A 57671-nucleotide genomic window follows, 5' to 3' on the forward strand; every position below is an offset into this window, starting at 1 on the left:
TAATGTAACCGATGTAGCATCTTTGGTATAATCTGTACGTCTTTGGCTTAAATCTACTTCAATACCAGAGGAAGTCAAACTATTGTATTCTGCAAATCTGAAAGGAACTACATTCATTGGGTCTCCCCAAGCTCCAGAGGTCGGCAAAATATTCATAGTAGTATTGATATAAACCACTTTTGGAGCATTGTTCCAAGGTCTGCCTAAATTAAAAATTCCATTTTGTTGTGCATCACCTCCAATTGTACAATTGCTAAATACATAACCCCAATTAGAACTAGTAGCTGCCGCAGTTACAATACCGCCACCACCAGACGCTCTGTTTTCCATATACATCAAACAGTCGTTGAAGAAGATATCTCCATCTCCAAATATATAATCTACAGTACCGTGTATTTCACCATTTTCCCAATACGTTCTTCCAGCTCCGGTAAAATAAGTATCTTGGTTACTTAATAACCTTACATTTTTGAAAATATTTTTGTCGCCTTGGTGACGTAAAGCTACCGCACGTTTTTCTGGTATTCCTAAACGGTAATCCATTTTATTTAGCAAGGTAAGATCTTGCATGTAAATATTATTAGCGCTACTTGTAAAATTAATAGTAGGCGTTTTGTCTATTCCCTCTTGGGCTTGCGTAGGGTTATTATAAAGAGATACACCTTCAGTACTTTGTCCAATAAACGAAATGTTTGGCAAACTGATAAATGTTTGTTGAGTTGCGTCTCCTGTGGTAGTTCCTAAATCATAATCTCCGTTAGGGAAGAAAACATAGAATCTATTGCCACTATTTTTTGCAGCATCTGCAGCTGCCAAAGCTGCTGCAAAATCACCATCAACCCCCACTATAAAGTCATAAGCTCTTTTGGTTACCGTTGGTTTATCAAGTGTTGTAAACGAGATTGAAATAACATCAGTTAAAGTATTGTCTGTTAAGTCTGAAATCACGTTTCCTGCTAAATCAAAAGAGTAAGTTGTATTATAGTCTAACCCTGAATAATTAAACGATATTGATTTACCAAAAACTACAGGTGTTAACTGCTTACCATTAAGAGTCGCCGTAGTGTTCTCTACTATTTTAACACGTTCATCAAAATTAAGCACTACTTTTCCTGTTGCTGAGGCGCCCGTAGCATTGTTAGCAGGAACAGAACTGGTAAGAACAGGAGCCATACCATCATTAAATACACTTTCTGTACCATAAACATATATTTCAGAAATAGACGTACCATCATTACCACTTCCTAGTACAGATGATGTGTAATCTGGAATCCATCTGATGTAAACTTCTGCTTGATTATTAGCATCTGTAGGTAAGGTAAATAAACCATTAACCCATGTGTTTACTGTTGAAGTATTATAAGTTCCTATTTCAGTAAAATTAGTACCGTCTATTGAGTACTCACATTTTTGAGTAGCATATCCTGAATAACTAGTTAACATAGCTGCTTGAACACTTATGTCAGTATAGTCCGCAGCATTAATTTTTATTTGATAATAGAATTTATCTGCTAACTGTTTCCAATTAATACGACAATGTTTGCCATACCAGCTATTACCAGATAATTTAGAGAAATTTAGTCCCCCTGAAGTAGCTCCAGCGGCATCTCGCAGAACCAAACTAGTTGCATCATTAACAACATTTGATGAAAAATCTACAGTAACAACATCGTCATAAAAATCCCATCCTACAACATATTCAGCTGCATTATAAGATGCTGTAACAGATTTGTTACTATCCAGTGTAACAATAAGTTCATTATTCGTTTCTCCTGTTCCCCAGTTCGAGAAATTAAGAATTGGATTTCCGCTGGCAGTTAAAGTAACATTAGTTCCTTCAACATACATTCTAGATCCGTTGACCATATTTCCTGCCGGAGAAATGGCTACCATATAATCGTTAGCACCGCCTTCAACTACAACATCTAAGGCATATGTAGTTAATTGATTGAATATAGCCGTATAGCTTACATTATCTGTAACCGTTATTTGGAATGGGTTATGCGTAGACACCGTAGCACCCAGATCGTCTTGCCATTCAACAAATTCATAACCAAAATTAGCGTTGGCTGTTAAGTTTACAACCGTACCATCATCAACAGTTGCAGGATTATCAGAAATTATTGCGCCACCCGCAGTAGGCGATGCAGCAGTTGAGACTGTATATTGTGCTACATCTGCAATTGTTCCATTTAATTTACCTGCTATTGAAATATTTGCTAAACCAACATCTTTACCAGCTCCAAGACCATGTATATATATTTCCAAAGTGGTTTTGCCTCCTAAAGCAGGAATTGCCAATCCTGAAACATCCATAGTGAATTTATTGGTGTCTGCAGCTTCACTAGTTACATCTCCGTCCCTAGCAGGTTTAACGTTAGTTTTTATTAGGGTAGATGTCCCATCGGAAGACTTCCAATATATATCTATAAGACCGGACCCCGTTCCAAACCTTTGACAGTCAAAAGATATGCTTGTTGGTACAAAATCTAACCCTGTGACTGGAGTAAATTCAAATCCAATTAAGTTATTAATATTTGCTCCTGCAGGAGTAGTAGCTCCAGTTTCATTTTTAAATGAAGTATACGTTACCGTAGGATTACTTCCAGTTCTTGTTCCAAAATATGAATAGTTACTGCCTGCTGTAACATTATCTGGTTTGTAGTAACTGGCTTCTGTATAGGTTGCAGTTTGCCCTGCAGTGCCCAAATTGAAAACCCAATTAATTGTTGAAGCCGTATCTGTTGGTAATGTAGTTGAAGTACCTGTTACTTTAAAGGAATCTATATAAAAATAATTACCTGTAGTTCCACCATCTTGTACTCCTATTAATCTTACCAGAACATTGCTTTTATTTTTGGCAACAATACTCAATTGAGCAGTTTTAAGTGTCCACCAACAACAGTTTCCGCTTACTTGACCTGCTGATGCCCAACTGGTTCCTCCGTCAACAGAATAGTAAACATCAAGAATGTCTGTTTCAACATTTTGAGTAGTATAAGAAAGATCTAGCTTAATCTCTTTGTATCCTGTTGTTGGGAACGAAAATTGAAAATAATTAGCGTGATTTGTAGAGTTTGTGAAATCGGAAGACGTAACAACACCTTGCATTCTTGCAGAATTATGGTAGGTTGTTGTGCCTTGGAAAACATTTTTAATTTGACCTGCAACATTAGGAACCATTGACATTTCATAATCTGATAGGGTACCATCTGCGCTATTGGGGTAAAAAACGTCCCCTGAATTGACGCTAATATCTAAGCCATCAGCTGCAGCCCGAGCGGTTGCATTCGGGGTATAGGTGTAAGGTCCCGTTCCTGCTTGATCATGACCATAATTAAAGGTCCATTCCGCTAATGTGGTTTGTGCAACTAGTTGTAAACTTGTTGCACAAAAAACGATAAAAAAAGCAGAAAATAACCAATGCTTTTTTTTGTTTAAAGTTAATTTCATAATGTAAATAATTTAGTTTAGTAATGTTTAATTTAGTTGTTATTGTCTAATAATTTTGTATCGCTTTTTTAGCGAAAACACAAAAAATCGTTTTACGGCACCAAAAACTTTGTTGTTTGTATACCTTCTTGAGATTCAATTTTACCAATATAAATACCTTTGGTTGAAGTCGATTTAATGATATATAAGTCGCTCTCATTCCTGTTTGACGATTTATGAATTAACCTTCCTGTTAAGTCATATATTGATAGGTTACCGTGTACTGGAGCATTTTTTATTTTAATAAAACCATCCTCAACTATCCATCTTATTTGATTTTCTAAAGGTTTTTCTAAAGAAAGAGTAGGAGTGGCTACGCCATGTATATTAACATCGGCAAGACAAATAGTTTTTCCTGTGGCTTCTCCATTATACCAAGGGTATACACGTAATTTTAAAGTCTCCCCAGCGGTAAGTTTAACAACAGGTATCGCTGAAACAAAATTCATCGTATTTGATGTCATACTCTGAAATTCTTTTAATAGGGGTGCGGTAACAAAATCGTCTTTAGAATAATAAATTTTGCAACGCATACCACTTCCTCCGGCTCCTCCAACATACAAACTTATTTCATCAATATTTAATTCGGTTCCTTCGTTTGCAGAAATTCCAAATTGGATATGACGCGTTGATACTTCATCAATCTCTCCTGCTGGCCAAATACCCCCATCAAGTAAATTTCTTTGGGTTTTTCTGGTGGTATAACCGCTTTCTGGTGGCCATATGGTAGTGGCATTAGGCTGATTATATGACTGTACGTACATGCCAGTATGTGATTCATCCATTGGTATAGCTGGTCCTTCTAAGACATAACTATCATCTGCCGATAATTCCCATAAAAGATTTACTTCTGTTCCACCTGTTAATTCAATAAAATTAGCCGTTAAAGGAATTTCTTTGGTAATTGTTCCGTTAGCTGCAGTAAGTGTTCCTTCTTTAGTTCCACCAACCGACTGAGATACTGAAATATAAAATTTTGTGAATTCAAGATTACCACCTGTATAATTCATAGTAATAGAAGATGTAAAAGTATCTGTTTTATTGGATGCTATTAAAAAACCATCACTTACAGAAAGGGTAAATGTTCCTGAGGCCGGATCAAGATCAAAACCTGTAATGGTTACTTCTTTAGTAAGTGTCTGTCCGGTAAATGCATCTCCAAAATCAACTTCGCTCGGATTAATCAGTACATCTGTTGACGTATTTATATAAGAAGCCAAAATGTTTTGATTGGTCATTTCTTGAGCACATAATCTGGCAACTAATGTTGCGCCCAATGCATTGGGATGTGTAGAATCAGAAGAAACGAAAAGTTGAGCTGTACTAGCTGCATCGCCATAAGATTCTAGAAGCGTTTTTGTTAAGGCAGTTAAATCAATAAGTTGCACTCCTTTTTCAATTGCTACTTCTCCCATGGCATAGCTGTAATCATGGGTGTTATCTGACTCTGGAAGACCATAGTCTCCTCCTAAGTCATGTTGTCCCTTTCGAGTAATGGTAGCACCACTAAAGTATTTTCTACACATGGCAGTTGCTAAAACAGGTGTAGCACCTAATGCACGTGTTTCATCAATATATTTTCTAAGATACTCTTTATAGGTTCCTTGAGCTGTGGTACCACGATAATCCGTCCCATTTATTGGGTTATTGGGGTCGGTACCTCCATCTAAACCATTACTTTTCTCATCATTGTGGGCAAATTGAATAATTACATAATCACCTGTTTGTATTTGTTGTTTTACTGTAGTCCAATAAGGTGATTCCAAATAAAAACTTTTGCTGCTTGCCCCACTTTTTGCACGGTTATTGACAACGACATCGGAAGTAAAAAATTGCTGAAACATCATGCCCCATCCTCTTTTATCTGTAGAGTTTTCATCATAATCGGACATTGTTGAATCTCCAATGGTATGAAGGGTAATTTGTGCATTTGCAGAGACTATACTACAAAAAGCAAAAATACCTACGAAAAATTTAAAAAATAATGATTTCATTTTTTTAGTTTAAAGAATTATAAGCAAACTGAGATATACTTCACCTCTAAATCACTTAATATAAAGTTTAGTTTTTAATTTTTATAAAACTTAACAGCTCCTTGTTTGCCATCTACTTTAAAACGAACAATATAGATGCCCGATTTTAACCATTTTAAATCTATTTCTTGAGTAGAATTAGTTTGATGCACACTTTGCCCCATAATGTTATAAATCTCAAGATTTTCAAGATTACCTTTTACTCTCAATATATTGTATTCTAAAAAAACTTTATCATCTATACTTAAACTGGAATCAACCGTAATAGAACCTGTTCCAGAAAGTAAACCGGAATGTGTTGAAGCGTTGTATGTACCGTTTCCAAGCGGCGTTCCATTCAAAATAAATTCCTTAACTATAACTGCAACGTTTAATACAGCAGTAGCAGAACCAACTATATTCATTTTCAATACATCACCAGCACATTTTGCATGATTAAAAATAGCTTTATTATTAACAGCCAAATCAATCAATCCATTTCCAAAAGCATTTTCAACAAAACCATTGATTGCTGATGCACCTCCTGCATTTGCAGCAGCAACAGTTAAATCCCAAGTACCTGTAAAATTAATGTTATCACCCCCTAACTTTGCGGTAGCTGTATAGGTAACATCTCTTGTGTTACGCACTGTTACTTTAGAATTGCCAGAAAATGTTCCAGGTAAGTCCATAACGCTACCAGCAGTATTGGAGCTATTCAAAAGGAGAGAAATGTCACCTTCTAAAATAATGTCGGCTACTAAGTAAAATCCAGTACCACTAGTTGCATAAGAAATATTAGTTCCTTGATACATGGTAACAGGTCCTAAGCATTTTGAATTACTAGTATTATTTCTTAAACGGATACTACCACCATTTTGCACATACATATCCCCAGAAAACAAATTACCTTGTGCTTCTATAGTAACACCATCTACAATGACCTTTTCTCCTGCTTCGGGCAATAATGCCGGTGAATAATTGTTAGCAACATCCCAATTCCCTCCAAGAAATGTAAACTCACTTGGTCTTCCTATAATAATTTTTCCAGAACCACTAATAGTTGATGAATTTGTGTTTGTATCATATTGACCAATGTTTTGTATAACACCATCGATATACCACTCACTAATTGTTATGTCCTGATTAAGTTGTAATTGTGCTGTTCCTTCTGTATAAAGTGCTGTATTAACATCCATAGCATTACTAACATCAATGGTTAACTTACCATTGGTTTTTACCGTTATTTTCCCAGAACTCCCCAATGCGCTTTCAACTTTAGCTTGCAGATCTCCAGCTTCAACAACAATATCTCCGGCAAAACCAGTGTTTCCATTGTTGACTTGAGCTATACCAGTACCTAATTTAGTAATTTTGTGCACCCCAATAATAGCTGCTGTAATATTTAGGTTGTTTGACGCATCTATACTAACATCGCCTTTAGTTTTAATTGTTCCTGAAAAAGATGCGTTTGCAGAAGATGACAGTGTTGATTGGTTAAGCGTCAATAAAGTTACTGAGCTATTTGATGAAACATCAAGGGTAGCTCCATTTACTAAATTTAAATCAGCCACAAAACTTCCGCCATTAGCATCTAAGGTAACGCTACCGTCAACATTTGCAACTTCAGAAGCTGCTGGCACACCATCAGGGTTCCAATTATTAGCTTCCAACCAACCGTTGTTTCCGGCACCACCGTCCCAATTATATACAGTTACTGTTGGTGCTATGGCTGTAGGATCCCAATTATCTGAACCTTCTAATACAATTTCTGGCTCATATAAATCAGCTTCAGCTTGGTTTACCATAGCTCTTAAACCTGCCCAATTTGCTCTACCACTCATATTGGCACCTGCTCCCGTATTCATCCATTCATATAAATGAAGATCTGTGCTCGTATCGGAATAAGTCATATTCCACTTGTCACCCCAACCTTCTGGATGGATTTTATCAGTCATAGTACAATATAGCCATGCTACTTTAGGGTATTCATGCCAAGGACGACCAAATCTTACTAAAGCACCGTCATCTCCAGCCCTAGGACTAGGGGTTTTGTAAGTTAAATCACACTCGTAAAACACAAAACCATAAGTTTGATTAATCGTTGAAGAAGGAGCTGTTATCCAGCCACCTCCAAAGCTTCTAATTTCGCACTGGCCAAAAAACCCAACGCCGCGACCATAAATATAATCCGTTCTGCCCTCAATTACGCAACCTTTAAAATAGGCTCTTGAAGTCTCAGCCATCCAAAAATAAATGGTGTCTTGGTATGCCAATATATCACAATTAACAAAGACATTTCGATCAGCTTGCAAGGTGATAGCTTGAGCTTGACCAAGAATTGGAGCGTTATTCTGAATGGTTATATTTTCTGCTCTAAAATCGTTAGCCATAACAGTAAGTGTTGCCGCTGTTCTAAGTAAATCAGTATTACCTGCATATGGAGCTACTTTCGCATCTGGACACAAATCAGCTTTCACAGTACCAGTTGAACAGTTATAGATACCATATGATATAATGGTTTCCTCTCTACTTTCTCCAATAAGAGTGATATGTATTTTATTGGCAGGAAGTAAAAGTTTTTCTTCATAAAGTCCACGTTTCACGTAAATTATTGTTGGTGTTGCTAGTGTACCTGGAGAAGCTGCATCAAAAGCTGCTTGCAAAGAGGTGAAGTCTCCAGTTCCATTAATATCAACTACAATGTCTGGACTAAAATTTTGAGCAAAGGTTGCATGTGACAACAAAAGACCAACAAAGAAGAGGCCAAGGGTTTTTAATAATTTCATAATAAAAGGTAGTTTTGTTTAATAAAGTTTAGTTTAAATGACGATATATACTATCTTAATAAATTGAATATTTTATTTAATTAAGATAAAACAATATTGTAATCGATTACAAAAATAAGATGTTACTTAATAAATAGTATGGTCAAATTACAATAACTAGGGTGTCAAATAACAAATGATTATTTTAAGTTATATTGCATTTTGGTGAAATGAGATAGCTCAGAATTCTGAAATTCCATTTGGAATTAACATATTCAAACAATAAAGTACCTACATATTGAGATTTTATTTTTAATGTTAATCGTTCAATATCCTGAAACTGTTATATAATTTGAACAAATCCGTAATTAGGCTTCTTTTACAAATTATTCTAATTTTGTTAGGACTTCTTAATAAGAACCAATTTCAATGAAAATACTTGGAAAAATATATTTATTTATTTTAATGTTTTTTTTGCTCCCCAATAATATATTAGGGCAACAAAATTTTTCAGTGGAACATTTTTTAGTTGAAGATGGACTTCCGCACAACATAGTAAGCCAAATTATTCAAGATAAGAAAGGATTTATTTGGTTGGCTACTTTTAATGGTCTTAGCAAATATGACGGTTATACTTTTCAAAACTATAAAACACAATCATCAGATAAAGTTTTAATGAAGGATAACCGCATCGATAAAATCACAGAAGATAGATATGGTCGTATTTGGATAAAATCTAACGCATATGAAACATTTACCTACTGTTTCAATCCTAAAACTGAAACCTTTTGGAGTACTGAGCTAATTCCTAATATGCCAAAAGAAGGATTCACACAAAGTAACATAAAAGTAAATAAATCTGGATTGGTATGGCTACTTTCCGAAAGTGAAGGATGTATTTTGGTTTCCGACTCTTTATTTACAGCCAAAATATATAATAAAAAGGCTAATACACTCAATGCATCTGCTGTTTATTCTGTTTATGAAGATAAGCAGAATAATTCATGGCTTTTAACGAATAATGGCTTAACACTTGTTAAATCGGGTAAACTAAGTGAACCTATTAGTTACTTTTCAAATCAAACAGGAAAAGCTAATTCTTTCTTTACCGCTGTTGAGCTCAATGATGAGATTTGGTTTGGAGGATCTAACGGAATAATAGCTAAGTATTCAAAAAACGGTCACTCTTTTAGAACACAAAAATTGGAATTGGATGCTGATATTACTTGGATGAATAAGCTAAATGAACAGACAATTATTGCTATAACAGACCAAAAGGGTTTTTGTACCATTAATATTTACACCGGAAACATCCAATTTTATAATTCCAAAACCCAACCAGGTCTTGTAACCAAGAATATGGCTGCTGTAGCCCTCACACAAAACAGTCAACTATGGTATGTAAATAATCAAGAAACTGGCATCTATCTTTTTGATTTTTCTAAACAAAAACCTTACTATTACCCATCTATTTCAGAGGGATTAATAAGACCTGTCAGACCTACAAGACCTTATGTCATTACTGATTATAAAGGAGATATTTGGGTACAACCTTATGGGGGTGGGTTTTCAAGATTCAATCCAAGCAATCATGAACTCATTCCATTTAAATATAATGGTTATTTTCCCAAGGGGAATTTTACAAATAATTTCGTCTCTGCTTTTTTAGACAACCAAGGAAACTTATGGTATAGTACCGAATCAGCTGGTTTAGTGAAAGTTGTATTTGGCGAAAACAATTTCAAAACATCTAGTGTAACCAATAAACTAATACAGTCTTCTACGAAAGATGTGAGATCTATTTTTCAGGATAAAACCGGGAATATCTGGGTAGGTAACAAACAAAACCAAATTATTATTTTAGACAAAAATTTAAATAAAATTGGTAGCCTTTCTTCCTCGGGACAATTAAAAGAAAATTCCAAATGGAATAAACCAGCATATAGCATCATGCAAGATAGCCAATCGAACGTTTGGATTGGTACTCGTGGAGATGGACTCTATAAATTAATCCCTCTAGATATTCCGTTTACTTATAAAGTCATTAATTTTAAAACGGATAAAACAAATCCTTATAGCTTAACTAGTAACGATATTTATAGTGTTTATCAAGATAAAGAGAATCGAATTTGGATAGGAACTTTTGATGGTGGTGTTAACCTTATAGATAGCAATGAACATGGAGAGACACGTTTTATTAACTACAAAAATAAATGGAAATCTTACCCTATTGATAATTTTAACAAAGTACGTTGCATAAAACAAACTTATGAAGGACTTATATGCGTTGGGACAACCAAAGGGTTACTTGTATTTCATCCCAACAAAGTGCTTAATACGCCTTCTGCAATAAAAAAATATGAAGTTGGGTTTGATAATAGCCATATTGGGCTAAATGGAAATGACATCATAGATATTTGTATCACTAAGAAAAAAGAAATTTTTATCGCGACTACTTCTGGAGGCATTAACAAGGTAGCTAAAAAAGATTCTTTTGGGTTTCCCGTAGCGTTTAAAAGTTTTACTAAAAAAAACGGTTTGCCTTCAGAGAATATTCTTTCGCTATTGGAAGATTCTGACAGCAAAATATGGATTGTAACTGATTACACCTTATCTCGTTTTAACCCTAATCAAGAATTTTTTGAAATCTTCCATGAGGTAAAGAGCGTTATATCCAATTATAACTTTTCTGAGGCTACAAGATTACAATTAAATTCTGGCGAATTGCTATTTGGATATTCAGAAGGTATTTTGCATTTCTTTGCAGACCAAATAAAGACTAATAATTTCTCTCCTTATTTATCATTATCCAATCTTCAACTTTTTAACCAAAAAGTTTCAATTAATAAATACACCCCATTAAGCTTATCCATTGACAATTGTAACGAATTAGTTTTATCGCATAATCAAAATTTCTTTACCATTGAATTTGCGGCATTAGATTATAAAAACCCTACAAATATTAATTATTCATACAAATTAGAAGGATTTGATAAAAATTGGAATTACCTCCAGACACATGGATCGGCAACCTATACTAATGTACCCAAAGGCAACTATGTTTTTAAAGTAAAATCAACTAATAGCCAAGGCATTTGGGCAGATAATGAACGTCAACTACCCATAACCATCAAACCTTCCATATGGAATAGCAACTTATCTTATGTTATATATACGGTTTTTCTAATCGCCCTCTTTCTACTTATCAACTATACTTTAATTACAATTTATCGTTTAAAGACCAAAGTGAAGCTAGAAAAGGAAATGTCTAACATGAAGCAAAAATTTTTCATAGACATCTCTCATGAATTGCGCACACCTCTAACCCTGATTTCTTCACCTATAGAATATTTAATAAATGATACCAGAACTCCCGAAACAATAAAAAAACAACTTTCTTATATAGCCCATAGTTCGAATAGGCTGCAAAGACTTGTAAATCAAATTTTAGATTTCCGTAAAATTCAAGATACTAGAATTAAAGTTTCGGAAATAAATATAGTCGAGTTTGTAAAAAACATTTTTAACGATTTTATAGAAGTCGCAAAAGAACAAGAAATTAATTTCACTTTTCAGAATAATGCAGAGGATGTGAAAATTTGGGCAGATAGAAATGCACTTGAAAAAATCATAATGAATCTTTTATCTAATGCCTTTAAGTATACCCCAAAAGGGAAATCGATTTCTGTACAAATAATAAAAAGCGAAAAACAATTAGGGATTCATTTTATTGATGAGGGAATTGGTATTCCAAAAGAAAACCAAAGTAAGTTATTTACCCGTTTCGTTTCGTTTAGCAATAAAAGTAATAACCCTAGTACTGGAATTGGTTTGTCTATGGTTAAAGAACTTGCCGAAAAACACAATGCTAAATTGTATTTTGAAAGTGAACCAGAACAAGGAAGCTCGTTCTCTATATACTTTATATTAGGTAAGGGTCATTTCTCAGGAGAAGTTGACTTTATTAAAGCCAAAGAGGATCAAGCATCAGAAACCAATCTGGTCCTTTCTTCAAAAATAGTCGCAACTGACAATCCTGAAAAAATAAGAGTTTTAGTTATTGAAGATGAGCCAGAATTGCGTTCGTTCATTAAAAGTATTATTGAAGACAAATATGAAGTTATAGAAGCTGAAAATGGTGAATTAGGATACGAATTGGCGGTAAAAGAAAATCCAAACTTTATTGTGAGTGATATTATGATGCCAAAACTAAATGGAGTTGATTTGCTGAAAAAGATTAGAAACAATATAAAAACCAGTCATATTCCAGTAATTCTACTTACTGCTAAAGCTAATATAGAAAGTAAACTTGAAGGACTTTCTTATGGTGCCGACGATTATATTACCAAACCATTTAGTGTCTCTTACTTCCTCGCTCGAATTGAAAACCTACTAAATCAAAGGAATCGATTGCAAAACATTTTTGGTGTTTTAGATAAAAACGAGTTCAAAGATTTTAACTCTATGCCTTGTTTAATCACAGACCAAGATGAAGAAATTATGAAAAAAGTTATGCTTGTTATAGAAGAAAACATAGATAACAACAATTTTTCAGTAGAGGAATTAGGCTCTAATATTGGACTTAATCGAACTACACTTGGCAATAAAATCAAAAGTCTAACTGGATATACCCCTGTAGAATTCATAAGAGACATCAGAATAAAGAAAGCTGCACAATTAATTACTAGTAGCCAATTATTAATAAAGGAAATCGCATTTATGACAGGGTTTTCAGATATGAAATATTTTAGTAAATCCTTTAAAAATAAATATGGTATTACACCAATGGAATATCGAAAACAAAATAAGTAAGCATTGCCAATAAAAATATGGGCTTACAACAATTAATTGTCCAACTTTTTGTTGCAAGTCCACATTTGAAGTGTACAATAATAAGGACAAATTTTAACAGATTGCTATTAACGTACTCTTTTCTCCGCATAACAAAACCGTAATCACTTAATAAATAAGTTTTACGGTTTTTTTTTATTTTTTTAAAACATATAATTATTTGTACAGTAAATCTATTTAAACATATCTATATATAAATTAACAAGTCAATATACATAGTTTTTTATTACAGAATACCACAGATTATAGCCCGCTTCATTCATATGCAACCCGTCTTTTATAAACAGTTCTTTCTTTATTTTCCTGTTTTCTAGCATAATGTCCCACACGTTTGCAAATTCTAAAGAATCATCTTCCTCACATATTTTCTTTAATTTCTTATTGAGTTTTATATACTTTCTTTTCAAATGCCACCTTGCAATACTTGGTTTTGGGGAGATTAATATAATTTGAGTTGATGCATTTTGCTCTTTTATTTTTGAAATAATAACGGAAAATGTATTCAATATCTCTTTCCGTCTTTTCTTATCTGAAATATCATTATCTCCTTCATAAATAAAAACTTTTTTTGGCTTATATTTTAAAATAAGATCATCGGTATAATTCAATAAATCGATAGTTTGGGACCCACCAAACCCTGAATTTATAATTTGATACTCAGGGAAAAGTTTTTGAATATCTTTCCACATTCTAACACTTGAACTACCTGTAAAAACTATTGTCTCTTGTGAAGGAATCCAAATACTGTCATATTTTTGATTTATTAAATTTACTTCACTTTTAAAACGAATACTGGTTTGTGACTGACAAAAAAAGCCTGATAGAAAAATTGTAAAAAATAAAAATCTCATGCTATATCAATTTGAAACACTAAAATACTTATTTTAAATAAAAAACCGTTACAAATTAATGCAACGGTTAATAATTTAACCAACAAGATTTATATGCTTATTTTGCTGCGATTTTAAAATTGTTATTTATGTTTTCTCCATAAACATTTAATATGTAAATTCCTGATAATTTTTTATTAGCAATTTTCAAAACAAAGCGTCCATTTCCTTGAAACTCCATCTTGTCTTTGATTATTACTTTTCCTGTTACATCGGTTAAAGTAGCTGTTAAATAAGATTGTTTGTTTGAAGGTATGTAAATATTTATTTGGTTACTCACAGGATTTGGGTAAACAAAAATTTCGTTTTTATTTTGACTGAATTTTTCATTACTCAACAATACATTTTGATATAAGTCCAATACTTCAGTGGCATTCAGTGCGTAATTAAATATTTTAAGTTCATCTAATTGCCCTTTATAAGGTGAAGGGGCTGTGCCTCCCAACAACTCGAGTTCGCCTATGTTACCTAATATCAAATCACTAACTTCTGCAACTCCCGTAACTCCGGTTTCATCAAGGTCTGTTACAAAATTACCATTTAAATATAATCTTAATTTATGTGCTAAAACATCTCGCATTACAACTACATGCTCCCAATTATCAGTAAAAAATAGAGTTCCGCTTGTTTTTAATTCTTTTTTTGTAACGTCGTCATCAATAGCAAAACGCAATTCGCTGCTTTTGAATTCCACATTAAAGCGCTTACCTGTTGCACCAGTTGTAACATTTTTGGTGAAAGAGCCTTTACACAGCAAATAGGCACTTGATGTTGTACCTGTTGGCAATAAATTAGATGCTGCCTTCATCCATAAAGAAATAGTAAAAGAACTTTTATTTAGATATAATTGATCTTCATTTGGAATATTTACCATGTACGTATCATCTGGTGAAGTCAAAAAATCTATAGCATTATTTGCTTTTCCTTCTACCCTAACACTTGTGTTATCATAATTTGTGTCTAATACCCCATGATTAATGAAGCTTGTATTGTCGGTAATTTGTCCTCCATCAAAAGGCGCTTCATTAAATGGCCACTAGCCAACAATCCCTTCAGGAATATCGGCTATGGTTCTAAAAGTCCACACATCGCCTGTTGCGCTTCCTTTATTATTTGAAGCATCAATTCTCCAATAGTAATTTGTTGCAGAACTTAATCCAATTACTTGGTAAGATGGCGAGGCAGAATAAGCTATATCAGATAACTTAGTAAGATTAGAAGCTTCTTCACCAAAATAAACGGCATAGTTTTCTGTATTTGAACTTCCTGCCCAAGTTAATGTTAAATTACCGCCTGATAATTCTACGAAATTAAATCCCATATTCGGCTTAGGTGTTGTTGCTTTAGTTGGTGCTGATGGAATAGCTGGTGTTGTTAGTGATGCAACAGCGCTATAAACAGATGATTCCGTTGCATTTGTAGCCTTAACACGATAATAATACTTTGTATTAGGGATTAAACCCGTGTCATTATAGCTATTTACATCTGCCCCCAAAGTTGCTATTACTGTAAAACTAGTGCCGTTTGTTGAGCGCTCTAAAACATTGTTATCTTCGTTATCTGCGTTATCATTCCAATTAACAGTTAATGAACTGCTTGGTGGTACTTCTACTGAAGTGGCATTGGTAAAATTAACATTTGATGGTGGTACTATAAAATCTGGTGCTGGGGTATTTACCAACCCATTAATGTATACTTCAATATTTAAATAAGGTGCATTTGATGTACTTACGGTTAAAGCATCGGCTGCATTATTTTTATCTAAGCCATTAGTGTCTTCCCACGCATCTGGCATACCATCATTATCAGTATCTAAAGGTGTTGGAGCACCATAAACATGACCAAGACCACCGTTTATAAATGGTAAATCATACTCACGGTACACATAAAATGCTTCAGTTCCTTTAGACATTAATTCAGCTACTAATAAGCTATCAACTTGATCTCTTTTTGGGTAAGAAGCACCTACTTTTAACACTATATTATCAAAAGCCTCTTGTGCAGTTAATGGAGCATTTTTTACTGGGTAATCATACGGCGTTGTTTGCAAACTTGAAACATCGCCCGTAGGGTAACCTGTCAAATCTTCTGACACTAAAGTTCCATCTAATACACCATTCTTATTATTATCAAAATAATTTCCCGAACCATATAAGTAGAAATTTGAATTCCCTCTATTAAAAGGTGTAGATACTGAATTACTAGTATGTGGCCCTCCAATAAAATAGTTGTTAATAATGTTTACTTCAGAAACCCCTGCGGAATCTCCTCCCATAATATAGGCATCTCCAGATTCTGAATGCCCATAAGTATTGCCATAATTACCCCAATTGTAAACCACGTTATTTACAAATTCATTAATTCCTTTTACTTTAGGATTTCGAGTTTTATTACTTATATATAAATTTCCTATTAAACTTATTTTTCCATCAGAAGGCTGAATTAATCCTCCTGCTGAGTGATTATGTCGGTGTAAACCTTGACCGATAATAGAATTTTGAACTGTTATATTATCTGGACTTGAGCCTTTGTTATCCCAATTAATTGAAAACACCTCATCAGTACCCCAAGTAAATGTCATATGGTCAAAAATCATATTAGCACCGTTTGATAACCCCGAAGCATCTTGGTTTTTAGCACCACCCACATAACGAATACGCACATATCTAGCTATGGTATTACTTGCTCCTGTAAACGTTACCCGAGGACCAGCTAATACAATACCTTCACCTGTTGCTGTTTGTCCGGCAATGGTTGTATTCTTTGCTACTACAATTTGTGATTGTAAATTAATAATACCACCAACTTTAAAAATTACAAATCGACCTTCTTGACTAACGGCATCTCGAAACGATCCTGGACCATTGTCGTTTAAATTGGTTACTAAATATATTTGAGGGTTAGCATGCCCTCTGGCTCCTGTGGTATATCTGCCAAAACCTGTAGCTTCAGGAAATGCCAATGTTTGGGCTATTAAATTCCCATAGGTCAAGACCATTGTGGCAGTTATAAAAATTTTAGGTGCATGCCTTAATAGTAAAGTTTTTAGTCTCATAAAAATTGGTTTTAGAAAAGTTGTTACCACAAATTAAAAGTAATTATTTTTTTTTCATAAAGAATATTGTACTAATAAAACAAGAAAACTGTACAAAACCATTGATAGATATAATGAGTAAAAAATGAATTATTTAAAACAAACTGCATGCTTCTAATAATTTAGTTCTTCTTCTTAAAAAAAAAAACAAACTCAATCCATTAAAAAAAGCCCTCTAATAAAATATTAAAGAGCTTTGGTGTTTTAGTTCTGATGCTAATTTAGTTTTATCTCAATTCTGGAATTTTACAAACATCCATATCTCCATAATCTAAATTCTCTCCTGCCATTCCCCAAATAAATGAATAATTACTAGTGCCAGAACCAGAATGTATAGACCATGGTGGAGAAATTACCGCTTGGTTATTTTGCATCCAAATATGTCTGGTTTCTTGTGGTTCTCCCATAAAATGACATACCGATTGTCCTTCTGGAATTTCAAAATAGAAATACACTTCCATTCTACGGTCATGTACGTGTGCTGGCATGGTGTTCCAACTACTTCCTACTTTTATAGACGTCATTCCCATTTGTAGCTGGCAAACATCAACCACACTGTTTACAATATATTTTCTTAAGGTACGAGCATTCGCAGTTTCTGGTGAGCCTAACTCGATAACTTCAACATCATCAGTTCCAATTTTCTTTGTTGGATATGCTTTATGAGCTGGTGTTGAATTGATATAAAATTTAGCTGGGTAACTACTAGATTTACTAGAAAAAAGAACTTCTTTATTGCCTTGACCAACGTATAAAGCCTCTTTATGGTTTAATTCGTAAGCAGTGCCATCTACGGTTACCATACCGGTATCACCTATGTTAATAATACCCAACTCTCTTCTTTCTAAAAAATACGGCGCTTTAAGTGGGTCGATAGTTTCTAAAGTAATGGCTTTATTTACTGGTAAAACCCCTCCTGAAATAAAACGATCGTAGTGTGAATACACCAAATTTACTTTATCTGATTCAAAAAGGTTTTCAATTAAAAATTCATTTCTTAATTGCTCTGTATCATAACTTTTTACTCCTTGTGGACTTGATGCGTAACGCGATTCGTAAGTGATTGACATAATTTTATAATTTTAGTTTTTATAAATAATTGTAGTGTTTGGACACCAATATATGCAATTTAAACAATAAAAACGGTTAAACTGATGGCTCCGTGTGCGCCAACAACCAAACATTGTTCAATATCGGCCGTTTTTGATGGTCCCGAAATAAAAACCCCAAAGGTTCTATCTCGTTTAGAAATTGCCTCGAAAACTTGGTGCATATGCAAATAAATATCATTTTTTGATATTACCAAAATTAAATCGTTAGTAATAAATGGTAAGGCACGAACTATAAAATCGTTTTCGGTAACCCAAATAGCACCATTTTCGGCAACCGCCAACTCCCCTTTTATAATCGCTAAATTGATATCTTCTAAGGTATGTGGATCTATTTCTTTGGAAATTGCAATAGTTCCCAATTGAGATAGTTTTGTTGTTGAAACTATTTTAGATGCATTTGGATAAAGCTTTTTTATTTCTTCGTCCAATAGTGCTTCATTATCTAGTTGAACAGCCCTACCTCCAACAAATTTTAGATTTTCAACAAAAGTTTCAACCAAATTGATGTCTTCATCAAAAAAATCTAAATTAATTTCGGGTAAAGGCAACCCATCTGGTTTATTCTTTTTAACTGCGTTTAGGATAGATTCTCTACTCATTTTTCTTTCTTTTTTTGTACCATTCATCAAAATTATCGCCTTTCACTTCGGGTAAATCTCTAGCTTTTCCCCAAGCATTTAGTTTAGAATACACCATAAAACGTGGGGTATGTTTCAACATAAAACGTGATGATTTTCCAACAAAACCATAAATTTTGGAATTTGCCAACACATTGCCTGCCATTTTTAAAACGTTCTTTTTAACAATTGGTTGCGGCACCTCTTTCACAATAACTTGGCGCCATTTATACAACTGTTCGTGAATGTTGATTTTTACGGGACAAACATCTGAACATGAACCACAAAGTGTAGATGCAAACGGTAAAGAACTGTGTTTTTTTAAATCGATTCCTGGTGATAAAATAGAACCAATAGGTCCAGGAATAGTTGCTTTATAACTATGACCGCCACTACGTCTGTAAATAGGGCACGTATTCATACAAGCACCACAGCGAATGCAGTGTAACGACGCTCTAAAGTCTTCACGACTTAATTGTTCGGTTCTGCCATTATCAACAATAACAATGTGCATTTCTTTATCCGGTTCTGGTTTATTGAAATACGACGAATAGGTTGTAATGGGTTGCCCGGTGGCGCTTCTAGCCAACAAGCGCAAAAAGATACCTAAATGCTTTTCTTGCGGAATCAATTTTTCCATCCCCATACAAGCTATATGTACTTTTGCAAGATGCGCACCCATATCGGCATTACCTTCGTTGGTACAAACAACAAAGCCTCCTGTATCGGCTACGGCAAAATTAACGCCAGTAATAGCAGCATCGGCTTTTAAAAATTTACTGCGTAGATGCTTTCTAGCTTCAGCTGTAAGGTATTGAGGGTCGCCATCACATGGTTTCGTTCCTAAATGTTCTTGAAACAATACATCAACTTCTTCTTTCTTTTTATGAATAGCAGGCAGTACAATATGACTGGGAGGTTCTTGTGCCAATTGCACGATGCGTTCACCTAAATCGGTATCGATTACCTCTATATCATGTTTCTCTAGATAGGGGTTTAAGTGGCATTCTTCAGTAAGCATCGACTTACTTTTTACTATTTTTTTCGCATTGTGCTTTTGAAGGATGCCGTGTACAATTTTATTGTGTTCTTCGGCATTCGCTGCCCAATGTACTGTAACACCATTTTTTTGAGCATTTTCTTCAAACTGAAGAAGATAGGTATCTAAATTAGATAGTACGTTCGCTTTAATGGCAGAGGCATAATTACGGAGTTCTTCCCAACCCTTTACTTTATGCGCCGATTTATCACGTTTTTGTCTAACAAACCATAAGGCTTTGTCGTGCCAATCTACTTTTTCTTCGTCTTTATTAAATATTGCTGCTTCGTCTGCGTGTGCCATAATTTAGATACTGCTATTTAAAATTTCTGCTATGTGCATCACCTTTAAAGGTTGCTTATTTCTATTTATCAACCCTTCTAAATGCATTAAACACGAGTGGTCTGCGCCTGTAACTACTTCTACATCGCTATCCAAATGATCCTGAATTCTATCTTTTCCCATTTTTACCGAAATGGCTTCTTCAAATACTGAAAACGTTCCTCCAAAACCACAGCACTCATCTACCCTATTCAATGTTTTTAATTCCAAACCTTTAACTTCTTTTAATAGGTTTTCTTCTGTGGAATAATGCGCATCCATACGTTCTGAACAAGAGCCTAAACGCAACCCGCGAAGTCCGTGACAACTTTTATGTATACCAACTTTATGTGGAAACGATGCGCCTAAATCGGTTTTACCCAATACTTCGTAAATAAACTGACATAACTCGTACGTGTTTTTTCTAACACGTTTTACATCATCGGTTTGTTCTAAAATATCGAAATGTTTTTTAACATGATATACACAACTTCCTGATGGTCCGACGATGTAATCGAACTCTTTAAAATTTTCAACAAATAATTGACAAATTCCTTTTGAATCATCTTCATATCCAGAGTTACCCAATGGTTGCCCACAACAAGTTTGCCCCATAGGATACACAACTTCAACTCCTAATTTTTCCAAGAGCTCTAAGGTTGCAATACCTACTTGTGGATATAATTGATTGATGTAACAGGGTATAAATAAACCTACCTTCATTTTCTTGCTTTTATTAACTTCTTGAAAGACCGAGTGCCAAACCTCTTAATTCTGCTAAACCTCGTAAACGCCCAATAGCTGTATAACCTGCATAAGCTCGATTATCTTCTAAATCTTGTAACATTTGGTGCCCGTGGTCTGGACGCATTGGTAATTGAGTGTTTCGTTTTTTCTCTATTTCTAAAACAGCTTTTACCACTTCGTACATATCTGTAGAACCTTCTAAATGATTATCCTCAAAAAAACTTCCATCTGCTTCTCTTTTTACATTTCTTAAATGAAGAAAATGAATTCGGTTTGCAAATTTTCGAATCATTTTAGGTAAATCGTTATCGGGATTGGCACCTAACGACCCTGTACAAAATGTAATTCCGTTTGAAGGGCTATCAATAAAACCAACCAAATCTTCCAAATCTTTTTCAGATTTTATAATTCTAGGCAATCCCATAATATCCATTGGCGGATCGTCTGGATGAATTGCCATTACAATACCATGTTCTTCACAAACAGGAATAACTTCATTTAAAAAATAGGATAAATTGGCTTTTAAATCGGCATGCGATAAGTTATCGTATTGTGCAATCATCTCTTTAAAAACAGGAATGGTTAAATCGTCCACTGTACCTGGTAAGCCTTTCAACACATTATCTTCTAAATGCTGTTTTTCTTCTGAAGTCATTTCTGAAAAACGCACTTTAGCTTGTTCCAAAATTTCTTGAGTATATGAATATTCAACACCATCACGCTTCATGATGAATTTTTCAAAAACAGCCATATCTACTTTATCAAAACGTAATGCTGTACTGCCATCTGGTAATTTCCAAAATAATTCGGTACGTGTCCAATCTAAAACTGGCATAAAATTGTAACACACATTTTTAATACCACACGCGGCAACGTTCCTTAAACTTTGTTTGTAATTTTCAATGCGTTGTAAATAATCGCCTTTGCGTAGCTTAATGTTTTCGTGAATTGGAATACTTTCTATAAATGCCCATTCTAAATCATGAGCTTCAATAAGGTTTTTAACTTTTAAAATCTCATCAACTTCCCAAATTTCACCGTTTGCAATATGATGTAAAGCTGTTACAATACCTGTTGCTCCTGCTTGTTTTATGTATGATAACTTTACAGAGTCATTTACTCCAAACCATCTAAATGTTTCTTGCATTTTACTTAAATATATAATTAAACACCACTAAAAGCACTAAATCCTCCATCAACGGGTATTGTTATTCCTGTTACAAATTTTGAAGCATCTGTGCATAAATAATGAAGTGCGCCATGTAATTCGTCAGCATCACCAAAACGTCTCATTGGGGTATTTGCTATAATGGTATTTCCTCTATCGGTGTAACTTCCATCTTCATTTAATAATAATGCTCTATTTTGATTTCCTATAAAAAATCCTGGAGCAATGGCATTAACACGTAACCCGTCGCCATATTTTAAAACCAACTCTACTGATAACCATTTTGTAAAGTTGTCAATAGCTGCTTTTGATGCTGAATAGCCTGCTACTCTGGTTATAGCTCTTTCTGAAGCCATAGATGAAATATTGATAATAACACCTTGTTTGTTTTTAACCATTTCTTTACCAAAAATGATTGAAGGGATAATGCTTCCGAACAAGTTTAAATCGACTACTTTTTTAAAGTCGTCTATATTTATATCAAAAAACGATTGTGCTGGTCCTACAGTTGCTCCGGGCATATTACCTCCAGCAGCATTGATTAGTACATCAATCCTTCCGTATTTTGCGATTATTGCAACGGCAACTTCTTGAAGACTTTTTTCTTCAACCACATTACAAACATATCCATCTACTTTATTGCTAATCGATTGCATTCTTTTTACAGTTTCATCAACTGTATCTTGCTTATAATGTAAAATAATTACTGTGGCGCCTTGTTCTAGCAAATAGGTTGCCATACTGCCTCCTAAAACACCTCCTCCTCCAGTAACAAGCACTACTTTATTTTCTAAACTAAATAAACTCATAATCAATTTAATGTTTTTTTTCTTCAAATCACAAATTTAAACATCTCATCCACAAATACTGCCCTGTACTGTACTGTATTTTTAATTTCAAATGAAAATACAGTAGTTATTAATACTTTGAAGAATTATAAGTAATTAATATCCAAATACTAAAACTATCAATTACACACTCTCTTAATGTGAAAAAATATCCTTTCGAAATGTATTTTCTAAAATTAATTATTTTTTTTTAGTAAATTACAGTACAGTACAGGATAGAAACATTATTATCTTGATTTATTTTCGCTTAGAAATATTATAATAATACTCATGAATACACTTGCAAAAAAATTTAATTACGTTGACTACTTATGGGATGATGATAAAGCAAATGCTTTAGGTGATGACCAAGTTGCTTTATTTTTATACCGCTCTAATATATTAGGAGCCGATTTAAGAATCACTAATTACGGAGGTGGAAACACCAGTTGTAAAACTATTGAAAAAGACCCTTTAACGAATGCGGACGTTGAGGTTATGTGGGTAAAAGGTTCTGGTGGCGATATTGGTACTTTAACACGTTCTGGAATTGCAGGTTTGTACACTGATAGATTACGCGATTTAAAAAAGGTTTATGGTGGTTTAGCTGATGAAGACCGCATGGTTGGGCTTTTCAACCACTGTATTTATGACTTAGATAGCAAAGCACCTTCTATTGATACTCCACTTCACGGATTATTACCATTTGCACATATAGACCACTTACATCCAGATGCTTTAATAGCTGTTGCTGCTGCGAAAGACAGCGAAAAAGTGACTAAAGAAATTTGGGGTGATTCTATGGGATGGGTGCCTTGGCAACGTCCTGGTTTCGATTTAGGTTTGCAATTGGAAAAATGTCTAGCTGATAACCCAGGAATTCGCGGCATCGTTTTAGGAAGCCATGGTTTATTTACTTGGGGAGATACATCTTACGAATGTTATATGAATAGTTTAGAAGTTATAGAAATGGCTTCTGAATATATTGAAAACAAGATAAAAGAAAAAGGTTCTGTTTTTGGCGGTCAAAAAGTAGAAAGCTTACCAAAAGAAGAACGTTTAGAGAAAGCAGCTCAATTGATGCCTTTATTAAGAGGCCTATGCTCTTCTGAGAAAAGAATGATTGGTCATTTTTCTGATAGTGATGTGGTACTAGAATTTATAAACAGTAATGATTTGGCTAGATTAGCACCGTTAGGAACTTCTTGTCCAGACCATTTCTTAAGAACAAAAATTCAACCTTTAGTACTTACTCTAGATAAAAATGAAGATTTAGAAGATTCAAAAGCCATTCTTGAAAAATTAGAACCCGCTTTTGAACAATATAGAAAAGAATACGCCGACTATTACAACACTTGTAAAAAGTCGAATAGCCCTGCGATGCGCGACCCAAACCCTGTAATCATTATTTATCCAGGTGTTGGCATGTTCAGTTTTTCAAAAGATAAACAAACAACACGTGTAGCAAGTGAGTTTTATATAAACGCTATTAACGTAATGCGTGGTGCTGAAGCAATTACTGAATATACATCTTTACCAAGACAAGAAGCGTTTGATATTGAATACTGGTTACTGGAAGAAGCAAAACTTTCTAGAATGCCAAAAGAACAACCTTTATCTCGCAAAGTTGCTTTAGTAACTGGTGCTGGTGGAGGCATTGGTAAAGCAATTGCTGATAAATTAGCTTCAGAAGGCGCTGTTGTTGTGTTAACTGACATCAACGAACAAAGTTTAATTGAAGCAAATGGCACTTACAAAAGGGACGTTTCTACTTATGCAATTTGTGATGTTACCGATACCGAATCTATCGCTTCTGCTTACAAAAAAGCATGTTTAGAGTTTGGTGGTGTAGATATTGTGGTGCACAGTGCCGGTTTAGCTATTTCTAAAGCTTTAGAAGATACTACCGATAAAGACTGGAATATTTTACAAAGTATTTTAGTAAAAGGTCAGTTTGACTTAGCAAAACAATTCTCTGCTATTACTCGCAAACAAGGTTTAGGTGGCGATTATATTTCAATTGCAAGTAAAAACGGTTTGGTTGCAGGACCTAACAATGTGGCGTATGGAACTGCAAAAGCAGCGCAACAACACATGGTTCGATTATTAGCTGCTGAATTAGCAAAAGATAAGGTTCGTGTAAACACCATAAACCCGGATGGTGTTATTGTAGGTAGTAAAATTTGGGAAGGTGCTTGGGCTGAAGGTAGAGCCAAAGCAAACAATATTACTGTTGCAGAACTGCCTGCTTTTTACGCAAAAAGAAATTTATTAAATGAAATTATAACTCCTGCTGATATTGCAAATGGCGTTTTCACTTTCGTGGGAATTCTAGATAAATCTACAGGGAACATTATAAATGTAGATGGAGGTATGGCAAATGCCTTTGTTAGATAAGAAATTTTGAGTTAGTTTTAGTTTGTAAAAAACTTCCATAGCATATTAAAATATATATGGGAGTTTTTTTTTAGAATAATTAAATTATTTTCTATTACAACTCAAACTATATCTATATAAAATTAGCCTACCACTTAAAGAATAAAATTACCAACTCATGAAAATAGAACAAAATCATATACAAGACGTTAACAGTAAAGATTTAAAATCGCATCAAGACCATTTTGATTTTTTATCAAATAGTTTAACAAAAAAAGGTGCTAATGTTAGCGCCATCATAAAAAAATTACAAGACTTTCAAGTGGCCATTCCAAGTTGGGCATTAGGTGCAGGTGGTACACGTTTTGGACGCTTTTCGTTTTTTGGTGAACCTTCAAGTTTAGAGCAAAAAATTGAAGATGTTGGTGTTTTACACGCTTTAACTCAAACTGCTGGTGCGGTATCATTACATATTCCTTGGGACATTCCTCAAGATTACAACGCAATTAAAGAATTAGCAAGTGGTTTAGATATTAAATTTGATGCCGTAAACTCAAACACCTTTCAAGACCAAAAAAATGCGAATGAAAGCTATAAATACGGTTCTTTAAGTAACACCAGTGAAGCTGTAAGGCAACAAGCCATTCAGCATAACTTAGATGTTATTAATATAGGGAATAAACTAGGATCAAAAGCATTAACCGTTTGGTTGGCAGATGGGTCTTGTTTTCCTGGTCAAAACAACTTTCAAACTGCTTTTCAAAACACTCAAGATAGTTTAAAAGACATCTACAAAGGGGTACCAGATGATTGGAAATTATTAATAGAATACAAACCATACGAGCCAAATTTTTATAGTACGGTTATTCAAGATTGGGGTGCTTCATTAATGCTTGCAAATGAATGTGGTAAAAAAGCATATACCTTGGTAGATTTAGGTCACCACCTTCCAAATAGTAACATAGAACAAATTGTTTCTATTTTACAATTAAAAGGTAAATTAGGTGGTTTCCACTTTAATGATAGTAAATATGGTGATGATGATTTAACCGTTGGAAGCATCAAGCCTTATGCCCTATTCTTAATTTTTAATGAATTGGTTTACGGGATGGAAAACAACCCACAGAACCCAGATTTAGCGTGGATGATTGATGCTAGCCACAACGTAAAAGATCCGTTAGAAGATTTAATACAATCCCTTGAAGCCATTCAAGAAGCCTATGCTAAAGCACTTTTAGTAGATCAAAATCTATTAAAAGCAGCACAACTTGATAATGACGTTGTAAAATGCCAAGAAATTTTACAAGATGCCTACAGAACTGACGTGCGTCCGCTATTAGCAAAAGCGCGATTAGAAAGAGGCGGTGCGTTAAGTCCAATTCAAGCATACCGCTCATTAGACGTTAGAAACTCATTAATTAAAGAAAGAGGGAAAAATACCGTAGCAACAGGTTTATAATAGTTTCGCATGATAGACGTAACAGCTGTATTTGATATTGGGAAAACCAATAAAAAATTCTTTCTTTTTGATAAAAATTATAAGGAAGTTTATAAGGAATACATACACTTTGATGAAATTGAAGATGAAGATGGTTTTCCTACCGAAAACTTACCAGCCCTTCAAACTTGGTTGAAAAGTGTATTTGAAAATATTCTTGAAGCATCTGAATATAATGTTAAAGCCATAAACTTTTCAACCTATGGCGCTAGTTTTGTGCATTTAGATGAAAACGGCGAAGTACTTACGCCGCTTTACAATTACACAAAACCTATTGACAAGAATATAATAGATGGATTTTTAGAAAAATACGGCCCAAAAGAGGAGTTCTTAAAAACAACCGGCTGTTTCGATTTAAGTTTATTAAACTCGGGTTTACAACTCTACTGGCTAAAATACAGCAAACCAGAAGTTTTCAAAAAAATCAAATATTCTTTACACTTACCACAGTATCTCAGTTACGTTTTTACGGGCATCCCGCTAAGTGAATATACCAGTATTGGTTGCCATACAGCGCTTTGGGATTACACTAAAAAAGACTACCACGAATGGGTTTATAAAGAAGAGCTAAATAATATTCTACCCAAAATTGTCTCTACTGAAACGAGTATTAACATGAACTATAATGGAAAACGCATTAAAATTGGTGTAGGTATTCACGATAGTTCGTCTGCATTATTACCTTATGTAAGAAGTGTAAAGAAAAAATTTGTACTAGTTTCTACGGGTACTTGGAGCATCACTTTAAATCCTTTTACAGACCATCCTATTATTGAAGATACGCACGATAAAGATTCTATAAATTACATGCGAATCAATGGAAAACCTGTAAAAGCAACCCGTTTGTTTTTGGGGAACGAATATAAAATTCAGGTTAGAAAATTAGATAAACATTTTGGTGTTGCTGAAGATTACCACCGCCATGTAAAATTTGATTATGAAACATATTCTGAAATTATGAAAGATTTCAAGCATATGTTTAAGTGGGAAAGTTTAATGGATAGCAAGATGCCTTCGGAAACTAAAATATCCTATACCAAGTTTGAGGATGCTTACCACCAATTAATGACAGAATTGGTGTTACTTCAAATAAAAAGCATAAAAGAAGTTATTGGTGGCGACTCTATAAAAAGACTGTACATAGATGGTGGTTTTAGCGATAACGATCTTTTCGTAAAGTTACTATCACATCATTTCAGAAATATGAAATTAAGAACTACAGATTCTTCGTTGGGCTCTGCCTTGGGAGCTGCCATTTCAATTTCAGATACAGAATTGAATTCTAAATTCCTTAAAAAGAACTATTCATTAAAAAAACACGTGCCTTTTATTATAAAATAATTTTACTTTATATCATACTAACTAAATACTACAAAAACCAATGAGCCAAATTAGCACAGAAGCCGAAGAAATAGAAATTATTGCAGGAGGCGAGTTTGAAAGAACGCCTGTACCCCAATCAAAATTAAAAAGTTGGAAAAGCTTTTTAGGTATGTATGCCGGAGAGCATGCAGCAGGAACGGAGTTTGTTATTGGCCCCCTATTTTTAACTACAGGAGTTAGTGCTTTCGACTTAATAATAGGTCTTCTTTTAGGTAATTTATTAGCTGTTCTAAGTTGGCGTTTTTTAACAGCCGAAATTGCAGTTAAAAACAGATTAACGCTGTATTATCAACTAGAAAAAATATGTGGAAAAAATTTGGTTACTGGCTATAATCTAGCCAATGGTATTTTATTCTGTTTTTTAGCTGGTTCTATGATTACCGTTTCAGCTACTGCAGTGGGAATTCCGTTTAACATGCCCATGCCCAAACTAACTGACACTATGCCCAATGGTATTACTTGGATTGTAATTGTACTTGCCATTGGCGCTGTAATATCTTTAATTGCGGCACGTGGATACGATACGGTTTCTAAAGCAGCGAACTGGATGTCTCCCGTTATTGTAATTGGCTTTTTAGTTTGTGGTATTGTTGCTTTAAATCAATTGGGTGTTGCTAGCTTTTCAGATTTTTGGAATATTTGGGGTGAAGGTTCAGAACCTTTACCTGGCCAAATAAAATATACTTTTTGGCATGTTGTTATTTGGTCATGGTTTGCCAATGCCGCTATGCATATTGGTATGTCCGATTTATCAGTATTCCGTTTTGCTAAAAAAGCAAGCTCAGGATGGACAACCGCTGCTGGTATGTACGTTGGTCACTATATGGCGTGGATAGCTGCTTGTTTGCTTTATGCCGTATACTTAAAATCACCTGAAGCATTAACCTTTTTATCAAATGGAGAGGCGCCTTCGGTAGCTCCAGGTCCCATGGCCTATAATGCCATTGGCGTCTTTGGTATTTTGGTTGTAGTTTTAGCAGGTTGGACAACCGCTAACCCAACCATTTACAGAGCAGGCTTAGCATTTCAAGCTATTATGCCAAAAATTTCTACGTTTTGGGTAACCATTATAGCTGGGACTATAGCCACCATAGCGGGTTTATTTCCTGCTTTCGCCATGAAATTATTAGACTTTGTGGCTTTTTATGGTTTCATATTAGCACCTGTTGGAGCGGTTATTGTTTTTGAACATTTCTTTTCTCAAAAATATGGCGTTATTAAAAATTATGCAGAACATGCCAATATAAAGTTCAATAAGTCGGTACTACTGGCATGGGCCATTAGTTTTGGTATCTTTTATTCTTTATCGCTAAAGTTTGATATTTTCTTATCCTTTGTAACCTTACCAACTTGGTTACTATGCGGTGTGTTGTTTCTTGTTTTTAGTAAACAATTTCAAAAAAAATAATAGAAAACAGATTATATCTAAATTAAAATATGAATCCGTAAACATTACTGTTTACGGATTTTTATTTTTCAAACAATACAGTAAAAAACAACAATACATATATCCTTTTAATTAATAGATTTAACAAGCACTTAGTATATTTGCATTACTCTAATCAACTAAAAAGAAGACATTGTATACTATAAAAAGGACTTTAAACAATTCAAACCAGTTAGAATATATTGAAATAGAAAACTCAAATAAATCATGTTATGCAAAAATTTGTGTCAATCTGGGTGCAAGTTTGCAGGAATTAAAACTTGATGGTAAAACTATTATAGAAGATTTATCTCCCTTAACATACAATAACACTTACGCATCGTCTATATTATTTCCGTTTGCCAATAGAATAAAAGATGGTAAATATACTTTTAATGGTAAAGCATTTCAATTTGATATTAATGAAACAGGAAATAATAATGCCCTACATGGTTTGGTTTTTGATAAAACATTTCAGATTGTTAATCAAAAAGAAACAGAAGATTCGGTTTCTATTACATTCGAGTATGTTGAAAACAAAGAATCGAGAGGTTTTCCATACACCTACTCTATTCAACTTGAATATATCATAAAAAAAGATTCGCTAGATGTTAGTATATCGGTTAAAAATACCGATTCCAAAGCATTTCCTTTTACGCTTGGTTGGCACCCTTATTTTAGTAGTAGTGACTTATATAACAGCACCCTAAATTTTGATAGCAACAAACAACTTGTTTTTGATGAGCGTTGTATAACTACAGGTGTTGTTGATGTTGAAAGTGAATCAAATTTTGAGATTAAAGACAAAAATTTAGATGATTGTTTTATTTTAAATACAAATCAAACACAATTTAACACGCCAGATTATAAGCTTTTAATAAGTGCTTCTTCCAAAGATAACTTTTTACAAATTTATACGCCACCAAAAGCAAACACCATTGCTATAGAACCAACCACTGGTGTGTCTGATAGTTTTAACAACAAAATGGGTTTACAGATTTTAAAACCTAACGAAACATATCAACTAAATTGGAATGTTAAATTGATATAATTACTTTAACCCGTTCGGGGTAATTAATGAAAATCAGTTTTTATTTGAAACTCATAAGCTAATTAGAATTTAAATGTCAGTCTGAGCTTGTCGAAGACTTTATAAAAAAACATTTCGACAAGCTCAATGTGACAATTAGTATAAAAAATTGAGTTTTTAGAATAATTACACCCAACGGTTACTTTATTAAAGTATAATGATTAAAAGTAAGATGATAATAATAGCACCCGATGAAATATAAAGTCCATTTCCTGAGGCTCTAACATCTTTCTTAATTTTTCGTACTTCTTTACGCAGTTCCTTTCTTTCAGAAGAACTTAAAGTCGATTTGTCCATAGCTTTAATTTCTTCCAAACGATTCAACATGACTTTAACTTCTGCTGGAATTTCTGTTGGTGCCGGCGCCGTTGTATTTATTGTTGCTTTTTCTGCAGCCATAATAGTGTTTGGAAATGCTACTAATGATAGCATCATTAACAACAAAATAAATGATTTTTTCATAATACCCTGATTTTAAGATTATTTAATATTGTAAAGATACATGATATTAAACTTGAGGAGTTATAACATTTTTAAGACATGTTATATAATTCAAACTTTAAACAAATTTTTACAGAATTATTAAACATGAATATTTATCTTTCATATTCTTTTATCATGAAAATTTATAATAACATGCAAACTTTTGAAACTACCCTTGTAGTTACCCAAAACGATTTAGACGAACTTAACCATGTTAATAACATAAGGTATGTAGAATGGGTACAAGATATTGCCAAAGCCCATTGGTTGAAAAATGCGTCTTCAAAAATTATAAAAGACTATCATTGGGTAATGCTGTCTCATTATATAGAGTACAAAAGTTCAGCTTTATTGAACGATGTTATTAAACTTAAAACCTATGTTATAAATTCTGAAGGTGTTACAACGACTCGCATTGTAGAAATATATAACGACGCCGATAAATTACTGGCAAAATCTGAAACCACATGGTGTCTTATAAGTAGTAAAACAAAACGTCCTTCTCGAATTACGCCCGAAATAATCAATTTATTTAGCTAAATAAGGAAGCGACATACTATACTATCAAAACAAAAGTTATATTTTTACCCAAATTGATTTTTTTTATGAAACGCAGTTTTTACTTTCTTTTTACCATAGTTTTTTTAATGCTTTGGAGCTCTTGCAGAAACGATTTTGACTTTTCTCCAAATACGGGAACCCTACAATTTTCAAAAGATACCGTATATCTAGATACCGTATTTACCAATATAGGTTCGAGTACTTACAATTTAAAAGTTTACAATAGAAGTAATAACGATATTTTGATTCCTTCCATAAGACTCGCTTTAGGGAACACCTCAAACTATCGCTTAAATGTAGACGGTATGGCAGGAAAAACGTTTGAAAACATTCAAATATTAGCAAAAGACAGCTTGTTTATTTTTGTTGAAACTACCATCGATATAAATAATTTTTCCAATCCTGATGGCAAATTTTTATACACAGACCAAATTGAGTTTGATGCTGGGGCTAACCTTCAAAAAGTAGAGTTAGTTACCTTAGTACAAGATGCCGTTTTTATTTATCCCGATAGAGATAACACAACTAAAGTTATTGAAACCCTTAGTTTAGACATAAATGGCGATAAAGTAGAAACTGATATTCAAGGACGTGAATTACTACAAAGTGAGCTCACTTTTACAAACGAAAAACCTTATGTTATTTATGGGTTTGCTGCTGTGCCCAACGGAGAAACCTTAACTATAAATGCTGGTGCACGCGTACATTTTCATGAAAATTCTGGACTGTTAATTTCTGAAGGTGCTACATTAAAAGTAAACGGAACTGCTAGTAGCGATCAAAAACTTTTAGAAAATGAAGTTATTTTTGAAAGCGACCGATTAGAACCCGATTTTGCCAACGTTCCAGGGCAATGGGGCACCATTTGGTTGTTTGATGGCAGTATAAACAACAGCATAAATTACGCCACCATAAAAAATGCCTCCATAGGTATTTTATGTGATGGTAACCCCAATGTACCAACCGAGAAACTAAAAATCACCAATTCGCAAATTTACAATTCCAGTAGCTTTGGTTTAATAGGTAGAAATACCTCTATTACAGGCGAAAATGTGGTGATAAACAACAGTGGACAATCATCCTTCGCTGGTACTTTTGGTGGAAAATATAATTTCACACACTGTACTATTGCCAATTATTGGAATGGTTCCAGACCATTACCTTCTGTATTATTAAATAATTTTATTACTGATGAAGAAGACAACGCCATTGTAACCAGTTTAACCCAAGCCAATTTTAATAGCTGCATTATTTACGGAAACGATAACCCTGAAATTATTTTAGATGAAATTGAAGATGATGCTGTGGTTTTCAACTTTAAGTTTACCAATTGCTTGATTCGTTTTGATAATAGAAATACAACTTTAACTGGACCAAACTACGATTTAAACGATACCAACCACTACGAAGGCAACATTTTTAACAAAGACCCTAATTTTAAAAATGCTAACGAGAACATGTTGATTATTGGTGAAGATTCGGCGGCTATAAACAAAGGGCTTTCTACGTTTGCAAACCAAGTACCGTTCGATATTTTAAATGTTAATAGAACTGCGACTCCCGATTTAGGGGCTTATCAGCATATTGTTTTTCCTGTGGAAGATTGATCATAGATAGTTGAAAAAGCTTACATGAAACTTTATGTTTTCTTACTTTTTATATAAGAAGAACTAATTATATTTACAGTATAACAGTAACAAAAATGAGAAACCTCTATCTGACAATTATTCTTTTGAGCTTTATAAGTTGTGATGCTCAAAGCAAGAAAACCTTATCTGAATACTCCTGTGAATGTATAAATAAAATATCAACAAAATTGAGCCAAGAAAATCTTATATCTGAAATACAAAAATGTGTTAACGAGGGGTATAAAATTCATAAAGATGAAGTCCAAGAAATCACGAAAGAATTTAATGAAAAAAATCCAAATTCAGACATAACTTCTACCCAAAATAACATAAGAAAAGTATTAATTAACAAGCTGGTTAAAGAATGTCCAAAATATTCAGAAATCACATCAGATTTAATTTCCCAGCAAAGATCAATCTCTAAAAATATTATTAAAACAATATCGGATGAAATTTGTGTGGAAATAAATAAATTGGAAGAAACAAAATTATCAGATGAAATTGTAGACCCAATATTTATAAAAGTCGCTATGAAATACGGTAGAGAAATTAACAATGAATACAACCTATCGGACAGAGAACAAATGAGAAAATACAGTTATGATTTATCCTATAAATTAATGGCAGATTGTGAAAAATATAGGGTTTTTGGGGTTCAAAAACGGAAATGACTTATGCTAACATGCGAATAAACTAATAAAGTAATCTAAAAATTAAACCTTTCTTTTGTTACCAATAATTTTATTGGACGCTGTTGCACTTGTCTTGATCTATAAAATCTTGATAAACTTAATAGATTTTTACTTCATTTATCCCATAAAATGACATTTGCTGGTAAGCGCGTTAGGGATTGAAGTGGAAAGCCCACAGCGAGGTACGAGCGAGGACTTGCAACGTAAAGTCCGACCCTTGTGGTAACACCAAAAAAAAAAAATCCCGCTTGTTGCAGGATTTTGAATTTTATAGAAAGACCTCACAGGTTTTAAAAACCTGTGAGGTCTTGTTTTTTTTTATGTTCTTACACAAATAATGGACGTCCTGCCATCATTGCGTTTACTTTTTCTTTAACTGCTTCTAAAACCGCTTCGTTTTCGTGGTTATTGATTACTTCATCAATCAACTCTACTATTTCAAGCATATCGGCTTCTTTTAAACCTCTGGTTGTTACTGCAGCAGTACCAACACGAATACCAGACGTTACAAAAGGCGAACGGGTATCAAATGGTACCATGTTTTTGTTTACAGTAATATCTGCTTTTACCAACGCATTTTCGGCATCCTTACCAGATATGTTTTTGTTACGTAAATCAATTAGCATACAGTGGTTATCGGTACCATCAGAAATAATATTATACCCCTTTTCAACCAACGCTTTTGCTACAGTAGCTGCATTTGCTTTTACTTGCAATTGGTAATGTAAAAAATCATCGGTTAACGCTTCACCAAACGCAATTGCTTTAGCTGCAATGATATGCTCTAATGGACCACCTTGGTTTCCTGGGAATACCGCAGAATCTAATAAAGAAGACATTTTACGTAAACTACCATCTTTTAAGGTAATTCCAAATGGGTTATCAAAATCTTGTCCCATCATAATCATTCCACCTCTTGGACCTCTTAAAGTTTTGTGAGTTGTAGTAGTTACAATGTGGCAATGTGGCATGGGGTCGTTTAAAATACCTTTAGCTATTAAACCCGCAGGATGCGAAATATCTGCCATTAAAATAGCTCCAACGCTATCTGCAATCACTCTAAAACGTTTAAAATCGATATCGCGAGAATATGCAGATGCACCAGCAATGATTAATTTTGGTTGTTCTTTAGTGGCAATTTCCTGAATTTTATCATAGTTTAAAACGCCTGTTTCTTGTTCTACACCATAAAATACAGGATTGTATAATTTACCAGAAAAATTTACTGGAGAACCATGTGTTAAATGCCCACCGTGCGATAAATCAAATCCTAAAATTTTATCTCCCGGTGTTAAGCATGCATGATAAACCGCTGTATTTGCCTGACTTCCAGAGTGTGGTTGCACGTTAACGTATGCAGCACCAAACAAGGCTTTTGCTCTATCAATAGCTATTTGTTCCACTTCATCAACTACCTCACAACCACCGTAGTAGCGTTTTCCTGGATAGCCTTCAGCATATTTATTGGTTAATACAGAGCCTGCAGCTTCCATTACTTGTGGGCTTACAAAATTCTCTGATGCAATAAGTTCTATACCATGTAATTGGCGTTCTTTTTCAGCTTCAATTAGTTCAAAAATTTGTTCGTCGCGTTGCATAAAATTAATTTCTTGTTAAATATTCGGCAAAAGTAACAAATAGATTAGTTAAATTCATCAAAAAACATATATTTACTTCTAAGTTTTTAACGGATTTATTAACGGTTAAGAGAAACCTATTTTTTATACATTTTATTCTATTAAAATGAAAAAAATGTGTACGTTTGAATATAATTCAATAAATATTAAACTTTAAAGTTATGCCATTATCAGCTAACAATCCAGATAGAAAATCGTGGTTACACGTCGATAAAAATTCAGATTTTCCTATACAGAATATTCCGTTCGGGGTATTTTTAACACGTGATGATATCATTACAATTGGCACCAGAATTGGCGATACTGCCATCGATTTGGGTGCGTTACACCAATTAGGGTATTTTGAAGGGATTCCTTTAACCGATGATATTTTTCTTCAAGACACCCTGAATGATTTTATTGCCGATGGCAGAAAAACATGGCGTGCTGTTAGAAACCGTATTGCTCAAATTTTTGATAGCAACAATAAAACACTAAAAGAAAACAAACAGCATAAAGAAATTGTATTGTTTCGTTTAGATGAAATTGAAATGCAATTACCCGTACAGATTGGTGATTATACCGATTTTTACTCAAGTATTGAGCACGCAACCAATGTAGGTTCTATGTTTAGAGACCCTGAAAATGCGTTGTTACCAAACTGGTTGCATATTCCTGTAGCGTACCATGGTAGAAGCTCTTCTATTATCCCATCTGGAATCCCAGTTCACAGACCACAAGGACAAATGCTGCCAAATGGTGCCGAAGTACCTGTATTCGGACCAAGTAAATTAGTGGATTTTGAGTTAGAAATGGCTTTTATTACTACTGTTGCAAACGATTTGGGCGAACCTATCCCTATAGAAGAAGCCGAAGAATACATTTTTGGTTTGGTATTATTAAATGATTGGAGTGCCCGCGATATTCAAAAATGGGAATATGTACCACTAGGACCATTTTTAGCTAAAAACTTTGCTTCGTCCATTTCACCATGGATTGTAACATTGGATGCCTTAGAACCGTATCGTGTCGAGAGTCCAAAACCTCTTAAGCCGCAATTGGAATACCTTCAATATAAAGGCAAAAAAAGTTACGATATTAATTTAGAAGTAGCCATACGCCCAAGCGGAGCTAAAGAAACGATTGTTAGCAAATCTAATTTTAAGCATATGTATTGGAATATGTCGCAACAACTGGCACACCATACTATAAACGGATGTCCTGTAAATTCTGGCGATATGATGGGAAGTGGTACTATTTCTGGACCTACACCCGATTCATATGGTTCGATGTTAGAACTGTCTTGGAAAGGTGAAAAACCAATTAAAATGAAAGATGGTAGCGAGCGTACTTTTATCAATGATAACGATACCGTTATTATGCGTGGTTTCTGCGAAAAAGATGGAACTCGCATTGGTTTTGGTGAAGTTTCTACCAAATTATTGCCTGTTTTTAAACGTAAATAAACTGATTTCATTTATTGCGAGGAACAAAGCTATCTTTTAAATCAAACCAATAATTTAATACACAACTAGTAGCTAACAGGTTATTTAAGTAGTACTCCCTCGTAATGATGTAAAATTTGAAGTATTAATCCTATAATAATTGTAAAAACAAATCATTTTAACGGATTAATTAGCATTTTATCTATTGTTTTAGTATTTTGGCACCCTTATTGAAATACCACCCAAATAAACCAAACATAGAGACCATGATTAGAACATTACTTTCTACATTACTAATCGCATGCATCGTATCATGCAGCACCAGTAAACAAATTGAAAAATCGTTAAGTGCGGGTAACTACGACCAAGCCATTTACAACGCCATTGGTAAATTACGTACCAACAAGGACAAAAAAGGAAAAGCCGATTTTATTGCTATGCTTCAAGAAGCTTACCATAAAGCTAATGAACGTGATTTAACCGATATTAACTTCCTTAAAAAGGATAATAATCCAGAAAATTACCTGCGTATATACGATATGTATGTAGGTTTAAACAAGCGTCAAGAACTTATAAAACCCTTATTGCCACTTGCTATTAATGGCAAAACGGTTAAGTTTAATTTAACAGATTATTCTAGCGACATCATTAAGTTTAAAAACGATGCCTCGTTACAAATCTATAATAATGCTTTGGCACTTCTAAAATCCAATAACAAATTGGAAGCGCGACAAGCATTTACCATGTTTCAAGATATTGAAGATATTAACCCGAATTACAGAGATGTGCGCAACCTTTTGGAGGTAAGCCACAACAAAGGCATTGATTTTGTATTGGTTGATATGGTGAACGATACCCGAAAAACCATTCCAACGCGTTTGGAAGACGATTTATTAAACTTTAGCACCTACGGACTTAACAATTTATGGACCGTTTACCATAACAACCCTGTAGATAAAACGAATTACGACTACAATATGCGAGTTAATTTAAGGGAAATAAACCTTTCTCCCGAACAAATTAAGGAACGCCAAATTATTAAAGAAAAACAAGTTGCCGATGGTAAACAAAATTTGCTAGACTCTAAAGGAAATGTGGTTAAAGACAGTCTTGGTAAAACCATACAGGTTGATAAAATGATAACCGTACGTTGTGAATACTACGAAAGCACCCAATTTAAATCGGCACAAGTAGCGGGTAATGTGGAATATATCGATTTGAAAAACAAACAATTGGTAGATGCGTTTCCTGTAAGCAGTGAGTTTGTATTCCAACATATTTTTGCAACATCACGTGGTGATAGACGTGCTTTAGAAACTACATTACTACCTTTTTTAAACAACCAACGTGTGCCCTTCCCTAATGAAGAACAAATGATTTACGACACCGGTGAAGATTTAAAACTACAACTCAAAAAGATTATAAATTCTTATAACCCGACGAGATAGACAGAAATATCTAAAACATTATTATTGTCCGTTCGAGCGCAGTCGAGAACTTGGAGTTTCTAACATATTATTAGGTCTCGACTGCGCTCGACCTGACAAAGTCGCAAAGTAAAAATAATTATAACTTCTTTTACATTTAAAATTTTTTAGTTCCAAAACAACAATTATATTTGTAACCAATGTGTAAGGTTTAATAACTTGGTTATGAATGAGTATCTATCACTTGCTGAAGCAGCTGAAATTGTTGGAAAAAGTAAAGAAACACTTAGGCGTTGGGATAACGAAGGTATTCTAAAAGCTGTTAGAGAACCCGTTTCTAATTATCGTGTTTATAGAAAAGATGACGTCCAAACACTATTAGGAAATCTTTTTGATGAAAAATTTGAAGATATGGCTTCAAATTTTGAAGAACCTTTACAAAACTATTCTGTATTAGAGCTATTCGCTGGGGCAGGTGGTTTAGCAATTGGAATGGAAAAAGCAGGTTTAAAATGTGCTGCTTTGAATGAGATTGACAAATGGGCTTGCCAAACACTTAGAAAAAACAGACCTCATTGGAATGTTTTAGAAGGTGATATTAAAAATTTTGATTTCTCGGAATACAGACATAATATAGACGTTGTTACTGGAGGTTTTCCTTGTCAGGCATTTAGTTATGCAGGAAAAAAATTAGGATTAAATGATGCCCGAGGTACATTGTTTTATGAATTTGCAAGAGTTGTTCAAGAAGTAAACCCTCCAATTTGTATAGGTGAAAATGTTCGTGGATTATTGAGCCATGAGAAAGGGAAAACATTGGAAGGTATGATATCGATTTTGGATGAAATTGGATATAATGTAGTTCCTGTAAAAGTTTTAAAAGCCATACATTACAAAGTGCCTCAAAAAAGAGAACGCCTAATTTTGGTAGGCATTAGAAAAGATATTGATATTAAATACGAATACCCAACAGCTCATCCAAAAATTTACACCCTAAAAGATGCTTTAAAGAAAGGCTCTTTGTTTGAAAGCAATGTACCAAAATCGGAAGGAGCAAAATACCCTAAATACAAAAAGGACATACTTGATTTAGTACCTCAAAAAGGCTATTGGAGAGACCTCCCTTTAGACATTCAAAAAGAATATATGGGTGGGAGTTTTTATTTAGGTGGAGGAAAAACAGGAATGGCTCGTAGAATTGGTTGGGACGAACCTTGTTTAACACTTACTTGTAGTCCTGCTCAAAAACAGACAGAAAGATGCCACCCAGATGAAACGCGTCCGTTTACGGTAAGAGAATATGCAAGAATTCAAACATTTTCTGATGATTGGGAGTTTTCTGGCTCTATAGCACAACAATACAAACAAATTGGAAACGCCGTTCCTGTAAATTTGGGGCAAGAAATTGGTTATTCAATAATAAAATTCATGAATCAGTTGGTTCAAGCTAAAAGTCGAAAAGTGGCGAATTTCTAATATCTTCTGCTAAAGCATTGCATCCAATATTCATTAAATCTTTCGTGTCAATTGTATCAATACTTTCGTGCAGTTTTTTAACTAAGCCATTATAAAAATTAGGATATCCAGTAACTCTATACCAAAATTCAGTACCTATTATTACAGGATGTATCTTATCGATAACTTTATAATGCATACTTAATTCATCAGCTTCACCATAAAGCACACCAACTAAAAAGTCTGTATTACTAATTCCTTCAAAAGCTTTATTAGTTCGAGCCAAATTAATTGTATTTGTAAACTTTCTAATTAGAGGCTTTACATCTTCAGAATTTATAGTATTTGGTCCCGATTTTAATTGACACCATTTCTTTCTATTATCAATTTTATCAATAAACTCAATATCCATTCCTTTTATTAAAGAGCCATTTGCAATTCCCAATTCAACAAACATATTTTGTATTCTTGTTCCAAACGACGTATTTATTGAAGTACCCAAAACTCTTGGATAAAATAAAGCTTTAGCAACACCTTCTGGAGTGTAATTATTATCCAAAACTTTAGAAAGATATTTAACTACAATTGGATTTATATTGTAGGATTTTAATTTTGAATGTGTTTTTAAAGAAGCCTCAATGTGATTTTTAAATATGAATGTTTCAAAGTAAACAACAATATGACTAGTAAGTTCTTGTTCGGTCATAGGCTTTAGATAAGTTCTAATTTTAAACTATTCAAATTTAATGTATTTTATAATTCAAATAAATAAAACTTACAGATAAACTTTACAAATGAAGACGCTTAAGTCATTAAAAAGGCACGTCGCAAGTAACCGTAAGCTCCTCTTTAGTTATAGGATGCGTAAACGTAATACTTTCCGCATGTAAATGAAGTCGGTTGGCTTTCGTGCCATATAAATCATCACCCACAATAGGCGTTTTTAAGCCTTCGCTATGCGCAGCATGTACACGCAATTGGTGGGTGCGCCCCGTAATGGGGTAAAAATAGACACGGGTTTTTCCGTTTTCAATAGCAATAACTTGGTAGTTGGTGGTTGCTGGTTTTCCGTGGGTATCGCATACCAATTGCTGTGGGCGGTTATCTAAATCGACTCGCAATGGTAAGTTTATAGCGCCCTCGGTGTTGGGTAATACACCATCTAATAAGGCAACATACCGCTTTTTTATAGTACGCTCAATAAACTGTTTTTGCAAATGTTTGTAAACCCGATTGCTTTTGGCCACCAACAACAAACCCGAAGTGGACATATCTAATCGGTGCAGCAATAACGGTCCAGTAGCATTGGGTAAGTATGCTTTCATTCTACTTAATACCGACTCGAAGATGTTTTTTCCGGGTACCGATAAAAATTCGTGGGGTTTGTTTATTAAAAGTAAATGGTCATCCTCATAAACAATATCCAATTCTTGATTGAAAATAATTTGGGTTTCAATAGGGTTATCGTCCACATTCAAACCTTGCATCATGTGTCCTAAAATGGGTTCGCATTTGCTGCGACACGATGGATAAAACTGTTGGTGTTTCCGTACTTCCGATTTTGGTGATGCGCCCCACCAAAACTCTGCCATACAAATGGGTTTCAAGTTGTTTTCGTAGGCATATTGAAACAGCTTGGGTGCAGCACATTCCCCGGAACCCGCAGGTGGTATGGGTGAATTGGTGTCTTTAAAAATAGCGAGTAGATCTTTGGTATCTCTTTCAGCATTTAAAAATTGGTACTGCTCATGAATGCGTTTTTGTAACGACGCTGACAAGGTAGCTCGTTTGTTTTTTAAGTCTTGAATGGGTTGAACTAAAGCGTTTAAACTCACTTCCAGTTCTTGAATACGTTGTTCCCAATCAACTTTTAAATGCTTTAAACGTATTTGAAAACCAATACTTTGCTGGTTTAAAGTTTCTATAAATTCCGCATAAGCTTCAGCAGAGACACTCAATTTTGCAGCTTCACGTTGTTGGTCTCTATGTTGTTTCTCCGCTTTGATTTTGGCTTTAAGCTCTTTTAGTTTTTCCGCGAAAGCGATTTTACTATTTATAAGGTTTTTTTGAGCTGTTTTAAATTCTGGAGCTTCTTCTAAAATTTCAATCTGTTCATTGATAGCATTTAATCGCATCTCGCCTTTTTTATAAAAGCCTGCTTCGTTTAAAGTGTTGTAAATGGTGGGCACAAAGCCATTAACATCATTACTATCTGCCAGTTTACCTGAGAACGCTGCTAAATATCCCAATTCACCTTTTGCGGTTTTCACAACCATAACCCCAAACATTTTCCCTATTACTAAATCTGTTCGATTGGGGTTTAATCCGAAATTATGATTAAAATCTGTTTGGGTTTCCAAATACATTTGCAGTTGCTTTGCTGCAAAAATTGCCAACGGATGCGGCTCATAATAAAACGGAAAAGTGAATTTTTCGGGTGAACAAATTCCCAACGTATTTTCCAAAGGATGAAAAAACGAATTACCAAAATCAGACATACTTACCAGAAGAAATGTGTTTTAAATGTGCTGTTGGCAAATTGTAAATATAAACATAGGTTTTAATATGTTCGCTTTCGTTTAAATAAGCATCAATTAGTGTTCGTGTGTATTCGTTAGAATGCTCTAGGTCATCTCCAATACCTTCATAATCGTCCAACACCTGAAAGGTTTTTTTAGGATTTTTAATTTTGAATATGTGCCCATACACTTTATCATCGGGATGATTGCTTAAAACAGCACCTGGATACCACGAAATTTCATAGAGGTTTCCTTGAAAGTAACCTGAACCAACAAACTCAGAATTTTGCTCTAAAAACTTAGACATATAACTGTCAAAATCTTTTAATAGTGTGCCGTAAACTAATAGATACTCTGATGCCATTAATGTGAAATCGTTTAAAGAAACCTACCTAAGTCTAAACTATTAATACCTCCATGGCTTTCATAGGCTTCAACCTCCCCGTTTTTTATAACCAATAGCTGTGGCGATTCGTGTATTACCTGAAAATTGCTAGCTATTTTGTTTGAAATGTCGCGGTAATTCAACAAATCTAAATAATATAAATCGAGATCGTTTTCGTTAAGACGGTAATCTAACTCAAACTGTTTTATAACCATACGGCTAATACCACAACGGGTAGAATGTTTAAAAACAACCTGTGTTTTGGTACTGGATTTGGTTTCTATATCCTGTAATTGTTCCAATTCGTTTAACGGAATCCAAGGCAGTGTTTTGGTTTCCTTTTCTTCAGTAGAACCACTAAATAATTTGTTAAATAATCCCATAATTTGTATTTTAAGATAAGTAAGTCGAAATCGTTTTTAAATCTTACAAACTGACTAAAAGTCACTAAAAATCAGCAGACAACCGACATTTTGTCTCTAAAATCGTGCTGGTAAGATTATTGACTTACACTGAGTGTAAAAGTAAAATAATAAAAATAGATTCCTCTTTGGAATACATAAAAAACATAGATATGAACTTAAATAATTATACCATAAAATCGCAAGAAGCCATACAGCAAGCACAGCAATTGGCTCAAGGTTTTGGACATCAACAAATTGAAAACGAGCACCTTTTTAAAGGAATTTTTGAAGTGGATGAAAACGTACTACCATTCATTCTAAAAAAATTGAATGTGAACATCAATATACTAGAACAGGCTTTAGACAAACAATTAGAAAGTTTCTCTAAAGTAACTGGTAGTGAACTCATGCTATCTCGCGAAGCCGGAAAAACACTTAACGAAGCTGCTATCATTGCAAAAAAAATGAAGGATGATTATGTTTCGGTAGAACATTTAATCATTGCTGTTTTTAAATCGAATAGCAAGATAGCACAGATGCTAAAAGATCAGGGTGTTACAGAAAAAACACTTACTGCCAGCATCAATGAACTACGCAAGGGCGAAAACGTGACATCTCAAAGTCAGGAAGAAACCTACAACGCACTTAATAAATATGCAAAAAATTTAAACCAACTTGCTAAAGATGGAAAATTAGACCCCGTTATTGGTCGTGATGAAGAAATTAGAAGAATTCTTCAAATTCTTTCACGCAGAACCAAGAACAACCCCATTTTAGTTGGTGAACCCGGTACTGGTAAAACCGCTATTGCCGAAGGTTTGGCACACAGAATTATAGATGGCGACATACCTGAAAACTTAAAAGACAAACAAATTTTCGCTCTAGATATGGGCGCCCTAATTGCTGGTGCCAAATACAAAGGTGAATTTGAAGAGCGTTTAAAAGCTGTTATTAAGGAGGTAACTACCAGCGAAGGTGATATTGTATTGTTTATTGACGAAATACACACACTTGTAGGCGCTGGTGGCGGACAAGGTGCCATGGACGCTGCAAACATATTAAAACCAGCTCTAGCGAGAGGCGAACTGCGCGCTATTGGAGCAACAACTTTGGATGAGTATCAAAAATATTTTGAGAAGGACAAGGCTTTGGAACGTCGTTTTCAAAAAGTAATGGTAGATGAACCCGATACTGAAAGTGCCATTTCGATACTTCGTGGTATTAAAGAAAAATACGAAACTCACCATAAGGTGCGTATTAAAGATGAAGCTATTATTGGCGCAGTAGAATTATCACAACGCTACATAACAAACCGTTTTTTACCAGATAAAGCTATTGACCTAATGGATGAGTCCGCTTCTAAATTGCGTATGGAAATCAATTCCAAACCCGAAGAATTGGATGTTTTAGATAGAAAAATAATGCAATTAGAAATTGAAATTGAAGCCATAAAACGTGAAAAGGACGAAAGCAAATTAAAAACACTTCGTTCTGATTTAGCAAATATTAAAGAACAACGCAACGAACTAAACGCGAAGTGGAAAAGCGAAAAAGAGGTGGTTGAGAATATCCAAAACACCAAACAAGCTATTGAAAATTTCAAACTAGAAGCTGAAAAGGCTGAACGCGATGGTGACTATGGTAAAGTAGCCGAATTACGTTATGGGAAAATAAAAGAAGCTCAAGCAGAACTGGAAACCCTCCAAAAGCAATTACATGCACAATCGGAACACTCGTTAATAAAAGAAGAGGTTACTTATGATGATATTGCTGAAGTAGTTGCAAAATGGACTGGAATCCCCGTTACTAAAATGCTTCAAAGTGAACGTGAAAAATTATTAAAATTGGAAGACGAACTACACAAACGAGTGGTAGGACAAGAAGAAGCTATTGAAGCAGTTAGCGATGCGGTACGTAGAAGTCGCGCAGGATTACAAAACCCTAAAAAACCCATTGGAACGTTTTTATTTCTAGGAACAACCGGTGTTGGTAAAACCGAATTAGCCAAAGCTTTAGCAGAATACCTGTTTGATGATGAAAATGCTATGACCCGTATTGATATGAGCGAATACCAAGAACGTCATGCCATTAGCAGATTGGTAGGCGCGCCTCCTGGATACATTGGTTATGATGAAGGCGGACAATTAACCGAAGCCGTAAGACGCAAACCGTATTCTGTGGTATTACTAGATGAAATTGAAAAAGCACATCCCGATACCTTTAATATTTTATTACAAGTTTTGGATGAAGGCCATTTAACAGATAACAAAGGACGTGTTGCAGACTTTAAAAACACCATTATCATTATGACCTCCAATATAGGGAGCCAGATTATACTTGAACGCTTTGAAGCCACAAAAGATATTGATTCGGCCATTGAAGCAGCCAAAATTGAAGTACTAGGATTACTGAAACAAAGTGTGCGACCCGAGTTTTTAAACAGAATTGACGACACCATCATGTTTACACCTTTAACAAAAAACAATATAACAGCCATAGTTAGGCTACAATTAAAAGGTATTACAAAAATGATTGGGCAACAAGGCATTACGTTTGACGCCACACAAGAAGCTATTGAATATCTGACAGAAAAAGGATATAATCCAGAATACGGTGCACGACCCGTAAAACGCGTGATTCAAAAAGACGTTTTAAATGCACTTAGTAAAGAAATTTTAGCAGGTAAAGTAACAACGGACAGTATCATACTTTTAGATGCTTTTGATGATAAATTGGTATTTAGAAACCAAAGTGATTTGGTGACTGAAAACATTTAAATACAGATAAACTATTGTAACAAAACAATTTAAAACAGTCTTATAGTTGGTTGGTTAATAAAAGCAACATGATTCTTTTAGGAGATGATTGTTGCTTTTCATTTTCTCCACTTGTAAACAAAACTTAATTGTTTTATAATATTTTGATTCTAAATAAGTTAACAAGACAGTTAATAATAAATCTTTTAAAATCGATGAACTGCAAATTAATATCGGTGAAATTACCTAATTTAGCATTATTGTAAGTCCCCAAAACATTACAAAAACTTAACAGTAATTCTGTTTATAATAAGAATTAAACCCTAAATACCTACTTATAGCAATGGATATATCCAAACATATTGACTACACACTATTAAAATCGACTACGACAGAACGCGAAATTATAGAGCTTTGCAACGAAGCCTTACACAGTAATTTTTATGCGGTTTGCATCAACACTGCCTATGTGGCTTTAGCAAAACAACTGTTAGACAAAACAGACGTTAAAATATGTACGGTTATTGGATTTCCATTAGGCGCCATGTCTACGGCAGCCAAAGTTTTTGAAGCAAAAAAAGCTATTGAAGATGGTGCAGATGAAATAGAGATGGTTATGAATTTAGGGTATCTTAAAAGCAAAAACCATGTTTTGGTCTTAAAAGATATTCTTGATGTAAAACTTGCCATTGGAAGAACGCCTTTAAAAGTAATATTGGAAATTTCAGAATTAAACAAAAACGAAGTGATAAAAGCATGCGAAATTTGTTTAGACGCTAAAGCGAATTATATTAAAACATCCACGGGTTTTTCTAAAAGGGATGCTACGTATACCGCCATAAAAATCATAAAAAAAACCATTAGAGATGCCGCTAAAATTGTGGCTTATGGTGATATTGAAGATTTTGAAACCGCCATTAAATACCTAGAAGCTGGAGCCGATTGCATTGGCACTTCTACCAATATAACCTCAGGAAATAGAACTTTACAAAACAAAAACGCCAAAACTTATAAAAAATATTTAGATATTAATCAAAAAGGAGCGATTGGCATAAAACAAACTATTAACGATTGATTCGTGCAAACCTAATTCAATTTAAAATTTATTAAACCGCCTGTAAATTTTTGCGCCAATATACTAATCGCCGATTCTTTAAGTTGAAGCACTCTAGGATAACCACCCGTAGTTTGACAATCGCGCATTAAAATAATCAGTTTGCCAGACGGGGTTAATTGAACCGTTCCTGGTAATACTACCGAGGTGATGATAGGTTCTAAATTATTTTCTAAAGGTTCTGAAAGTTGATACGCCATGCGGTTATTATCTTTTGAAATAGTAAATTCATTTTTAAGCAAAAAATCTTGCTGATTCTTCGGTAATAATTCAAACTCAGGACCTTTAAAAACATCGATGCTTTTAGCTGAAAAATATTCGTTTTTAACTTTAACCAAAGCATTTTTAGAATCTGCAAATAAATTGTTTACAGGAATTACTAATTCATCATTTTTAGAAATATTAAATCGCCCTGTTACACCTTTATACATGCTTCTGCTGCCCATTACTACTTCAGTTTCAAAACCGCCTAAAACAGCTAAATAACATCTAAATCCTTTGCTAAGCTTACCAAATGACAACACATCTTCCGCATTTACTTTTATACTTTTATTAAGCTGAATAGGATTATTGTTTAGTTCAGGAGACATGTCTGCACCTGTAATGCAAATACAGGTCTCGCATTTAAATAGAAGTTTAGCTCCTGTCATCGTCATTTCAATAACGGCATCATATTCGTTATTCCCTAAAATATGGTTAGCCAAAGCAGCAGAATATGCATCCATTACACCTGAATAAGGCACACCGTACTGCTGAAAACCCATACGCCCTAAATCTTGAACACTTGAATACAGACCTGGATTCAAGACCTTAACCATATAGCACCTCGCTTTCTATTTGGTACATACCCGCCTCAACTAAAGCCTTAATCCCCTTATACCCTTTTAAAGTAATTGGCTCAAAAACAATACGATCTCCAGGTTTAGCAAAACAAGGCTGTTCTAAATTAGGGTTAAAAAACGCAATAGGCGAATTACCAATAATATTCCAACCGCCAGGACTGGACATAGGATACACCCCTGTTTGATTACCGCCAATAGCGACCGCACCCTTTTCAATTTGCAAGCGTGGAGTCGATTTTCTAGACATATAAAGCGCCTCATCTAAACCGCCCAAATACAAAAACCCAGGTAAAAATCCAATAAAATAAACCGTATAAACAGCTTGTGTATGCCGTTTAATTATAGCTTCTTTTGAAAGTTTCTTTTCTACGGAAATCACTTCTAAATCTATTCCAAAAACAGCATCATAACATACAGGTATTTTCCATAAAACTGACAGCCTGTCATCATTCAATTTTACTGATTTATATGTGTTCTTAAGCCAATTGATCTCATTTTCAAAATTCCTACAAATTAAATTATAACTAATTAATAAAGAGTTATATGCAGTCTTTAATTCAACAATAGATTTAATTTTATTTTCTTCTATAACCGATTTAAATGCAATAATATCTTTTAAAATTGTTTCATCTATTAGAGCTGGCCATTCTACTAAAACAGAACGCTCACCAAACGGTTTATATGTAAGAATGAAAGCCATTAAATTTATAATATTTTAACACCTTTCACTTCTAAATTCACGTGTAGTTTTTTAAGTAATTCCTCCGCATGAAGCGTATCTCCATGTACGCAAAAAGTTTCAGCTTTTATAACTACTTCTGCACCGGTAATGGTTTTTACTTTTCTTTTTTCAATCATATGAAATACATGTTCAAACATCGTTTCATAATTATCAATTAGCGCATTTTTTTCGGTACGCGACACTAATGTTAAATCGTCATTATAATTTCTATCGGCAAAAACTTCGTAAATAACAGGAATATTATTTTGAAGCGCTAAAGTTTCAATAACCGATTTATAAGGCACATAAAGTTTAACTGGTAAAGCCATACTTTTCATTACTTCAATAATGGTGGCAGCAATTTTAGTATCTGTAATCGCCATATTATACAATGCCCCATGGGGCTTTACATGGTGAAGCAACGCCTTTTCTTCATCCAAAATAGCTATTAAATCATTTATTTGTTCTTTAATTGAAGTATATAGCGCCACACAAGGCATATCCATAGGTTTTCTGCCAAAATTTTCAATATCTGGAAATGAGGGGTGTGCGCCAATTTTTACACGGTGCTGCTTTGCTAATTTAACCACTTTACGCATGGTTTTAGCGTTGCCTGCATGTCCGCCACAAGCTATATTGCAGGACGAAACATATGGCATAAATAACGATTCGTTACCAATACCTTCACCTACATCTACATTTATATCAATACTCTGACTCTGGGTTTGCACAAGCGATTGTTTTATATTATTCAGAAGTGGTATTCAACGCATAAATAGCAAAGCTACCTAACCAATGCCCACCTTCATAACTATCTTCAAAAATACTAGGTAATGAATAATTGATATGCTGATTAGCAATGTTATTTAGATGCTTATATTCTGGTAAATTTTCTGCAATGGTGTTTAAACTCCAAGCTCGTGAAAAATTCACACCATCTAAATGCACCAAACTGCCGTCTTCTCTATCCGATACCTTTCCCGTTTCTAATATAAAGCTTTTATTCTTCAATTGTGGCAAAAACTCATTTAACCAAGGTTTAAACGTCTCTTTAGTCAGTACACGTTTCATTAATGCCGCTTCTTCTAAACACGGCGATAAAAAATCGGTACCACCAGGTTCCCAGGTTATAGGGCATCCTATATCGGTTAAATAAAAATCTTTAGCGCGCTGTTCGATTATTGATTTTAAAGTGGTATTATTTACCGTATTGGCATAATCCCACGCAAAACTTAACCCAAATGCAGTATTTGGGTGCTCTCCTACTCTAATGGGGTAATTTAGCTTGGGCAGGAACTCGATATACTTTTCAATAATCAGATCGGTTAAGGGTTGTAAATTGCTTTCTAATTGTTTTGCCGTTTCACTATCCCATGTATGTAATTCTTCGGCTAATTTTAGCAACCACGCCCACCCATAGGTGCGTTCAAACGATTTGTTATGTTCGCCATTAAAATATACCACTTCGGCTTCTATGTTTTCTTTAGATATATTTTGAAACAATTTCTGCTTGATTGCCTCGGCATTATCCAAATCTGGAAACTGTTTTAACAAACTCACCAAGCTCCAATGCCCATGCACTGACGAATGCCAATCGAAACAGCCATAAAAAGCAGGATGCAAGGTTTTGGGTGATTTTAAATCTACATCACTGCCCAACGTTTGAGATAACCTGTTAGGGTACTCTATATTTATGCAATGCAACGGTAATTTCACTAAAGCATTAGCCCCTTTTAAATCAAGTTTTGGAATACCGCGAATTGGCTTTGAGGTTGAAACCGTAGTTAAAACTTGTGGTTTATTTTGCGGAAATTGCTTTGTTGTTTTACAGCTTAAAATGAAAAGTAAAAACAGTAAAATGATTGATTTTTTCATTTTATAAATTTAAGATTAAATCTTTTTAAACAATTCACTTTTTGGGGTAGTTTACAGGAGTTACGGTACATGTTTATTCCGTAAAATATTTTTCGAAGTTTTTTTGCTTCGTTCACGTATCCGCTTTTTTTATCCGATATTTTTCTCAATTCAAATTCCACTTTTGATTGGAATTTCTGTTCTTAATTTTTTATCAGATTTTGGTTTACCTCCTGTATTTCCGCCAACTTCTTTTTCTATCAGTTTTTTTCAGGAAACATTTTATTCAACAGCTCTTTATTCAATGCAAAAAAAACAACCAATAAAGTCAGAAATATTGGGTTGAATTTTATTGGCTCAATTCCGAATGCTATATTCCAATAATATATGTCAATCAGGTTTATAGTTCCGAGTATTAAAGTCAGAACGAAAAAATAGACATAGAGATTTTTATTTTTAAAGTATAGAAAGAAAGAAATACCAATAAGTCCAATTCCGACGTAATGCTTATAATTCAAAACTACATCCGAAAACAAGTAAATTCCTATTGAGATTATCACAAGAATTATTGAAATCAGAAGCGAAATTATATCTTTATCTATGGGTTTTCTCATATGCGCTGTAACTCACTATATAATAACGTTTATTGCTAATATCCAGCAAATAAGTCAGAACATAGCACCTTTTTTGTTACCGTTGTCCTGTAAATATAAAAAATAATTCTGTAAAGAAATACAATGCTTAATCAAGACATAAATACTAATCAACCTTTACTTGCCTTCCTGTAGAACCGTTTCGGTTAGGTGTTAATTGGTAAATAAAATCGGGGATTAATCCTGCTTCTTTTCGGTGCGACACATACAAAATAGCAGTATCAGTTTCCTTTGCTATTTTATTTATAAGTTCGGAAAATAATTTGGCGTCAAAATCGTCTAGCCCGTTAGTAGGCTCATCTAAAATAAGTAATGGTGGATGTTTTACCATGGCTCTGGCAATTAACACCAAACGTTGGTGCCCTTTAGATAATTCTAAAAAGCTTTGCTTTCTAATAGGATACATTTGTAAAACATGCAGCCATTGTTCGGTTATTTTAATCTGTTCATTCGTGGGTGCTTTATAAAGTCCAACCGAATCGAAAAAACCAGATACAATCATGTTTGCAATAGAATCTAAGCGCTTAAAACCTCTTAGCATCTCCGATGAAAAATACCCGATTTTTCTTTTTATATCCCAAACACTCTCCCCACTACCCTTTTTAACCCCAAACAACATAATATCTTGTCCGTAAGCCTTTGGGTTATCACCATAAATCATGCTTAATATGGTACTTTTACCTGAACCATTAGCACCTAACAATTGCCAAAATTCACCACGTTTAATTTCCCAAGAAATAGCATTTAAAATAGGTCGCTCTTGGTAACTTACAGACACCTTATTGAATTTCACTAACGGATTAATATGTTCTGAAATTGGACGATATGGCTCCGGAAACGCCTCAACAAAGTTTAATGCTTCAGTTGTATTTGAAACTTCTTCTTGATTAAATGCTATTAGATTATCATCTTGTAACTTAAAACTTTTCTCTATAAATGATAAAATCTCTTCTTTTCTATTTGTAATTTGAACGATTAAAGTTTTACGGCTTAATTCAATGAGCGTTTTTTCAATAGTGGCTTGTTTTTCTGCATCTAAATTACCAAAAACATTGTCGGCAATAATATAATCGGGGTTTTGAGAAATGATGTGGTTTAGTAACGCCTTTTTGCGTTCGCCTTCGGAAGAATGCAATAAACTGTTTTTTGTTTCGGTAACCACATCAAAACGCCCATGAATTATTTCTTCTTCAATAAATTTATTCAGCGTAATTTCAGAAAAAAGGGCGTGTTTTAAGTTTGTTAAATTTTCAAAAGCTGTTCCTGTAATAATACGTTCAACAAGTTGAAGCTTATCATCATTATTAGAAATGTATATGGCTATGTGATTTTTCAACATGTTTGGTTTTGGGTTCTAAACTAACAAATTTTAATAGAAAAAACGTTACTTCATAAAAAGACCTCACAGGTTTTAAAAATCCGTGAGGTCTAATTTCAAAATAAAAATAATTTTAAAGGTTAAAATTATTTTTATTGTTTTTTATAAGTTTTTAGTATGAAAAGCAACCAATCCTTCAATAGGTCTACGTTCAAAATTACCAACCGTAAAACCCATTTCTTTAGCTACCGCTTTAATTTCATCTTGCGCAAAATAAGCAATAGAGCCAGCAAAATGCACAGGAACCGTTTTTAGTTCTTCCTTGTACTGCATAATCATATTATTTGCAAAAATGCGTATGCCTTTTTTAATAAGCTCTACAATATATTCTGAGTCTTTATTTAAGAACATAAACTCAGCAAAGTTTGCTAAATATGCATTGGGATTGGGTTGTTTATAAATATTGTATTTAATATAATCGGCCTCCAAATTAAACTTACTACCAAAAGCTACTTTAATATCTTCTGGCATATGATTAAAATAATATTCTCTAATCAATTCTTTACCATAATAATTCCCTGCGGCATCATCCATTAAAATATAGCCTAAAGACTGTACACGTTGGTGTAATTGCGTACCATCAAAATAGCTACAATTAGAGCCAGTTCCTAAAATACAAACTACAGCAGCTTCCGCATCATGGTTAATGGTTCCATAAACGGCAGCCATGGTATCTTCATCAACCTTAACTATGGCATTCACAAACACTTCCTTTAAAACGTTGTAAACCATTTCTTTACCACGATCTGTACCACAACCAGCGCCATAAAAGAATACGTGTGTTACTTCTTTTCTATGCGCTTTTAATTCTGGATTCTTTTTAATTAGTTTCTTTAGTTTTTCTTCCTTTAAAATTTCAGGATTAAGACCTTTTGTTCGCAACTTCTCTAAAAGTTGTTTACCATTATTATCTACAGCAATCCAATCACTTTTTGTAGAGCCACTATCAACAATTAAAATCATGTGTTTATAAATAAAAAAACTCCACAGATTCTTGTAATTAATACAATATATCTGTGGAGTTCATAATTAATATTATTTTCTTAAATTATATTTTACTAATATATTGAGCAAGATCAACTAATTTAGTTGAATAACCAAACTCATTATCGTACCAAGATACTAATTTAAAGAAATTATCATTAAGAGCAATACTAGCATCAGCATCAAAGATACTTGTCATTGTTTCAGACACGAAATCTTGTGACACAACAGCTTCTTCAGTATAACCTAAAACACCTTTTAAATCACCAGATTCAGAAGCTTTTTTCAATACCGCTTTCACTTCATCCCAAGATGCAGATTTCTCAGTTCTTACTGTTAAATCTACTACAGAAACATCTGGAGTTGGAACTCTAAATGCCATACCTGTAAGTTTTCCGTTTAATTCAGGAATTACTTTCCCTACCGCTTTTGCAGCTCCTGTAGAAGAAGGAATGATGTTAGATAATGCACTACGACCACCTCTCCAATCTTTTCTTGATGGACCATCAACCGTTAATTGTGTTGCAGTTGTTGCGTGAACAGTTGTCATTAAACCTTCTATAATACCAAAGTTATCGTTAATAACTTTAGCTAAAGGCGCTAAACAGTTTGTAGTACAAGATGCATTAGAAACGATTGTATCAGCTGCTGTTATTTTTTTATTATTAACACCCATTACAAACATTGGCGCATCTGCCGATGGTGCAGAAATTGCTACTTTTTTAGCACCTGCAGTAATGTGTTTTTGAGCACCTTCTAAAGTTGTGAAGATACCAGTACAGTCTAATACTACTTCTGCCCCAACGGCATCCCATTTTAAATCTTCTGGGTTACGTTCTGCAGTAATTCTAATTTCGCTACCGTTAACAATTAAGTTACCGTTTTTTACTTCAACCGTTCCATTAAAACGACCGTGTGTTGAATCATATTTTAATAAGTATGCTAAATGCTCTACATCTAATAAATCGTTGATTCCAACTATTTCAATTTCTGGTCTGCTTGCTGCTACTCTAAATGCAATTCTACCTATTCTACCAAATCCGTTAATTCCTAATTTTAATTTTGACATATTCTTGTTTATAAATGTTAAGTGCTCATAATGTCTGAGACACGCAATAATTCTAAGTTTATTTTTGTTTTTCCTTTGATGGCTTTTTCTAATGGGGTTAGTTCCATTTTACTGTTTAGTAAACCAACCATGTAATTTGTTTTGCCTTCCAATAAAGATTCAACAGCTTTTACACCCATTCTACTTGCTAAAACCCGGTCGAAACACGATGGCGCTCCACCACGTTGCATATGTCCAAGTACCGAAACACGTACGTCGTAACCATCCAAATTTTGATCGACATAATCTTTTAGCTCAAAAATATTTTTTCCAATTTTATCACCTTCAGCAACAATAACAATGCTAGATGTTTTACCGGATTTTCTACTTCTATTTAAAGATTCCACCAATCTGTCCATTCCTAAATCTTCTTCAGGAATTAATATTTCTTCAGCTCCACCTGCAATACCGGCATTTAAAGCGATATGCCCTACATCACGCCCCATAACCTCTACAAAAAACAAGCGGTTATGCGAACTTGCTGTATCTCTAATCTTATCAATGGCATCTACTACTGTATTAAGTGCTGTATCAAAACCCAACGTGTGCGTGGTCCCTACAATATCATTATCGATAGTACCTGGAATACCCATAACAGGAAAACCAAATTCCTGATTAAATATCATAGCACCAGTAAACGTTCCATCTCCACCAATAGCTACTAGTGCTTCAATTTCAGCTTCAACTAATTTATTGTATGCTTTTTCTCTACCTTCTTTAGTACGGAACTCTTTTGAACGTGCCGATTTTAAGAATGTACCCCCTTTATTTATTACACCTTTAACACTTCTGGCAGTTAATGGTTCGAAATCTCCTTCTATTAAGCCTTCATATCCACGATATACACCAAAACATTCTATGTTATGGTAAGCACAAGTTCTAACTACGGCACGAATGGCTGCATTCATTCCTGGAGAATCACCTCCTGAAGTTAAAACTGCAATCTTTTTTATTGTTTTTGACATTAATTTTTAATTTTTCACAGGTAAAATTACTAAACAAAAACCATATATCTATAGCATTTATTCTATTTTAACGATACATATGAAACTATAACGTTTTAGTTGATAAAAAAAAGTTTAGAATTCTAAATTTCACTCCTTTTGTATGAAATTGAGGGGGTTATTTATCTGAAGATGTCTTTAATTTTACAAATTCAGGAAGTATATTAGTGGCTTTTTCGGCTTCTTCTTCTATAGTTATTTCTTCTTCTTTTTTAGCTTTTTTAAAGAAAATTTGAAGCAGTTCTTTAAAGGTATCAAAATCTACACTATATGAAAGTCCGATACCCTGTGTGTACCCAACAGCTTCACCAAAATTTCTGATGCTGTTTTCTCTATTAAATACATTGGCTGTTAAAGTACCTTCATCATTTAACAAAAAGTTTATTTCAACATCGCCTGCAATAACGGTTTCTGAAGCTCCTGCACCCCCAACAGGCACACCTACTTTACCATTTATGAGCACACGGTCGCTAATTTGCGTTTGTAAGGTGAAACCAAATCGGTCATCGGTTTGATAATCTGGTCTGTTTTGACCAGCTTCATAATTTAAACCTATGTTAAGTTTGCTATCGCCTGTTGTAAAAATACCGTTTATAATGCCATTAAGTCGCTCTGCAATGGTACCTGAAAAATTAAGCTCGCTTAAACCTCTTGAGAAAGACCCAGTAGATAACAAATATAAGGCTTGGTTTTGTTTATCATTATCCGAATCCAGTCTATATTGTAACTCAGATTTTATGGTAGAACTTACGGTAGGAAACTTAAAATCGTATATAGGGTTTGGGCGTTCCAAATCACCTGTTAAACTAATGTTCAATTCTACGGGAATACTTCTATTAATCGGGTTATCTAACAGTGGTGACGGGTTGGCTTGCGTTTTATAAATGGCAAGCATATCTATTTGCGCCTTTAGTGGGTCTCCCTCCCATGCAATAGTACCGCCAGGTTGTACAATAAAATCCTTTTGGATTAAACCGCCATAGGCGAAATTGTAAACCCCTTCGAATACCGAGAAATCTCCCCACATATTGAATTTACCGTTGGTATTAATTTCAACCAATAAACCACCGCGTCCACGTCCTTTTAATGAGTGTCCTGAGTTTTTATCTATTATAATTTCAACTTCGGCATCTTCAGTAACATCTAAATCAAAATCTAATTCAAGTCCTCTTATTTCATTAAAAACATAATCTACCCCTAATTTTCTTGATAGTTTTTCTTCTTTGGTAATAAAATGTATATATGAATTATCCCCAAAAGATTCGGTATCGCTAAGCGGAATTTTAAAAACAGTTCCTGATTTTGTTTCTCCAACTACACTTATTACCAATTGATCTGTTGGTCCAGAAATACTGGCTCTACCACCTATAAAACCAGTACCGTAGTATAAGGCATCTTCAGCATCTTTAGTATCTAAAACCAATAATCTTGATGTATTTAAATACAAATCTAAGTCCCATTTCGAAAAGTTAACATGACTAAGCGAACCATTTACCTGCCCCTTAGATTTGTGCTTTGTATCAGTAAATGAAACTCTATTAAAAATAAAGCTCTGATCTTTAAGGGTTACAGACGATTTATTGCCCAATTGGTAATCTACATTAAGATACGGAATACCAAACCCCGATTTATCTAATACAAGATCTCCATTAATATCGGGTCGCTTTAAATTACCAACAACATTTACTTTTCCTGTAGCGAGTCCTCTTATATTTGATAACACATCATGTAAAAGAGGGTTTAGTGGCTGTAAATTAAAGGCGTTAAGTTCTAAATCTACATTAATATTTGACTGTTTTCCGTTAACATTGATATCACCAATAGCCCTAAACGATTTATTAACATCGTCTTTTATAGTAATATCTACATTATAATTAGTTAAATTTTGGTTGCCTTTTATGTTGGCATCAAAAGAGCCGAATTCGACATTA

General features: G+C 34.1%; 41 protein-coding genes (2 of these 41 running past the window's edge). 14 read left to right on the forward strand and 27 right to left on the reverse strand.

The genetic code is table 11. From position 1 onward, the window contains the following. The 3 genes from VP395_RS00740 to VP395_RS00750 all read right to left on the reverse strand — a co-directional run. Positions 1–3453, reverse strand: partial view of a pectinesterase family protein gene (locus tag VP395_RS00740; protein ID WP_346239782.1) — the 5' portion only. The gene continues 573 nt to the left of window position 1, outside the view; 3453 of the gene's 4026 nt are visible here — the first part of the coding sequence; the start codon lies at positions 3451–3453; its stop codon lies off the left edge, out of view. 92 nt (positions 3454–3545) lie between these two features. Beyond that, positions 3546–5486 (reverse strand): GDSL-type esterase/lipase family protein, encoded by a 1941-nt coding sequence (locus VP395_RS00745; protein WP_346239784.1) that lies wholly within the window; start codon positions 5484–5486, stop codon positions 3546–3548. A 74-nt stretch (positions 5487–5560) separates the two neighbouring features. After that, positions 5561–8293, reverse strand: a complete 2733-nt coding sequence (locus VP395_RS00750; protein WP_346239785.1) for a pectinesterase family protein — start codon at positions 8291–8293, stop codon at positions 5561–5563. Between the two features lie 492 nt (positions 8294–8785). Between VP395_RS00750 and VP395_RS00755 the strand changes: the two genes are divergently transcribed. Next, entirely contained in the window at positions 8786–13084 is a 4299-nt protein-coding gene (locus VP395_RS00755; RefSeq protein WP_346239786.1) for a hybrid sensor histidine kinase/response regulator transcription factor, read from the forward strand. A gap of 245 nt (positions 13085–13329) precedes the next feature. Here VP395_RS00755 and VP395_RS00760 read toward each other — a convergent pair whose 3' ends face one another. From VP395_RS00760 to VP395_RS00800, 9 genes are all read right to left on the reverse strand, one after another. Continuing rightward, positions 13330–13974 carry a GDSL-type esterase/lipase family protein gene (locus VP395_RS00760; protein WP_346239787.1) on the reverse strand — a complete coding sequence of 215 codons (645 nt, stop codon included), beginning with the start codon at positions 13972–13974 and terminating at the stop codon, positions 13330–13332. Between the two features lie 97 nt (positions 13975–14071). Next, positions 14072–15013 (reverse strand): LamG-like jellyroll fold domain-containing protein, encoded by a 942-nt coding sequence (locus tag VP395_RS00765; protein ID WP_487047290.1) that lies wholly within the window; start codon positions 15011–15013, stop codon positions 14072–14074. A gap of 36 nt (positions 15014–15049) precedes the next feature. Next, a complete protein-coding gene (locus VP395_RS00770) occupies positions 15050–17068 on the reverse strand; it encodes a hypothetical protein (protein WP_346239789.1) in 2019 nt (672 codons plus the stop codon). 266 nt (positions 17069–17334) lie between these two features. Further along, entirely contained in the window at positions 17335–18177 is an 843-nt protein-coding gene (gene kduI, locus VP395_RS00775) for a 5-dehydro-4-deoxy-D-glucuronate isomerase (protein WP_346239790.1), read from the reverse strand. A 59-nt stretch (positions 18178–18236) separates the two neighbouring features. Continuing rightward, positions 18237–18818, reverse strand: a complete 582-nt coding sequence (locus VP395_RS00780) for a LutC/YkgG family protein (RefSeq protein ID WP_346239791.1) — start codon at positions 18816–18818, stop codon at positions 18237–18239. Continuing rightward, on the reverse strand, positions 18811–20178 hold the full coding sequence (locus VP395_RS00785) for a lactate utilization protein B (RefSeq protein WP_346239792.1): 1368 nt from the start codon (positions 20176–20178) through the stop codon (positions 18811–18813). Before VP395_RS00785 ends, VP395_RS00780 begins: the two co-directional genes overlap by 8 nt. Before the next feature lie 3 nt (positions 20179–20181). Further along, the gene (locus tag VP395_RS00790; protein ID WP_346239794.1) at positions 20182–20919 is read right to left on the reverse strand and encodes a (Fe-S)-binding protein; all 738 of its coding nucleotides are present in this window, start codon (positions 20917–20919) and stop codon (positions 20182–20184) included. A gap of 13 nt (positions 20920–20932) precedes the next feature. After that, positions 20933–22090, reverse strand: a complete 1158-nt coding sequence (uxuA, locus tag VP395_RS00795; RefSeq protein ID WP_346239795.1) for a mannonate dehydratase — start codon at positions 22088–22090, stop codon at positions 20933–20935. A gap of 17 nt (positions 22091–22107) precedes the next feature. Further along, on the reverse strand, positions 22108–22920 hold the full coding sequence (locus tag VP395_RS00800; protein WP_346239796.1) for an SDR family NAD(P)-dependent oxidoreductase: 813 nt from the start codon (positions 22918–22920) through the stop codon (positions 22108–22110). Positions 22921–23229: 309 nt separating this feature from the next. On the opposite strand from VP395_RS00800, the gene VP395_RS00805 reads away from it, so the two are divergent. From VP395_RS00805 to VP395_RS00825, 5 genes are all read left to right on the forward strand, one after another. Then, entirely contained in the window at positions 23230–25335 is a 2106-nt protein-coding gene (locus VP395_RS00805) for a bifunctional aldolase/short-chain dehydrogenase (protein WP_346239797.1), read from the forward strand. A 157-nt stretch (positions 25336–25492) separates the two neighbouring features. After that, positions 25493–26773: a sugar isomerase gene (locus VP395_RS00810; RefSeq protein ID WP_346239798.1), complete on the forward strand. Its 1281-nt coding sequence runs from the start codon at positions 25493–25495 to the stop codon at positions 26771–26773. A gap of 9 nt (positions 26774–26782) precedes the next feature. Next, positions 26783–28153, forward strand: coding sequence for an FGGY-family carbohydrate kinase (locus VP395_RS00815; protein WP_346239799.1), 1371 nt, complete (start codon positions 26783–26785; stop codon positions 28151–28153). 40 nt (positions 28154–28193) lie between these two features. Then, positions 28194–29603, forward strand: a complete 1410-nt coding sequence (locus VP395_RS00820) for a purine-cytosine permease family protein (RefSeq protein ID WP_346239800.1) — start codon at positions 28194–28196, stop codon at positions 29601–29603. Between the two features lie 172 nt (positions 29604–29775). Next, entirely contained in the window at positions 29776–30672 is an 897-nt protein-coding gene (locus tag VP395_RS00825; protein WP_346239801.1) for an aldose 1-epimerase, read from the forward strand. A gap of 186 nt (positions 30673–30858) precedes the next feature. On the opposite strand, the gene VP395_RS00830 is transcribed toward VP395_RS00825, so the two are convergent. Beyond that, positions 30859–31173, reverse strand: coding sequence for a hypothetical protein (locus tag VP395_RS00830; RefSeq protein ID WP_346239802.1), 315 nt, complete (start codon positions 31171–31173; stop codon positions 30859–30861). Positions 31174–31329: 156 nt separating this feature from the next. Here VP395_RS00830 and VP395_RS00835 point away from each other — a divergent pair, with 156 nt between their 5' ends. The 3 genes from VP395_RS00835 (at position 31330) to VP395_RS00845 (ending at position 34054) form a co-directional block, all read left to right on the forward strand. Further along, the gene (locus VP395_RS00835) at positions 31330–31734 is read left to right on the forward strand and encodes an acyl-CoA thioesterase (protein WP_346239803.1); all 405 of its coding nucleotides are present in this window, start codon (positions 31330–31332) and stop codon (positions 31732–31734) included. A 65-nt stretch (positions 31735–31799) separates the two neighbouring features. Continuing rightward, positions 31800–33362, forward strand: coding sequence for a hypothetical protein (locus VP395_RS00840; protein WP_346239804.1), 1563 nt, complete (start codon positions 31800–31802; stop codon positions 33360–33362). Between the two features lie 95 nt (positions 33363–33457). Continuing rightward, positions 33458–34054, forward strand: coding sequence for a hypothetical protein (locus tag VP395_RS00845; RefSeq protein WP_346239805.1), 597 nt, complete (start codon positions 33458–33460; stop codon positions 34052–34054). A gap of 347 nt (positions 34055–34401) precedes the next feature. Here the strand turns inward: VP395_RS00845 and glyA are convergent, their stop codons facing one another. Next, positions 34402–35673, reverse strand: coding sequence for a serine hydroxymethyltransferase (glyA, locus tag VP395_RS00850; protein ID WP_346239806.1), 1272 nt, complete (start codon positions 35671–35673; stop codon positions 34402–34404). A gap of 200 nt (positions 35674–35873) precedes the next feature. Here glyA and fahA point away from each other — a divergent pair, with 200 nt between their 5' ends. The 3 genes from fahA to dcm all read left to right on the forward strand — a co-directional run bounded on the left by fahA (position 35874) and on the right by dcm (position 40039). Next, positions 35874–37157, forward strand: coding sequence for a fumarylacetoacetase (gene fahA / locus VP395_RS00855; protein ID WP_346239807.1), 1284 nt, complete (start codon positions 35874–35876; stop codon positions 37155–37157). Between the two features lie 245 nt (positions 37158–37402). Beyond that, positions 37403–38584 carry a hypothetical protein gene (locus tag VP395_RS00860; protein WP_346239808.1) on the forward strand — a complete coding sequence of 394 codons (1182 nt, stop codon included), beginning with the start codon at positions 37403–37405 and terminating at the stop codon, positions 38582–38584. 204 nt (positions 38585–38788) lie between these two features. Next, positions 38789–40039 (forward strand): DNA (cytosine-5-)-methyltransferase, encoded by a 1251-nt coding sequence (dcm, locus tag VP395_RS00865; RefSeq protein WP_379883982.1) that lies wholly within the window; start codon positions 38789–38791, stop codon positions 40037–40039. Here dcm and VP395_RS00870 read toward each other — a convergent pair. From VP395_RS00870 to ytxJ, 4 genes are all read right to left on the reverse strand, one after another. Further along, on the reverse strand, positions 40011–40724 hold the full coding sequence (locus VP395_RS00870) for a PmeII family type II restriction endonuclease (protein ID WP_346239810.1): 714 nt from the start codon (positions 40722–40724) through the stop codon (positions 40011–40013). The two genes, dcm and VP395_RS00870, sit on opposite strands and share 29 nt — an antisense overlap. A gap of 106 nt (positions 40725–40830) precedes the next feature. Further along, positions 40831–42516 (reverse strand): RluA family pseudouridine synthase, encoded by a 1686-nt coding sequence (locus VP395_RS00875; RefSeq protein ID WP_346239811.1) that lies wholly within the window; start codon positions 42514–42516, stop codon positions 40831–40833. Next, positions 42509–42901 (reverse strand): gamma-glutamylcyclotransferase family protein, encoded by a 393-nt coding sequence (locus VP395_RS00880; RefSeq protein WP_346239812.1) that lies wholly within the window; start codon positions 42899–42901, stop codon positions 42509–42511. Before VP395_RS00880 ends, VP395_RS00875 begins: the two co-directional genes overlap by 8 nt. Positions 42902–42915: 14 nt before the next feature. After that, positions 42916–43305, reverse strand: a complete 390-nt coding sequence (gene ytxJ, locus VP395_RS00885; protein ID WP_346239813.1) for a bacillithiol system redox-active protein YtxJ — start codon at positions 43303–43305, stop codon at positions 42916–42918. Between the two features lie 191 nt (positions 43306–43496). On the opposite strand from ytxJ, the gene clpB reads away from it, so the two are divergent. Both clpB and deoC read left to right on the forward strand, forming a co-directional pair. Next, a complete protein-coding gene (gene clpB / locus VP395_RS00890; RefSeq protein WP_346239814.1) occupies positions 43497–46103 on the forward strand; it encodes an ATP-dependent chaperone ClpB in 2607 nt (868 codons plus the stop codon). Between the two features lie 322 nt (positions 46104–46425). After that, the gene (deoC, locus tag VP395_RS00895; protein ID WP_346239816.1) at positions 46426–47157 is read left to right on the forward strand and encodes a deoxyribose-phosphate aldolase; all 732 of its coding nucleotides are present in this window, start codon (positions 46426–46428) and stop codon (positions 47155–47157) included. Between the two features lie 11 nt (positions 47158–47168). Here the strand turns inward: deoC and VP395_RS00900 are convergent, their stop codons facing one another. The 9 genes from VP395_RS00900 to VP395_RS00940 form a co-directional block, all read right to left on the reverse strand. After that, on the reverse strand, positions 47169–48014 hold the full coding sequence (locus tag VP395_RS00900; RefSeq protein WP_346239817.1) for a 5-oxoprolinase subunit C family protein: 846 nt from the start codon (positions 48012–48014) through the stop codon (positions 47169–47171). Then, on the reverse strand, positions 48007–48738 hold the full coding sequence (gene pxpB, locus VP395_RS00905; RefSeq protein WP_346239818.1) for a 5-oxoprolinase subunit PxpB: 732 nt from the start codon (positions 48736–48738) through the stop codon (positions 48007–48009). The genes VP395_RS00900 and pxpB overlap by 8 nt, the downstream gene beginning before the upstream one ends. A gap of 5 nt (positions 48739–48743) precedes the next feature. Then, positions 48744–49490, reverse strand: a complete 747-nt coding sequence (pxpA, locus tag VP395_RS00910; protein ID WP_346239819.1) for a 5-oxoprolinase subunit PxpA — start codon at positions 49488–49490, stop codon at positions 48744–48746. Positions 49491–49506: 16 nt separating this feature from the next. Next, entirely contained in the window at positions 49507–50634 is a 1128-nt protein-coding gene (locus VP395_RS00915; protein ID WP_346239820.1) for a DUF2891 domain-containing protein, read from the reverse strand. Between the two features lie 738 nt (positions 50635–51372). Further along, the gene (locus VP395_RS00920) at positions 51373–52605 is read right to left on the reverse strand and encodes an ATP-binding cassette domain-containing protein (RefSeq protein WP_346239821.1); all 1233 of its coding nucleotides are present in this window, start codon (positions 52603–52605) and stop codon (positions 51373–51375) included. 141 nt (positions 52606–52746) lie between these two features. Further along, positions 52747–53607 carry a BadF/BadG/BcrA/BcrD ATPase family protein gene (locus VP395_RS00925; RefSeq protein WP_346239822.1) on the reverse strand — a complete coding sequence of 287 codons (861 nt, stop codon included), beginning with the start codon at positions 53605–53607 and terminating at the stop codon, positions 52747–52749. 85 nt (positions 53608–53692) lie between these two features. Next, positions 53693–54697 carry a type I glyceraldehyde-3-phosphate dehydrogenase gene (gene gap / locus VP395_RS00930; RefSeq protein ID WP_346239823.1) on the reverse strand — a complete coding sequence of 335 codons (1005 nt, stop codon included), beginning with the start codon at positions 54695–54697 and terminating at the stop codon, positions 53693–53695. Between the two features lie 17 nt (positions 54698–54714). Further along, positions 54715–55701 (reverse strand): 6-phosphofructokinase, encoded by a 987-nt coding sequence (pfkA, locus tag VP395_RS00935; RefSeq protein WP_346239824.1) that lies wholly within the window; start codon positions 55699–55701, stop codon positions 54715–54717. A gap of 157 nt (positions 55702–55858) precedes the next feature. Further along, positions 55859–57671 carry the 3' end of a translocation/assembly module TamB domain-containing protein gene (locus VP395_RS00940; protein WP_346239825.1) on the reverse strand. It continues 2582 nt past the right edge of the window, so only the last 1813 of its 4395 coding nucleotides appear in the window; its start codon lies beyond the right edge, outside the window — the gene reads right to left on this strand; its stop codon occupies positions 55859–55861.

The sequence above is a fragment of the Mariniflexile soesokkakense genome, from assembly GCF_039650365.1.
GTDB lineage: Bacteria > Bacteroidota > Bacteroidia > Flavobacteriales > Flavobacteriaceae > Mariniflexile > Mariniflexile soesokkakense.

Excerpts from the sequence above, each read along its gene's own strand:
- VP395_RS00915 (WP_346239820.1), bottom strand. The coding sequence starts at position 50,634 with ATGAAAAAATCAATCATTTTACTGTTTTTACTTTTCATTTTAAGCTGT.
- pfkA (WP_346239824.1), bottom strand. The coding sequence starts at position 55,701 with ATGTCAAAAACAATAAAAAAGATTGCAGTTTTAACTTCAGGAGGTGAT.
- VP395_RS00800 (WP_346239796.1), bottom strand. The coding sequence starts at position 22,920 with ATGAGTTTATTTAGTTTAGAAAATAAAGTAGTGCTTGTTACTGGAGGA.
- fahA (WP_346239807.1), top strand. The coding sequence starts at position 35,874 with ATGCCATTATCAGCTAACAATCCAGATAGAAAATCGTGGTTACACGTC.
- kduI (WP_346239790.1), bottom strand. The coding sequence starts at position 18,177 with ATGTCAATCACTTACGAATCGCGTTACGCATCAAGTCCACAAGGAGTA.
- ytxJ (WP_346239813.1), bottom strand. The coding sequence starts at position 43,305 with ATGGGATTATTTAACAAATTATTTAGTGGTTCTACTGAAGAAAAGGAA.
- VP395_RS00840 (WP_346239804.1), top strand. The coding sequence starts at position 31,800 with ATGAAACGCAGTTTTTACTTTCTTTTTACCATAGTTTTTTTAATGCTT.
- VP395_RS00820 (WP_346239800.1), top strand. The coding sequence starts at position 28,194 with ATGAGCCAAATTAGCACAGAAGCCGAAGAAATAGAAATTATTGCAGGA.
- VP395_RS00835 (WP_346239803.1), top strand. The coding sequence starts at position 31,330 with ATGAAAATTTATAATAACATGCAAACTTTTGAAACTACCCTTGTAGTT.
- VP395_RS00760 (WP_346239787.1), bottom strand. The coding sequence starts at position 13,974 with ATGAGATTTTTATTTTTTACAATTTTTCTATCAGGCTTTTTTTGTCAG.
- VP395_RS00845 (WP_346239805.1), top strand. The coding sequence starts at position 33,458 with ATGAGAAACCTCTATCTGACAATTATTCTTTTGAGCTTTATAAGTTGT.
- pxpB (WP_346239818.1), bottom strand. The coding sequence starts at position 48,738 with ATGGCTTTCATTCTTACATATAAACCGTTTGGTGAGCGTTCTGTTTTA.
- VP395_RS00790 (WP_346239794.1), bottom strand. The coding sequence starts at position 20,919 with ATGAAGGTAGGTTTATTTATACCCTGTTACATCAATCAATTATATCCA.
- VP395_RS00875 (WP_346239811.1), bottom strand. The coding sequence starts at position 42,516 with ATGTCTGATTTTGGTAATTCGTTTTTTCATCCTTTGGAAAATACGTTG.
- VP395_RS00830 (WP_346239802.1), bottom strand. The coding sequence starts at position 31,173 with ATGAAAAAATCATTTATTTTGTTGTTAATGATGCTATCATTAGTAGCA.
- VP395_RS00925 (WP_346239822.1), bottom strand. The coding sequence starts at position 53,607 with ATGATTTTAATTGTTGATAGTGGCTCTACAAAAAGTGATTGGATTGCT.
- VP395_RS00920 (WP_346239821.1), bottom strand. The coding sequence starts at position 52,605 with ATGTTGAAAAATCACATAGCCATATACATTTCTAATAATGATGATAAG.
- VP395_RS00880 (WP_346239812.1), bottom strand. The coding sequence starts at position 42,901 with ATGGCATCAGAGTATCTATTAGTTTACGGCACACTATTAAAAGATTTT.
- glyA (WP_346239806.1), bottom strand. The coding sequence starts at position 35,673 with ATGCAACGCGACGAACAAATTTTTGAACTAATTGAAGCTGAAAAAGAA.
- VP395_RS00750 (WP_346239785.1), bottom strand. The coding sequence starts at position 8,293 with ATGAAATTATTAAAAACCCTTGGCCTCTTCTTTGTTGGTCTTTTGTTG.
- VP395_RS00785 (WP_346239792.1), bottom strand. The coding sequence starts at position 20,178 with ATGGCACACGCAGACGAAGCAGCAATATTTAATAAAGACGAAGAAAAA.
- VP395_RS00805 (WP_346239797.1), top strand. The coding sequence starts at position 23,230 with ATGAATACACTTGCAAAAAAATTTAATTACGTTGACTACTTATGGGAT.
- deoC (WP_346239816.1), top strand. The coding sequence starts at position 46,426 with ATGGATATATCCAAACATATTGACTACACACTATTAAAATCGACTACG.
- uxuA (WP_346239795.1), bottom strand. The coding sequence starts at position 22,090 with ATGCAAGAAACATTTAGATGGTTTGGAGTAAATGACTCTGTAAAGTTA.
- VP395_RS00815 (WP_346239799.1), top strand. The coding sequence starts at position 26,783 with ATGATAGACGTAACAGCTGTATTTGATATTGGGAAAACCAATAAAAAA.
- VP395_RS00770 (WP_346239789.1), bottom strand. The coding sequence starts at position 17,068 with ATGAGACTAAAAACTTTACTATTAAGGCATGCACCTAAAATTTTTATA.
- VP395_RS00870 (WP_346239810.1), bottom strand. The coding sequence starts at position 40,724 with ATGACCGAACAAGAACTTACTAGTCATATTGTTGTTTACTTTGAAACA.
- dcm (WP_379883982.1), top strand. The coding sequence starts at position 38,789 with ATGAATGAGTATCTATCACTTGCTGAAGCAGCTGAAATTGTTGGAAAA.
- VP395_RS00860 (WP_346239808.1), top strand. The coding sequence starts at position 37,403 with ATGATTAGAACATTACTTTCTACATTACTAATCGCATGCATCGTATCA.
- gap (WP_346239823.1), bottom strand. The coding sequence starts at position 54,697 with ATGTCAAAATTAAAATTAGGAATTAACGGATTTGGTAGAATAGGTAGA.
- VP395_RS00780 (WP_346239791.1), bottom strand. The coding sequence starts at position 18,818 with ATGAGTAGAGAATCTATCCTAAACGCAGTTAAAAAGAATAAACCAGAT.
- VP395_RS00900 (WP_346239817.1), bottom strand. The coding sequence starts at position 48,014 with ATGGTTAAGGTCTTGAATCCAGGTCTGTATTCAAGTGTTCAAGATTTA.
- clpB (WP_346239814.1), top strand. The coding sequence starts at position 43,497 with ATGAACTTAAATAATTATACCATAAAATCGCAAGAAGCCATACAGCAA.
- VP395_RS00810 (WP_346239798.1), top strand. The coding sequence starts at position 25,493 with ATGAAAATAGAACAAAATCATATACAAGACGTTAACAGTAAAGATTTA.
- VP395_RS00745 (WP_346239784.1), bottom strand. The coding sequence starts at position 5,486 with ATGAAATCATTATTTTTTAAATTTTTCGTAGGTATTTTTGCTTTTTGT.